Consider the following 57,671-nt stretch of genomic DNA (forward strand, 5'->3'; position numbering starts at 1 on the left):
CGCCTTCTGCGCCCGCTCTGTGTCCGCGCCCGCCCAGGTACCGCGATGAAGAGCGACACACGCCTCTGGCTCGGGGGCATCCTGGCGCTGTCCCTTCTCTACGCGCTCGGCACGCTCGTCGACGTCGGCGGCGGGGTCTCGCTGACCACGTGGCTCGGCACCTGGCCGACCGCCGTCACCGCGGGACTGGCCGCCGCCTCGCTGCTGTACGCGGCGCGCACGCGCGCGCGCGGCGCGGCGGACTCCGAGGCCAACGCCGACGGCGCCGACGGCGTCGGGGCGCTGCGCTTCCTCGGGTTCTCCGCGCTCGCCTGGTGTGCCGGGGCCGTCACCTATGCGGTGACCGGACTGATCACTCCCAGCCTGGCGTTCTCGCTGACGTTCGGCGACCTGTTCGCGCTGTTCGCGCTGCCGCTGTTCGTCATCGGTTTCACCCGCTTCGCCCCGCTGCCGCGCGGTATCCGCCCTTCGATGCGGCACTTCACCGACAGCTATGTGTGCGCCGCCGCCCTGTTCTCGGTGGTGTGGCTGCTGCTGTTCGCCCCGCTCTACCACGAGCTCGGCCAGGGCGCCGGGTTCCTGGCGTTCGCCCTCGTCTATCCGATCGCCGACATCGCGGTGCTGTGCCTGCTGGCGCCGCTGGTGTTCACCTCGCCGCACAGCACACGGCGGGCCGTGCTGATCGCGATCGGCGCGTTCGTCATCATCTGCGGCGCCGACCTCATCGGCACGATCACCCGGCTGACCGGCGAGCCGCTGGCCGGGGGGATCGAGTACCCGGTGCGGCTGCTGGGCTTCGCGCTGCTGGGCGGCCTGCCGTGGCTGATCCGGGAGCGGGCCGGGGCGACACCGCGCAGGATCACCGGCCGCGGCCTCTACCGGTTCGCACCGGAGATCGCCGCGGGGCTCGCGGTCTTCGTCGCCACGCTCGTGCTCACCGCGGGCGCGCTGCGGCTGGAGGGTGTGGCGCCGGTGCTCCCGCTGGCGGCGGGGTCGGCCGTGCTGGTGCTGCTGGTGCGGGCGAGCGGTCTGCTGGAGGAGAACGTCACGCTCACCCGTATCGTGCACACGCGCGAGCGGCACTTCCACGAGCTGGCCCGCAACAGCGGCGACGTCATCCTCATCCTGGAGTACGACGCCCGGATCTTCTACGTCAGCCCGGGGGCCGCCGAGGCGTTCGGCTACCGGCTGGACGACATCCTCACCGAGCCGGTCACCCGCCTCATCCACCCTGAGGACCTGCCCCGGGTGGGAGCGGCGATGTCGGCGTTCAAGCGCGGTGCCAACGAGGGCATCCACCTGCGGGCCCGGGTGCTGGCGGGCGACGGCACCTGGCGGCACACCGAGTCCACGGCGTCGCTGTACGAGCAGCCCGGCGAGCCCGACCGCCTGCTGGTGACCACGCGCGACATCAGCGCCCAGGTGGCGCTGGAGGATCAGGTCAACCACCTGACCTTCCACGACGGCATCACCGGTCTGCCCAACCGCGCCTACTTGGAGGAGCGGGCCCGCGAGGTGTTCACGCGGCGCGACCTGGCCTTCGGGGCGACCGACGAGGTCGCCGCGATCTTCCTCGACCTCGACGGGTTCACGGCGGTCAACGATTCGGCGGGGCACACCTTCGGCGACTACCTGCTCGCCCAGGCGGCGCGGCGGCTGCGCGCGACCACGCGGGCCGGGGTGACACTGGCGCGCTGGGGCGGCGACGAGTTCTCCGTGCTCATCGAGGAGGGGGCGCACGCCCAGCAGGTGGTCGACCTGGCCGAGCGGCTGGTGCGGGTCATCAGCGCCGAGCCGTTCCAGGTGGCCGACCAGGAGGTCGTGCTGACGGCGAGCGCCGGGGTGGCGTTCGCCGCGCAGGGGATGGACAGCGGGGAACTGCTGCGCAACGCCGACATGGCCATGGCCCGTGCCAAGGAGCAGGGCGGCGGCGGGCGCCTGGAGATCTACGCGGCGCACATGCACGCCAAGGTGGTGGGTCGGCTGGAGCTGCAGACCGAGCTGCGCCAGGCGCTGGCCGACCGGTCGTTCGCCCTGGAGTTCCAGCCGGTCGTGGACCTGGACACATCCCAGGTCACCGCGGTGGAGGCGCTGGTGCGGTGGCGGCGCGGCGAGGAGCTGGTGCAACCGGAGGAGTTCATCGGCCCGGCGGAGGAGTCGGGGCTGATCGTCCCGCTGGGGGAGTGGATCCTGCGCGAGGCCTGCGACCGGGTCGCCATGTGGCGTGCCTCGGACTGGGACATCGGGCTGTCGGTGAACCTGTCGGTGAAGCAGATCCTGTCGCCGCGCTTCGTGGAGACGGTGGCCGGTGTGCTGGAGGAGAGCGGCCTGCCGGGCCGCGTGCTGACCCTGGAGGTCGACGAGGAGGTTCTGCTGGAGAACCCGGGCGAGGCGGTGGAGCGCCTCTCCGAGCTGCGGCGCCTCGGGGTCCGGCTGGCCATCGACGACTTCGGGATGGGCTACGCGTCCCTGGCGCACCTGCGCGAGCTGCGGGTCGACGCCATCAAGATCGATCCGTCGTTCATTCGCGATCTGGGTGAGGACGGTACGGTCACGCTGCTGACCCACACCATCATCCGGCTGGGGCAGGACTTGGGCATGCAGGTCGTCGCCGAGGGCATCGAACGCCCTGATCAGCTGGAACAGCTCCGCTCCATGGGCTGCGGCCACGGCCAGGGCTTCCTCGTGGCCCGTCCCATGGTGGCCGACGGCGTCGAGGCCCTGGTGGGCGGCGGGGCCGGGGTGGCTCTTTGAACGGGGTCGCTCTTCGCCGATCTCCCGCGATGGGCGTTCGTCGGGACCGACCCGTCGGTGCAGTGGAACGCCCCGCCGACCGATGCGCCAGGCACGGGATGGCCGAGGACCGTGACCGGTGTTCCGGTGTGTCCACTACGCAGTCGTATGGTGAGCATCACATCCCACATGATGAGACAAAAACGTGTTTCGGTTGACGGAGCTGTGTGTCCTCGGCCATCGTTGACAGCGTGCAAAGCAACTTCCTCATTCTCGTACTTGGTCGGCGCGCAGCCAGCTGACCAGGTCATTCGCTGCGCGCTCCCCTCAACCGCATCTCGGCGGTGAGGGGTTTTTTGTTGCCAGGCACATTCGACCACCCACCCGCCCTCTCCAAAGGATCTTGTGATGACCGAGCAGATGACCGGAGCCCGATCGCTCATCAGGTCGCTGGAACACGTCGGCGTGGACGTGGTCTTCGGGATCCCCGGCGGGGCCATCCTCCCCGCCTATGACCCCCTCTACGACTCCACCAAGGTCCGGCACATCCTCATGCGGCACGAGCAGGGAGCCGGTCACGCCGCGGAGGGCTACGCCTACGCCACCGGCCGCCCCGGCGTCTGCATGGCGACCAGCGGACCCGGCGCGACCAACCTGGTCACCCCCCTCGCCGACGCCCACATGGACTCGGTGCCGATGGTCGCCATCACCGGCCAGGTCCCCGGCCAGGCGATCGGCACCGACGCCTTCCAGGAAGCCGACATCTGCGGCATCACCATGCCGATCACCAAGCACAACTTCCTGGTGCGCGAGGCCGCCGACATCCCCCGCACCATCGCCGAGGCCTTCCACATCGCCAACACCGGCCGCCCCGGGCCGGTCCTGGTGGACATCGCCAAGGACGCCCTGCAGTCCGCGACCGCCTTCTCCTGGCCGCAGCGCCTGGACCTGCCCGGGTACCGCCCGGTCACCAAGCCGCACGGCAAGCAGGTCCGCGAGGCCGCGCGGATGATCGCCGAGGCGCGCCGCCCGGTCCTGTACGTCGGCGGCGGCGTCGTGCGCGCCGGGGCCGCCCAGGAACTGCGGGTGCTGGCCGAGCTGACCGGCCTGCCGGTCGTCACCACGCTCATGGCCCGCGGGGTCTTCCCCGACACCCACCCGCAGCACGTGGGCATGCCCGGAATGCACGGCACGGTCGCCGCGGTCGGCGCCCTGCAGAAGTCGGACCTGATCATCGCGCTGGGTGCCCGCTTCGACGACCGCGTCACCGGCAAGCTGGACACCTTCGCCCCGGACGCCAAGATCGTGCACGCCGACATCGACCCGGCGGAGATCTCCAAGAACCGGCACGCCGACGTCCCGATCGTCGGCGACTGCCGCGAGGTCATCGCCGACCTGGTGGTCGCGGTCCGCAACAACCAGACCAACGGCAAGCACGGCGACTACACCGCCTGGTGGGACCAGCTGGGTCGGCTGCGCTCGGCCTACCCGCTGGGCTTCGAGGAGCCCGACGACGGCAGCCTGGCCCCGCAGAAGGTCATCCGGCGTCTGGGCGAGATCGTCGGCCCCGAGGCCGCCTACGTCGCCGGGGTCGGCCAGCACCAGATGTGGGCCGCGCAGTTCATCCATTACGAGCACTCGGGGTCGTTCATGAACTCCGGCGGTCTCGGCACGATGGGCTTCTCCGTCCCGGCGGCGCTGGGCGCCAAGGCCGGTGACCCGGACCGGACGGTCTGGGCGATCGACGGCGACGGCTGCTTCCAGATGACCAACCAGGAGCTCGCCACCTGCGCGATCGAGGGCATCCCGATCAAGGTGGCGGTCATCAACAACGGCAACCTGGGCATGGTCCGCCAGTGGCAGACGCTGTTCTACGACGGGCGCTACTCCAACACTGACCTGAGCACCTCGCCCAAGGAGCGGGAGAAGGTCCGGGTTCCCGACTTCGTCAAGCTCGCGGACGCGTACGGTTGTGTCGGACTCCGCTGCGAGCGCGCCGAGGACATCGACGCCACCATCGAGAAGGCGATGTCCGTCGACGACGCCCCGGTCGTCATCGACTTCATCGTCAACCACGACGCGATGGTCTGGCCGATGGTCGGCCCGGGTGTCAGCAACGACAAGATCCAGTACGCGCGCGACATCGCGCCGGACTGGGAAGCCGACGAGGAATAGGAAAGGGCAGAAGGACACCTCCCATGAGCCAGCACACGCTCTCCGTCCTCGTGGAAGACACGCCGGGTATCCTCACCCGCGCCTCGGCGCTGTTCTCCCGCCGCGGGTTCAACATCCACTCCCTCAGTGTCAGTACCACCGAATACGAGGGAATGTCCCGGATGACGATCGTGGTCAACTGCGACCGCCACCCCTTGGAGCAGGTGACCAAGCAGCTCAACAAGCTGGTCAACGTCATCAAGATCGTCGAGATGGACAACGACGCCTCCGTGCGCAGGGAACTCCTGCTGGCGAAGGTCAAGGCCGACGCCGCCAGCCGTGCGCAGGTCATCCAGACGGCCGAGATGTTCCGCGCCTCCATCGTCGATGTGAGCCCGGACGTGGTCGTCATCGAGGCCACCGGAAAGCCCGAGAAGCTCGAAGCGCTGATCCGCAATCTAGAGCCGTTCGGCATCAAGGAACTGGTCAAGTCCGGACTGGTCGCCCTCGGGCGCGGGCCGCGGTCGATCACCGACCGGTCCCTGCGTCCCGTCGAGCGCAGCGCGTGAACCGCTGAGCCGCCGCGGCGAGGGCCGCACCACCCGTTCACGTCGGCCGCCACGGGCCGACCGGGCCGACCGGGCCGACAGCGAAGCATCGAATACAAGGAGCACGCCGAAGTGGCAGCAGAGATGTACTACGACGACAGCGCCGACCTGAGCGTCATCCAGGGCCGCCGAATCGCCGTGATCGGATACGGCAGCCAGGGGCACGCGCACGCGCTGTCGCTGCGGGACTCCGGCGCGGACGTCCGCATCGGGTTGCCCGAGGGGTCCAAGAGCCGGGCCAAGGCCGAGGAGCAGGGCCTGCGCGTCGTCACGCCGGCCGAGGCCGCGCGCGAGGCCAACGTGATCATGATCCTGGTCCCCGACCACATCCACCGCGACCTGTACGCGGCCGAGATCGCCCCCAACCTGCAGGAGGGCGACGCGCTCTTCTTCGGGCACGGCTTCAGCATCCGCTACGGCCTGATCACCCCCCCGGAGGGCGTGGACGTGGCCATGGTCGCCCCGAAGGGCCCCGGCCACCTGGTCCGCCGACAGTTCGAGGCGGGGCGGGGGGTGCCGTGCCTCGTCGCCGTCGAGAAGGACGCCAGCGGCCAGGCCTGGGACCTTGCCCTGTCGTGGGCCAAGGCGATCGGCGGCACCCGCGCCGGCGCGCTGAAGACCACCTTCAAGGAGGAGACCGAGACCGACCTCTTCGGTGAGCAGGCCGTGCTGTGCGGCGGTGCCGAGGAACTGGTCAAGGCCGGATTCGCCACGCTGGTCGAGGCCGGGTACCAGCCGGAGATCGCCTACTTCGAGTGCCTGCACGAGCTGAAGCTCATCGTGGACCTCATGTACGAGGGCGGCATCTCCAAGATGAACTGGTCGGTGTCGGACAACGCCGAGTACGGCGGCTACACCCGCGGCCCGCGCGTCATCACCGAGCAGACCCGCGAGGAGATGCGCAAGATCCTCGGGGAGATCCAGGACGGCAGCTACGCCAAGGAGCTCATGGCGGAGTTCGACGCCGGGCAGCCGACCTTCACCAAGCGCCGCGAGGCCGAGCAGGGCGAGCAGATCGAGAAGGTGGGTGCCGAGCTGCGCCCGCTCATGAGCTGGCTCAAGGGGTAGCGGCCTGCGGCACGCCCCCGACGAGTGGGCCCCGGGAGCGATTCGTCGCTCCCGGGGCTTCAGGCGTGCCGAAACGGATTCACATGCCGGTTCGACACAACGGATCCGTGCCGTAGGGCCACCCGTGCATGCCGGGTTCCCCACCAGCGGACTAGACTTTTTCCCGGCCATGCGGCCCGCCTCGCCAAGGCGCGGAGTTCGCCCAAGGCCGCGACCGTGCGGCCCCGTCGCAACCCACTAAAAGGATCAAGCTGTGCCCAAGCCCTCCGTTCTCGTCGCGGAAGAACTCTCACCCGCTGGAATCGCTCTGTTGGAGGGGGATTTCGAGGTCCGCCACACCAACGGCGCCGACCGGTCCGAGCTCCTGCCCGCCCTCGCCGACGTCGACGCCCTGATCGTGCGCAGCGCGACCCGGGTGGACGCCGAGGCGCTGGCCGCCGCCCCCAAGCTCAAGGTGGTGGCGCGCGCCGGCGTCGGCCTGGACAACGTCGACGTCGACGCCGCCACGAAGGCCGGTGTGCTCGTCGTCAACGCGCCGACCTCCAACATCGTCAGCGCGGCCGAGCAGGCGGTGAACCTGCTGCTGGCCTGCTCCCGCAACACCGCCCCGGCGCACAGCGCCCTGGTCAAGGGCGAGTGGAAGCGATCCAAGTACACGGGTGTCGAGCTCTACGACAAGACCCTGGGCATCGTCGGCCTGGGCCGCATCGGGACGCTCGTCGCCCAGCGGCTCTCCGCCTTCGGAATGAAGCTGATCGCCTACGACCCCTTCGTGCAGCCGTCCCGTGCCGCTCAGATCGGCGTGGAGATGATGAGCCTGGACGAGGTGCTGGCGCAGAGCGACTTCCTCACCATCCACCTGCCCAAGAACAAGGACACCCTCGGCCTGATCGGCGACGAGGCGCTGCACAAGGTCAAGCCGAGCGTGCGGATCATCAACGCGGCGCGCGGCGGGATCCTGGACGAGGGCGCGCTGTACCGCGCCCTGAAGGAGGGCAGGGTCGCCGGAGCCGGCATCGACGTGTTCGCCAAGGAGCCCTGCACCGACAGCCCGCTGTTCGAGTTCGAGAACGTGGTGGTCGCCCCGCACCTCGGCGCCAGCACCGCCGAGGCCCAGGAGAAGGCCGGAACCCAGGTTGCGCGCTCGGTGAAGCTCGCACTGTCCGGCGACTTCGTTCCGGACGCCGTCAACGTGCAGGGCGGCGCGGTGGCCGAGGAGCTCAAGCCGGGGCTGCCGCTGACCGAGAAGCTCGGCCGCATCTTCACCTCCATCGCCGGCGGAATCCCCGAGCGCATCGACGTCGAGGTACGCGGCGAGATCGCGGCGCACGACGTCAAGGTGATCGAGCTCGCCGCCCTCAAGGGCGTCTTCGGTGACGTCGTGGAGGACCCGGTCACCTTCGTCAACGCCCCGCTCTTGGCCAAGGAACGCGGCGTCGAGGTCAACCTGGTGACCAGCGACGACCACTCCGACTGGCGGAACCTGATCCGCGTGTGCGGGATCATGTCCGACGGGCAGCGCATCAATGTGGGCGGAACCCTGACCGGCCCCCGGCAGACCGAGAAGCTCGTCGAGATCGACGAGTACACCATGGAGATCCCGCTCAGCGCGCACATGGCGTTCTTCGCCTACGACGACCGCCCCGGCATCGTCGGCACGGTCGGCGCGCTGCTCGGCGACGCCCAGGTGAACATCGCGGGCATGCAGGTCAGCCGGGACGAGGAGGGCGGGAAGGCGCTCATCACGCTGACCGTCGACTCGGCGATCCCCGACGCCACCCTCGACGCGATCTCCACCGAGATCCAGGCGGAGACCACCCGCCAGGTGGACCTGGACTAGCCCCCCGCTTTCGTTGATCTCGGGGATATCGGGGTGAAAATCGCCCCTGAGACCCCGATATCTCCGAGATCAACGCAGAATGAAGTGGGATTGCGTTCTCCCGCGTGGTGGGTCCGGGTACGTGCGGGTTGGGGCGCCCGGATCGGGGGCTGCGGTGCGACCGGAACCGCTGGCCGGGGCCGAAAGGTGTCCGGAAGGCGGCTTCCCGTCCCCTCCTCCGTTGATCTCGGGGGTATCGACCTAATTCTCGCCGGAATTAGGTCGATACCCCCGAGATCAACGGGTTGCGGAGAAGAGTGCGGGGTCGTGGTCGGCGTCGAGGTCGAGGGCGGTGACCTCGTGGGTGGCCGACGGCGAGCCGTCGGCGCGCAGGTTGCGGAACGCCGTGAGGATGCCGCTGTCGGCGACGTCGAGCAGGCAGTGCCGGGCGTCCGGGGCGGCCAGGGCCGAGGCGACGATGTCCAGCGAGTGCGGGGCGGCGGTGAGCCGCAGGGCGGCATCGGCCCGCTCGGCCGTGTCCATCCGCAGCGCCAGGGCGGCCAGGGCCAGCGGCGGGTCGAGGACTTCGCGCAGCGCGCGGTTGGGGATCTGCCGCCAGTCGGTTCCGTCCAGTTCGGTCACCGCAGCACGGGGCGACGGCCGCCAGGTGCGGAGCTCACCGTCGATGAGCGACCACCGGCCGGTGCCGTCGCAGCCGTGGGTCAGCCACGGCACCCCGCCCCCGTCGATCTCCTCGTAGCGCCACCGGTCGGGTTTGCGCAGACGAAGACGGGCGGTGAGGATCGCGCGGCCGCCGCCGTCGGCGGGCGGGTGCGGCTCGCGCCGGGGCGGCGCCGTGCCGAGGATGCGGTCCAGGAGCGGGTGGAGCGGGCGGCGGACACGGGGCCCGCGCCCCGCGCCCTCGGCGGCGAGCGGCCGCTGCGCGGGTGGGCCGTCGAGTCCGGGCGGCAGTTCGCTGCGCAGGACCACGGTGAGGTTGCGATGGCGCTGGTCGGCCGCTGCCATGGCGAGCAGTGCGGCGGCGATGCCGTCCCGGCCGTCCCCCGGAGCGGTCATGTCCCCCTACCCCTCCTCCACGACGAACGCCCACGACGCCGACACCTCGGGCGAGGGGTCCCCGCCGGCCTCCCGCTCCTCGCTGGGGACGTACCACCCGGCGTTGACGATGACGACGCGCGTCTCCGGCGGCAGGTCGGCGGAGACCGCGACGCTGTCCCCGGAGCGGTAGGAGCAGTCCGATCCGGTTCCCTTACCGCGTTCCCTGTCGCCCTCCTTGCTCCCGTCCGGGCCGGGGCCGGCCGCCGGCGGCCGGCCGTCGTCAGGGTCGGCCGTCGCCGGGGCGCACGTGTACTCGGCGACCACCCCGGTGGGCGTACCGTCCGCGCCGAGCGTGTCGTAGAGGAACAGGTCGACCCGGATCGGCGCGACCGGAGTGGCCAGTTCGATCTCGACCCGGTCTGCGGCCGGGGCCTCGACATCGTCCGCGACGCCGTCGGCGGCCGCCTCCCGGAGTTCGCCGTCGACGAACCAGGAGGAGTAGACCCGCTCACCCGGCACGCGTTCCCCGCCGGATCCGCCCTCCCACCAGGCGCGGGGGATGTCCTCCGGGGGCGGGACGGCCTCGATGCGGGCGTCCTCCTCGCCGCTACCGGGTTCTTCCGTCGACGGGGGGACCGCGGGTCCGGTGTCGCATGCGGTGAGCAGAGCGGCGGCCGTGGCCGCCGCCGCGATCGGGCGGAGCAGGCTCATGGCGTCTTCCTTCCCGATCGGCGGCGGCGGATCACTCTCTCCCGATGCGGTTCGGGATCAGCAGGTGATGTTGTTGCGGCGCTTGGAGGTCCGGCCCACATACGTCGTCCCGTCCTCCACGCTCTCGTGATAGGAGGAGCCGAGCCAGTCGTGGGTATCGCCGACGCACCGCGGGGACCCTGCGTTCGCCTCGACGGATCTGCTGGAGCGCTCGGTCTTCAGCCCGCTCTCGCCGCGCTTCTGCCAGCCGTACCAGCGCGAGCGGTGGAGCACGGTCGACACACCCACCGAGGGGACCGAGGAGCGGCAGCGGGTGTCGGCGACGACGTTGACGGTTCCCCGGACATGGGAGGACCGATGCGGGTCGTGGGTCTTGCCCACGCACCCGGCGGGGCTGATGCCGGTGGGCGCGCGGGTGTCCGCCGGACCCAGTGAGGTCGTCGGCGGGGCGTGGGGGAGGCCGTCGTCGGCGGCCGCGGCCTGGGCGGGGACGGCGACGAGTCCGGCGGTGAGGGCGGTGGCGGTCGCCGCGACCGCGGCGGCCGTCCACCTCGGTCTTCTGGGGGGACGGGGGATCGGAATCGAGGTCACGGTCACTCCTTGTGTGCGTACCTGGGGGTCGGTGAACCCGGGCCCATGCTGCCTCCTGGGGATTCCCGGTCGGTCGCGCACGGGAAACGCCCGTGTACAGGCGGTGTGGATTCGTTGGTGCGGCCGCGGCGTGAAAGCGGGGCGAAAGGCCCGCAACCGGGCGGTGGAATCGCGGCGCGCGGCGTGGGTCGGCCCTGATCGGGTCGGCCGAAACCGCGCATTCGGGTGCTGGCGTTGCTCGGGAAGTGGTCGGGGCGCACGGTGTCGGCGGGGGAGGGGCTGCGCAGGGTGACCGCCGGAGCAGCCGGGGATGCCGATTCGCTGGCCGATTAGTCGGGCATCCGATAGTCTGTCGTCCTAAGAGTTGCGGGCCCGGCGGCGACGACGCCGCAGCGGCCCCGCGCGGCAGGCCGCCGTGTACGTAGCGACCACTTCGGGCGGCGGCCGGACCGGTAAGGCGATCCCACCGGTGCGCGCGCGATCTTTTCTCCCGAGCCCATGGCAGCCCCGGCGGACCCGGGGCCCTCAGCGTCGATGGCCGGGCCGGGTGCGGTGCCCGCACCGTCGGCCCACCGCTGTCTCGGCGGACCGTGCGGTGGGCCGGGTGCCCGTCTTCTTCTTTTCCTTTTCCAGCTCACCGTGTTCGAGCAGGGGGAGCTCCCCTGCCCGCGTCCAGCGAGAGGATCGCCATGTACGACACCACCGAAGTTCCGGCCGAGGACGAGGCGACGCAGGCCGTCCAGACGGCCCTGGACCGCCGCGACAACGGCGGCCCCGCGGGCCACTGAGTCGGCCGGCCGGTGCGAACGCGCCGGTCACGCAATCGGGGGGAGTGGGCGCACACGCATCGGGCGCTCGCTACCCTTGTCTCATCAGCTGACTGCGCGCGTCTCACGATGTGGGACGTTCGTGGTGGGTGGCGGGTGTGCGCACACCCGCCACCCGCATGAGACCGACCACCGCCGAAGTAGAAGCTGGCTCTCCCTATGGCTGCTCGCACCGTCAAGCTCGCCGTCATCCCCGGTGACGGCATCGGCCCCGAGGTCGTCGCCGAGGGGCTGAAGGTCCTCTCCGCCGTCGCGCCCCGACACGACCTCGCCTTCGACACCACCACCTACGAGCTCGGCGCCAAGCGCTGGCACGCCACGGGTGAGACCCTCCCCGACGCGGTGGAGGAGGAGCTCCGCGGGCACGAGGCCATCTTCCTCGGTGCGGTCGGCGACCCATCGGTGCCCAGCGGCGTCCTCGAACGCGGACTGCTGCTGCGGCTGCGCTTCGCCTTCGCGCACTACGTCAACCTGCGCCCGGTGCGGCTCTACCCGGGTGTCACCTGCCCTCTGGCCGACACCGCCCCCGAGGACGTCGACATGCTCGTCGTCCGCGAGGGCACCGAAGGCCCGTACGCCGGGATGGGCGGGGTGCTGCGCAAGGGGACGCCCGGCGAGATCGCCACCCAGGACAGCGTCAACACCCGCTTCGGGGTGGAGAGGGTGGTCCGCTACGCCTTCGAGAAGGCCGCCGCGCGCCCCCGCAGGAAGCTCACCCTCGTGCACAAGGACAACGTCCTCACCTTCGCCGGCGAGCTGTGGCAGCGCGTCGTCCGCGAGGTCGGCGCCGAGTACCCGCAGGTCTCCGTGGACTACTGCCATGTGGACGCGGCCACCATGTTCTTCGTGACCCGACCGCAGCGCTTCGACGTCGTCGTCACCGACAACCTCTTCGGCGACATCATCACCGACCTCGGCGCGGCCGTCGCCGGCGGTATCGGCCTGGCGGCCAGCGGCAACATCAACCCCGAGAACGCCTTCCCGAGCATGTTCGAGCCGGTCCACGGCTCCGCGCCGGACATCGCGGGCCAGGCCAAGGCCGACCCCACCGCCACCGTGCTCTCGGCGGCGATCATGCTCGACCACCTCGGGCTCGGCGCGGCCGCGCGCGAGATCGAGAACGCCGTCGCCGATGACCTGCAGGCTCGGGCCAAGGACGGCTGGGAGCGGTCCACTCCCCAGATCGGCGACGACCTGGCCCGGCGAGTAGCCGAGCAGGGCTGAGCCCACCGGTCTCGGCCCTGCTGATCCCACCCATCGGCGCGGCCGGGGCCGAAATCCCGCACCGTCTTGTCCGCAAGCGGGCGCGCCTGTCGGCGCGCCCGCTTGCTGTTGCGTGGCTTGTCCGGGTCGGCCCCGGGTGAGCGACTGGCGCGGATAAGCGGGGTTATGGCCCCGGACACGTCGTTTCCGTCACACTAGATCTTGGACCGGCACCGCTGCCGGTCCGATGTACCCGAGAGGACCACACCACCGATGAACAGCAGCACCACCACAAGCGGGTTGACGTTCGAGATCCAGCCCTCGACCCAGCGGAAGACCCCGCAGGAGAGAGCGGCGCTTCTGGAAAATCCCGGGTTCGGCAACGTGTTCACCGACCACATGGTCACCATCCGCTACACCGAGGGCAAGGGCTGGTACGACGCCCGGCTGGAGCCGTACGGCCCCCTGACCATGGATCCGGCGACCGCCGCGCTGCACTACGCGCAGGAGATCTTCGAGGGGCTGAAGGCCTACCGGCACCCCGACGGCACGGTCGTCGGCTTCCGTCCCGAGGCCAACGCCGCGCGGTTCAACCGCAGCGCCGCCCGGATGGCCATGCCGGAACTGCCCGAGGAGCTCTTCCTCGGCGCCATCGAGACGTTGCTGGAGCACGACTCCGAGTGGATCCCCACCCAGGAGGACAGCAGCCTGTACCTGCGTCCGTTCATGTTCGCGACCGACGTCGGCCTGGGGGTGAACAACCCGTCCCGCAGCTACATGTTCGTGCTCATCGCCTCGCCGTCGGGCCCCTACTTCTCCGGCGGCATCAAGCCGGTGACGGTGTGGTTCTGCGAGGACTACACGCGCGCGGCTCCCGGCGGAACCGGCTTCGCCAAGTTCGCCGGCAACTATGCGGCCAGCTTCCTGGCGCAGGCGCAGGCCGTGGAGAAGGGCTGCGACCAGTGCGTCTGGCTCGATGCGGTGGAGCACCGCTGGGTCGAGGAGATGGGCGGGATGAACCTGTTCTTCGTCTTCGGCTCGGGCGACGACGCCCGGGTCATGACCCCCGCCCTCACCGGGACGCTCCTGCCGGGCATCACCCGCGACTCGCTGCTCAGGCTCGCCCCCGAGGTCGGCATCCCGGCCGAGGAGGGCCGGATCTCCACCGACGAGTGGCGCGAGGCGGCGACCAGCGGTGAGCTGACCGAGGTCTTCGCCTGCGGCACGGCCGCCGTCATCACCCCGGTCGGCGCGGTCAAGAGCAACCAGGGTGAGTTCACCATCGGCGACGGCACCCCCGGCCCGGTCACCATGCGCCTGCGTGAGGAGCTGGTCGCGCTGCAGTTCGGCACGCGTGAGGACACCCACGGGTGGATCCGCACGTTCGGCTGAGCCTCGCGGGCCGCGGTCCGAGGGCCGGTCGGGGGTTTCCCGACCGGCCCTCATTCGTCCGGATTGAGAAAATTGTGTCTCACGTGATGAGACAAATGGCCGGTGAGCTCGTGTTCCGTCGCGGGACTATGGCAGACTCGGTCCCATGCCGTCTCAGGTGATCATTATTTCGAGGCGCGCTGGCTGAAAGCGGACCCGCCAGCGCGCTGACCTCTCGTGTCCACGGGGGGTCTTTTTTGTTGGCGCGGCCGCCGCGACGACCGGGACTTCTCAACCCACCCGCGGGAGTTCGACCCATGCCTGACGACAGTTTCCACGTGTTCGACACGACGCTGCGCGACGGCGCCCAGCGCGAAGGCGTCAACCTCACCGTCGCCGACAAGCTGGCCATCGCGAAGCTGCTCGACGAGTTCGGCGTGGGATTCATCGAGGGCGGATGGCCCGGGGCGAACCCCAAGGACACCGAGTTCTTTCAGCGGGCTTCACAAGAGCTCACGCTGAAGCACGCGCAACTCACCGCGTTCGGCGCGACCCGCCGACCCGGTGTGCGGGCGGACGACGACCCCCAGGTCGCCGCATTGCGCGAATCCGGTGCGCCGGTCGTCACCCTTGTCGCCAAGAGTGACGACCGGCACGTCGAACGGGCCCTGCGCACCAGTCTGGACGAGAACCTGGCGATGATCGCCGACACCGTCGCCCACCTGTGCGAGCACGGGCGCCGGGTGTTCGTGGACTGCGAGCACTTCTTCGACGGCTACACCCACGACCCCGAGTACGCGACCGGTGTCGTGCGCACCGCCGCCGACTCCGGCGCCGACGTGGTCGTCCTCTGCGACACCAACGGCGGGATGCTGCCCGCCGACATCACCCGCATCGTCAGCGAGGTGGCCCGACGCACCGGTGCCCGGCTCGGTATCCACGCCCAGGACGACAGCGGGTGCGCCGTCGCCAACACGCTGGCCGCCGTCGACGCGGGCGCCACACACGTGCAGTGCACCGCCAACGGGTACGGCGAGCGGGTGGGCAACGCCAACCTGTTCAGCGTCGTCCCGGCGCTGGAGCTGAAGCACGGCCGCGCGGTACTGCCCGGGGGGTGCCTCGCGGAGACGACCCGGGTCGCGACCGCCATCGCCGAGATCGTCAACATCGCCCCGGCCACCCACCAGCCCTACGTCGGGGTCTCGGCGTTCGCGCACAAGGCGGGGCTGCACGCCTCGGCGATCAAGGTCGACCCCGACCTCTATCAGCACATCGACCCCGAGCTCGTCGGCAACGACATGCGGATGCTGGTCTCCGACATGGCCGGGCGCGCGTCCATCGAACTCAAGGCCAGGGAGCTGGGGGTGGACCTGGGCGGCGACCGCGCGGTGCCGGGGCGCGTGGTCGAGCGGGTCAAGGAGCTGGAGCGGTCCGGGTACAGCTTCGAGGCCGCCGACGCCTCCCTGGAGCTGCTGCTGCGGGAGGAGGTCGGTCGGCCCGCCCGCTTCTTCGAGGTGGAGTCCTGGCGGACCATCAGCGAGCGGCGGCCCGACGGCGGGAGCGTCAGCGAGGCCACGGTCAAGCTGCACGTCAAGGGCGAGCGGGTGATCGCCACGGGCGAGGGGAACGGCCCGGTCAACGCGCTGGACCGCGCGCTGCGCTCAGCGCTGGAGGGGGTGTATCCGGCGCTGGGCTCCCTCGAACTCATCGACTACAAGGTCCGCATCCTGGAAGGCGCCACCGGTACGCACGCCGTCACCCGGGTGCTCATCGAGTCGAGCGACGGCCGCGGCGAGTGGACCACCGTCGGGGTCGGCGAGAACGTCATCGACGCCTCCTGGACGGCGCTGGAGGACGCCGTCACCTATGGCCTGCTGCGGCAGGGCCACTGACCCGTTCCCCTTTTCCGCCGAGATCGACGTCAGGATCCGGCGGCCGGAGCGGTCCGGAAGAGTGGCGCCGGCCGTGCCGGGTCCCGACGGCACGGCCGGCGCGGGGCCCTGGGGCTGCCGGCCGCTCCCGGCGCCGTCCTATCGGGCCCTTCCGGAGGGGAGGGTGACGACTCGACTTCGTAGAGTAAAGCACCGGTAACAAGATCAGAAAATGCGTTGGAGTGGCCGAAAGCGGCCACGGAATTCGTTCTGAGATATTGCGCTCGCTGCAATTCGATGTTATCTGCGGATGGGTGGACGCCGATCAGCTGGGACATTGACGCGCAGCTCAGCGCGGTTTCCCGGGTTCGGCGGCGGGGGCGGGTGCCCCCGGGCCGCGGCGCCGGGCATTCCGGATGAAGGTGGCTCTGATCGAATTCAATGATCCCGGATTCAATGGTCGAGAATTCGCGCGCCCCCGGGATTCACCCGACCCTCGGAGAAATCGGCGAACGGCGCGGGATCAGGGGTGCGGCCAGCCGCTGGCCGCGCACCCGTCCAGCCCCAGGGTCTGCTGCTGCATCACGGGAGCGGGCTCCCCGGAGCCGGGGCAGGACACGTGGCCGTGGCCGAGGGCGTGGCCCACCTCGTGGTTGATCACATAGATCCGGTAGGTCTCCAGGTCGTCGTCGAAGTGGTCCACCCCGCTGACCCAGCGGTTCTGGTTGATGACCGAGCGACCGCCCTGGTGGCACGACACATAGCCCATGGTCTGCAGGGGCGCGCACAACGCGTCGGTGGTATCCGGTGCCGCGAGCGTCACGCGGAAGTCGACCGGCCCGGAGTCCACCCGCTGCATCGACAGGTCCCCGCCCCCGATCCAGCTGCGCTCGTCGCCGAGGATCTCCTCCACGGCGGCCGCGAAGTCCTCGGGCTTTCCGGGAAGCCCCTCCTCGACCTCGACCATGTAGCGCTTGAGCGGCCCCTCGCCCACGACCGCGCTCTCGCCGGGGACCACCGTCAGGTCACCGCTGCCGTCCTTGACCTCGTCCTCCACCGAGCGCAGCAGCACCGGACGCGAGCCGTCGTCCTCGGCGTCCTCCTCGGCGGCCCGGCGCTCGCCGGGGTCGGCGTCCCTACCCGGTGAAGCGGACGGCTCGGCCGGGGACGACGCCGTCGTCGCGGCGCGGTCGTCCGCGCCGCGCCCGTCGAGCACGACCAGGCCGACCCCCGCCACGACCACGGCGAGACCGAGGAGGAGTTCGAGGCGGTAGCGGTCACGGCGGTGCCGTCCCACCGGTCTCCCGCGTTTTTCATCCGTTTCGGGCCTGGACAAGAGGCGGACCTTCCTGCGGAGGAGGTGAATGTCCCCCCAGGATCCCAGAAACACCGTCCAGGACGGGCATCACGACGGTCAGGCGCGGGTCAGGAGAACGTCGAGACTCGCCCGCGCCGACCGCCGCCGCGTCACGGCCCGGCCGTGACGTGCTGCACGACCTCGAATCCCCACAGCTCGCTGCCGGTCGCGGCCGGACCGCCCTGGCCGTGGCCGTGGCCCGCCTGCCCGGACTCCGCCGCGGCCTGCGCGTGCCCGTGCTGGAAGGAGCGGCTCTGCAGCCAGTTCTGGAACGACTCCTCGTCCTTCCAGCGCGTGTAGACGATGTAGCGGTCGGTGCCCTCGGCAGGGCGCAGCAGCATGAACTCCTCGAACCCGGGCTGCCCCTCCACCAGCCCCGCCCGCTTGGCGAACCGCTCCTCCAGCGTCGCCCCGGCGCCCTCGGGGACGGTCAGTACGTTGAACTTCACGACAGAAGCCACTGGTCACCTCTCCTCGCAGCGCGGCTCCGTGACATGCGGGGTTGCCGAGAGTCTTGATTCCCCACGGAAGGCGGAGCAGAGTTGCCTCCGCACCACACTCGGTCACCCAGCGACTCCCGGAGCCGTGAATGGATCGTCTCCCATCATCCCCCCTCGCCCACGCCGACCCCACACCCCTCCCACCCCACGCCCGATCAGCGCACCCCGCCCTTCCGCCCTCCCTCCGCTACTCTCTCGACCGGCGCGAACTCCTCGCGGTGACCGGGCGCGCCGCGCTGGTCGGCGGCACGGTGTGGCTGCTCGGCCCCGACCTGGCCACCGCGCCCGCCGCCCGCGCCGCCCCGCGCGGAGACAGACCCGAGGCGACCGTCACCGAGGGCACCAACATCTCGGCCACCGCCTCCCCCGACGGCGAATGGATCGCCTTCGACCTCTACAGCGCCATCTGGCTCGCCCCCGCGGGCGGCGGAACCGCGCGCCGCCTCACCGGCCCCCTCCAGGACGCCACCCGCCCGCACTTCGCCCCCGACTCCCGGCGCCTCGCCTTCCAGGCCTACGCCGAGGGCAACTTCCACATCCACGTCCTCGACCTGGACGGCGGCGAGCCGCGGCGCCTCACCGACGGCCCGCACGACCACCGCGAACCCCGATTCTCCCCGGACGGGCGCACCATCGCCCTGGCCGCCGACCGCGGCGACGGCTACGGCATCTGGCTCTACGACCTCGAAGCCGAGAAGCTGACGGCGCTCACCGACAGCGACGTGGACGAGGCCGAGCCGAGCTGGTCGGCCGACGGCCGGAGCATCGTCTACGTCCAGGGCCGGGAGAGCATCCACGCGACCACCCTCGACGGGCGGAGCAGGGAGCTCGTCCCGGCCGCCCCCGCCACCACCGTCCACGCCCCCGCGCTGGCCGAGGACGGCGAGACGCTCGCCTACGTCCGCGCCCACGCCGACACGGTCCGCCTGGTCGTCGGCGGAGAACCGGTCAGCGGCACCGGCGAGGACGTGTTCCTCGGCGCCCTCACCTGGCTGGCCGCCGACCGCATCCTCTACACCGCCGACGGGCGCATCCGCACCCGCCACCCGGGCGGAGGGGCCGCCGACATCGACTTCCGCGCCACCGTTCCCTACCGCGACCACCGGCCCCGCCCACCGCGCCGCGACCCCGACGACACCGGCCGCCACCCCGTGCGCGGGATCGCCGGGCCGGTGCTGTCCCCCGACGGCACACAGGTGGCGTTCCGCGCCCTGGGGGCGCTGTGGGTGATGCCGGTCGGCGGTCGGCCGCGCGCCGTCGCCGACGACGGCGCCTTCAACTCCGACCCCGACTGGCACCCCGACGGGCGCTCGCTCGTCTACTCCAGCGACCGCGAGGGTGCCCCGGCGCTGTGGCGGCACCACCTCGACGACGGCACCGACGAGCGGCTGACCCGGCTGGAGGGGGCGCAGCTCACCCCCAGATGGGCGCCGGACGGGCGGCGGATCGCCTACCAGGACGAAGACGGCGCCACGTGGATCCTGGACCTGGACGACGGCTCCACCCGGCAGGTGCTGCCCGCGCTGTTCCAACCCGGGCGCCCCACGTGGTCGGCCGACGGCGCCACGCTCGCCCTCGCGGCGGTGCGGCCCCGCTCCACGCGCTTCCGGGAGGGGACCAGCCAGATCCTCACCGTCGACCTGGAGACGGGGCGCACCCGCTACACCGAACCGGCCCCCTACCGCTCGCTGTCCACCCGGGGCGACGACGGTCCGGTCTGGTCGCCCGACGGCACGCGTATGGCCTTCGTCATGGAGAGCGTGCTGTGGATCGCCGACGTCGACGGCGACGGAACGTTCACAGGGGAGGCGCGGCAGCTCACCGACGAAGTCACCGACGCACCCAGCTGGAGCGGCGACTCCCGCACACTCCTCTACCTGAACAACGGGCGGCTGCGGCGGATCGCTGCCTCGGGCGGGCGGGCCCGGACCGTGCCGCTGCGGCTGTCCTGGAAGAGATCCAGACCCGGCGGCCGCACCGTCATCCGCGCGGGGGCCCTGTGGGACGGCACCTCACAGCGGCTGCGCCGCGACGTCGACATCGTCATCGACGGCAACCGCATCACCGAGGTCCGCGCCCGTGGGGCGGGCGGGGACGGCGGGCGCGACGGCGACGCCAGGATCGTCGACGCCACCGCGCACACCGTCATGCCCGGCCTCGTCGACGCGCACGTCCACTGGCACCTGCGGGGGCGGGCGTGGGGTGCGCGGCAGGGGCCGCTGTTCCTGGCCTACGGCATCACCACCGTCCGCTCCCCCGGCGACCCCGTCTACCAGATGCTGGAGACCCGGGAGGCGCTGGACGCCGGGAAGCAGGTCGGACCGCGCTACTTCGCGACCGGCGAGGCGGTCGACGGGAGCCGCGTCTACTACGACTTCATGCGGCCGACCCTGGACGCCGACCAGCTCGACCTGGAGATGGAGCGGGCCTTCGCGCTCGACTACGACCTCATCAAGACCTACGTGCGGCTGCCGGTCGCGATGCAGCGGCACGCGGTCGAGAAGGCGCACGCCCAAGGCGTCCCGCTGACCTCCCACTACCTCTACCCCGCCGTCGAGCTGGGCATGGACGGGATGGAGCACACCGGGGCCACCAACCGCCTGGGCTACTCGCACACCGTCAGCACGCTCGGCCGCTCCTACGCCGACGCCACCACGCTGTTCGCCGCCTCCGGGATGCCCATCACCCCGACCCTGTTCACCTCCGCGGCGATGTACGCCGAGGACCGCTCACTCGTCGAGGACGAGCGAACGCGTGCCCTGTTCCCGCCGTGGGAGTACGAGGCGCTGGTACGCAAGGCGGACGCGGCCGGAGGCGACGGTGCGGCGGCCCGCCGCAGCCGAGCGGCGCTGCCGGGCCACGTGGCCATGCTGCTGAAGATCCACCGCGACGGCGGCACCGTGATCGGCGGGACCGACGCGCCCCTGGACAACGTCGCGGTGAGCCTGCACCAGAACATGCGGGCCATGGTGCGCTATGGATTCACCCCGTATGAGGCGCTGACGGTGTCGACCCGGACGGCCGCCGAATGGCTCGGCGTCGGCGACGACCTCGGCACGGTCGAGGCGGGAAAGCTCGCCGACCTCGCGATCGTCGACGGTGATCCGCTGGCCGACATCGCCGACGCGGCGGCGGTGCGGTGGACGGTGCGCAACGGCGAGGTGCACGCGGTCGACGACCTCGTCGCATCGGTTCCCGCCGCCTCCGCCACGGCCGACCGCCTCGTACCGGCGGCGGCCGCGCCCTCGACGCCGCGACGTGCCCCGCTCACCTCGGTCACGTCGCCGACCGAGTGGTGGCATGGCGAGTCCGAGCGGGGCTCCCCGCACCGCTGCTGACCGCACGGCACCGCCCCTTGCCGTTGACCTCGGGGATATCGACGTCATTTCCGCCGCTATTCGGTCGGTACACCCGAGATCAACGGCAAGGGAAGGGTGCTGTCGGGCTCGTGTCCGCGCGCACGCGGAACCTCTGGGCGCGGATAGCCTGGACGCCGGAAAAGTGCAGGACAACAGATAGGGCAACCGTGCGCATCGCGAGGTACTCGGTCGAGGACGAGGTCGGGTTCGGTCTGATCGATACCGACCAGGACTCCGGGGAGCAGTTCATCTCCCGGCTCAAGGGCCACCCCCTGCTGGGGAACGTCCAGCTCACCGGCGAGCGCGCGAAGCTGGAGGACGTGCGGCTGCTGTCCCCGGTCCTGCCCAGCAAGGTGGTCTGCATCGGCAAGAACTACGCCGACCACATCGCCGAGATGAAGGACGTCACCGGCGAGGCCACCGACGAGCCCGTGGTCTTCCTCAAGCCGTCCACCGCCGTGACCGGCCCCAACGAGCCGATCTTCTACCCGGCCGCCTCCCAGCGCGTCGACTACGAGGGCGAGCTGGCCATCGTCATCTCCCGCGTCTGCCGCGAGGTCCCGCGCGAGCGCGCAAAGGACGTCATCTTCGGCTACACCTGCGCCAACGACGTCACCGCCCGCGACCTGCAGAAGACCGACAAGCAGTGGACCCGCGCCAAGGGCTTCGACTCCTTCGCCCCGATCGGCCCGTGGATCGAGACCGGCCTGTCGTTGGAGGAGGCCTCCGACCTGCGGGTCACCACCACGGTCGACGGCGAGACCAGGCAGGACGGCCGTACCTCGCAGTTCATCCACGACATCCCGGCGCTGATCTCCTACGTGACGTCCTTCATGACCCTGCTGCCGGGCGACGTCCTGCTCACCGGCACCCCGGCCGGCGTCGGCCCCCTCGACGTGGGCTCCCAGGTCACGGTGGCCATCGAAAAGATCGGCGCCCTCACCAACCGCGTCACCACCCGCGACTGACCAGAGCGCGGCGGTCTGCTCACACCGCGATGAGATCGACTCCCTGACCGCACAGTCCGGACATGTCGTCAGGGTCTGATGTGACCATCGCAACGGGCTTCGGCTGACGCAGGGCTGCCTCCGCGACCATCGCATCGATGGCGCACCGATGACCGTGGAGGCAGGCCTCTTCGAGGAGGGCGGCGGCGGCCCGAGCCCTCTCCTTGGTCACTGCCGGCGAAGGGGCCAAGCAGTCCCTCGGCTACCAAAACGAATGGACCGACCCGGCCACCGGCGACGTCAACATGCACGCCCGCTGGTACCAGCCGGAAACCGGCAGGTTCGCATCCCGCGACACCCTGACCCTGGAACCGGACCCGTCCGTCCAGCTCAACAGGTATACCTATGGCAACGCGGACCCGGTCAACAGGATCGACCCGACGGGCCACTTCGTCCCCCTCGTCTTGGTCCCGGCCATCCCGGCTGCCAAGGCTGCGGGTGGCGCAGCTCTCGCCGCGATAGGGGCATCGCTGGTCGGCGCGGCGGCCTACGACCGCTACCGTTCCCGACCCAATAGCGGAAGGCCGTCGCGCCCCAGCGGCAGGGGCCCGAACACCAAGCGGCCGCCGAACCGCAAGCCGGCCAGCCAGAGCGTTCGCGGCAGCGTCCGACCGCACACGACCTACCGCCCGCGCCCGAGCTACCGCCCGCAGTACCGTCCCTACTACCGGCCGAGCTATCGCCCCACGTACCGACCGAGCCACCGTCCCTCGTGGCGGCCCCGCCCCTGGCGCGGCGGGTCCGCGAACCAGCGTCCCTCCCGCCCGGCACCGCCCCCCGCACCGAGGATCGATCCACGCAAGCCGATCCTGGACAAGATCCTCAGAACCCCGCAGCCCCGGCCGCCGCTCAGCAACCCCTTTGCTGATCAGGAGCGGATCGACGACGAGCGTGCGTCTTACGAGGAGAGGGTGGTGGTTCGGGAGGTAACCTTCGATCTTGGCGACTACGCCGAGTATGAGGATGCTGTGGAGGCGCTTGACCTGGAATTTTCCGGTAGCGCCCCCACTACGGATGACACACGACAGGACACGTGCATCAGCTCCATTGCGCTCTCTCCTATTCGAGAAAGCGGCCAGCGGGGGACCGCAGTCGGTCGATTCTGTGGAAAGGGAGACTTCAATCCCGGGAGATTCGATGCGAAGATCAAGCCGCCGGGATATGTCAAATTCCAGGACCACAGTTCGCACCTGATCGCTAGCAATTTTTACGGTCCAGGAACAGCAGAGAACCTGGTTGCTATGTATGAAAAGGCGAATCTCTCTGGAATGAGAACCATTGAGAACCGTACGACTAATCTCCTGAGGAAAGACGAGGAGGTCGTCTATGTTGTCACTCCGGTCTATGAAGGGGGATCTGAGCGCCCTTGGGCAGTTCATATGCAAGGGCGCAGTAGCGGAGGGGCATCATGGGACGCCTGTGTTCTGAACAAGGACCAGAAAGGGTACGTAGACGGAAGCGTGTGTCGGGGTCCTCGGCCAGCCGACGTTTACTAAGCTGAGATGAGGTGAAAGCTATGTGGGCTGAGCGACTGGTAGCGAAGCTTGGAGATTCGAGATTTACGGGGCTGGCTCCCGTTGATTGGGATTCTGTCGAACGGAAGTACGAGACCCGACTTCCATCGGACTATAAGTATGTGTGCGACCGTTACTCGGGTTTCAGTCTTAATGGCCTGTGCATCCTTTCGCCAAGACTAAATGTCAAAGGGAAAAATGATCTAGTCGAGGCCACGCGCGAGGCGGAAGAGCTATTCCTAGAGACTCACGATGAGGATGATGATGCTCTAGAATTCATTCCCGAACATAACTTCGCAGCTCTGGGGGGTCGAGCGGAAATGTTCAAGTTTTACCCTCATCGTCCAGGGTTGCTGAAGTGGGGGCAAGATGATGGAGGCGGCAATTACTATTGGTATGTTGATGGCAATCCGGAGGACTGGATAATCATTACTGAGCATCGGGATTGGATCTGGGATCAGCATCGCATGCCGATGAGCGAATACCTGGTCCGAGGACTGGAAGGACGGGTTCAATGTAGGGTGCTGGGTTCATCCTTCGCACGTGGCGTGGATCTTGAGGAGCTCCCTCCCCAGTGATCGGGCTGCTCCCTTGGGATGATATTGCAGCTCAGGCCGATCGGCTCGTCGACCGAGCCATTTGTGCTAATTCGGCTAACTGGCGCTACTCCCGTATTCTCCCGTTTCCTTACGCGGCAAGTCCCCACGTACTGCTCTTTTCAGACGACTGTTCACAGGCCGTCGTCGGTTGACCTCCATTGCACGCGATGCCAATGCGCTTGCTCCACAAAGGGTCGCCTAGACCTCATGCCTCCTGAACTGAAAAGTTGTCGTCCTCTCGACCTATAGTGGGAGGAGCTTGGGCGGCAGGGGTGGAATTGAGCAGTTCCCATTGGAAGCCTGATGGGGGCTAGAAGGAATCTGAGGGAGATCGACTGAAGAAGGCCTGGAAGAAAAGTCAATGTTGGCGGGTGTGATAAAGTATTTCATTTTCTCGCGCCTCGTTTCGGATTTTACAATTGGAGCGGTCGTGGCTGTGGGTGACGTTGACTCTCTTGATTCGAAGTGGATCGACGTGTTCAGATTCTATGATCCTGTCCAGTCTGTGGCCGCGCGTATGTATGAAGATCCTGATTATGAGGTGCGTGGGCGGCTCGTCTACCCTGGCGAGATCATCGTGGAATCTTCATTCGTTGAAGGGCGTGTACGGCTCTGTTTGTCCGTGCGTGATCTGAAGGAATGGAGTAGCTGTCTGCAGGAATTGGAAAATGAGGAGCCTGTGGCATGGCCTACTGAGGAGCGTACTGCGCGGGTTGAAGTCGTCCCCGACGACCCGCTGGTGGTTACAGTGGTCGATTCCCCCTCAAGCCAGGTTTCTGTGCGTGTCCCCGTGGATGTGGATCTTGATGAATGTCTCGTGGAGAACAGAGAACTTCTGAAAGGCGCTTTCGCTCGCCTGCGAAGGTAGCGCCCCGGGCGAGTTAGATCGAGTCACGCTACGTAACTTCCCCTTTCGGTGGTGGTGGGCTCGCATCGTTGATGGGGGCGTATCGTCCCGGCAAGCGACAGTTTGGCGCGCCCACGCTCGCGTCTCATCAGTGCAGGTCCCGTGCTCGACAGTACCCACGCCCCCGCTTTTCGCCTCGAAAACTGTCGGTGCCTGGTCCGATGCTGGGCGCAGTATCAAGGCGGGTGGCACTGCCGTGTTCGGGGATCCCCTGTGGATGACTGAGATGGATATGACGTGGGTGGAGAGACTGTGCTCCAAATTGGGCAGGCCCAAGATCGCTGACTTGCCCCCGATCGACTGGGACGAAATCGAGGGCAATTTCGGCACGAGGCTGCCGTCCGACTACAAGTACCTGTGTAATAGGTATACAGCGTTCAGTTTGAGTTGTTTGCTCTTGCTCAATCCGAGAGTAAAGATATTCGGTCATCGCAATCTTGTCGAGGCAACCCGGGAGACGGAGGAAATTTTCCGTTACGTCTTTGACGGGGATGATGAGGAGCTGAAGTATATTCCAGATCATAACTCGTCGGTAATGGGTGGGCGACTGGACATGTTCCAGTTCTATCCGAATCATCCGGGGTTGCTGTTGTGGGGTAAGGACAATCATCGGGGAGGATACTACTGGTACGTCGACGGGGAAGCTGACGAGTGGAGGGTCGTTGCTCAGGCTGACTGGGTCCTGTGGGATCAGCATCCGATGTCGATGAGTGAGTATCTTGTCAGGAACTGGGAGGGGTCACTCCGCTGTCGGGTGCTTGGGTGCTGTTTTGCTGATGGCGTGCGCGTTGAACACTACCCATTTCAGTAATTCGTCTTATGATTGGAATCTTGTATGGGAATGCAGGGCGTGGTAAGCGAGTGGCTATCTTCAAGAAATGTGAGGTTTTCGGACCTTGAGTGGCGCCGGTTGGAGGCTGAGTTTAATTTGACGTTTCCGGAAGACGTCATCTACATGGCGAACCGTGTCGACTCCTTCCGCGTTGAGGTTCGAGTGGAGGCATACGACACCCCTGGGTTTCAGCGAGGGCGGGTTGAGCGTTTGGTTGTAATGCTGCCTAATCCATCTATGGAAATATCTGGTATTCTCGATGCTGTGGCTCATGCTAATGAGGCGGTGAGTCCGCTGTTCGAGGACGGCGGTACGACGATTGTCCATTCGGACGACTCTGGTGATCAGGCTGTTCGAATTCCCTTCTCCTTTTATCCGGAGAGCCCTGGATTGATTCCATGGGGCGAGGACTCTTCAGGGTGTCCTCAGTTTTGGGTTGCCAGCGGCGAGTCGCGCGAGTGGCCGGTCATGGTGACTGATGAAATGCGATTCAAGAAGCATGACATGTCCTTGACGGGCCTGTTGGAGGCACTGATGTCGGGTCGCCTCGAATGTCCTATCAGTGCAGACATGTGGACGGACCCGATCTTGCTGGAAGACGAGAGAAGGCTAGAGGACTTCTGATCGTGCTGTCGTTGAGGAGGCCGTCGTCGTGGGTAGCGGTGGCCGGGGTGGCGGGTGTCGTGGTGGCGGTCGGTTTGGTGATTCTCGGGCCTTTGGGCGGCGGGAGGATGGATTTTTGGGCTGCTGCTGACGCCGGTGAGGAGATGATTTCGGAGGGCCCCGAGGTTCCGGCGTCGTGGCGGGTGGTTGAGGTCGAAGGGGTTGGTTTCTCGGTTCCGGAGTATTGGGCCGAGTTTCCTGAAGGACCTGGTCAGGAGGAGTCGCTGGCCGGGGTCTACTACCGGCCTGACGCCGGGTTGTTTTCGAGTGCGAATATCGAGGTGCTGAACGGCTTCGATGCGACGGCCTCGGCCAAGGAGGTGCTGGACTCTCTGCCGCACGAGTTCAAGGGAGGGCAGGTCATTCCGCTGGGATCCGAAGGGTGGGTCCGAGTGGAAGGGCTTCCCGGGATCGAGGAGGCGGCGCGGTATGAGTTCAAGCTTCGCGTGGTGCACCCTGGGGCGGACGATGTCGCCTGGATGCGGGGGCTGTACCAGAGTGTGAGGATCGACGGGGCCGCTCCGCTCGTCTTCAGGGTGTACTGGCACGAGGAGGCCGTGGAGCGGGGCGAGATCGACACCGTTCTCGGCTCCATTCGCGCTGTCTGATCGCGGCGGCGGGTATTGCCCTCACCACGTCGGCGGGTGAGACTGGGTGCGCTCTGTCGGCGGTCGTTCACCGGAGGTCGCTCGTGGGTCGTGGGCATGCGTATCCGTTCGTCTCCTATCGCCCCGAGCGGTATCCCGAGGGTGAGATGGTGCGGCGCGGGCGGGAGTTCGTCGAACTGCTGGACAAGCGGCGGAGCGTGCGGTTCTTCAGTGAGGAGCCGGTTCCCCGGGAGTGCGTCGAGTTGGCGGTCCGGGCGGCCAACACCGCACCGTCCGGGGCGCATCAGCAGCCGTGGAAGTTCGTGGCGATCGGCGACGCCGAGACCAAGAAGCGGGTGCGCGAGGCCGCTGAGGTGGAGGAGCGGGAGAACTACGAGGGCGGGCGGCTGCCGCCGGACTGGCGGGAGGCGCTGGCGCCGCTGGAGACCACCTCGGACAAGGCCTATCTGGAGACCGTTCCCTGGCTGGTGGTGTGCTTCGCGGAGAAGTACGGGCTGCGCCCCGACGGGTCCAGGCGCAAGCACTACTACGTCAACGAGAGCGTCGGCATCGCCTGCGGGATGTTCATCGCCGCCCTGCACACCATGGGCCTGTCCACTCTCACCCACACCCCCAATCCGATGGCGTTCCTCACCGAGATCTGCGAACGACCGCCCAACGAGCGCCCCTACATCCTCTTCCCGGTGGGCTACGCGGCGGACGACGCCGAGGTGCCCGACCTGAGGCGCAAGCCCCTGTCGGAGGTGCTGGTGGAACGCCCTTGACGGGGCCGCGCTCCACCGTGCTGAGCTGCTGATCCACCGGTCCCCGCCGGTGTCCCCAGTAGGCTGGGGGCCGTGACTGAGACTTCGATTCGTGTGCGCTTCGCGCCGTCCCCCACAGGTATGTTCCACGTTGGCGGCGCGCGGTCCGCGCTCTTCAACTGGGCTCTGGCCCGCCAGCAAGCCGACGGCAAGTTCGTGCTGCGCATCGAGGACACCGACGCCGCGCGCAACAAGCCCGAGTGGACCGAGGGCATCATCCGCGCCCTGGAGTGGCTGGGCATCGGCAAGGACGACCCGCACTTCGAGGGCCCCTACTTCCAGTCGGACTACGCCCAGGCGCACCGCGACACCGCCCAGCGCCTGTTCAAGGAGGGGCGCGCCTACTACTGCGACTGCACCCGCGACCAGGTCGCCGAGCGCCGGGACAACCCGTACCTGGGCTACGACGGTTTCTGCCGCGACCGCGGCCTGGAGCCCGGGCCGGGCCGGGCGATGCGCTTCCGCGTCCCTGAGGGCGGCCCCACGGTCGTCGACGACCGGATCCGCGGCCGGGTGGAGTTCGAGCACAGCTCGATCGAGGACTTCGTGATCGCCCGCGCGGACGGCTCGCCGCTGTTCGTCCTGGCCAACGTGGTCGACGACGTCGAGATGGGCATCAACGAGGTGATCCGCGGTGAGGAGCACCTGTCCAACACCCCCAAGCAGCAGCTGCTGTGGGAGGCGCTCGGCCACACCCCGCCGGTGTGGGCGCACCTGCCGGTGATCGTCAACGAGAAGCGGCAGAAGCTGTCCAAGCGCCGGGACAAGGTGGCCCTGGAGTCCTACCAGGAGGAGGGCTACCTGCCCGAGGCGATGGTCAACTACCTGATGCTGCTGGGCTGGGCGCCGGGCGACGACCGCGAGATCATGCCGTGGTCGCAGATGGAGCCGCTGTTCAGGATCTCGGATGTGAACAGCTCCAGTGCGTTCTTCGACGAGAAGAAGCTGCGGGCGTTCAACGGCGAGTACATCCGCGCGCTGGACGTGGAGGAGTTCGTCGGGCGGTGCCGCCCCTACCTGGCCCCGGAGCGGGCGCCGTGGCCGGCCGAGAACTACGACGAGGAGGTGTTCCGGGCGATCGCGCCGCTGGCGCAGTCCCGGGTGGCGGTGCTCAGCGAGATCGTGCCCAACGTCGACTTCCTGTTCCTGGACGAGCCGGTGGAGGACGCCAAGAGCTGGAGCAAGGCGATGAAGCCGGGGGTGGGCGCCGAGATGCTCACCGCCGCGCTGGAGCGCTTCGCCGATGAGGGCCTGGCGTGGGAGGCCGAGGCGCTGAAGGCGGCGCTGGAGGAGACCGGGGCCGGGCTGGGGCTCAAGCTCGGCAAGGCCCAGGCGCCGGTGCGTGTGGCGGTCACCGGCCGCACCGTGGGCCTGCCGCTGTTCGAGTCCCTGGAGCTCCTCGGCCGCGAGCGCGTCCAGGAGCGGCTGCGAGCCGCCCTGGCGAAGCTGGAGGCGGCCGACGCCGCCGCGGGGGCCGCGACGGATGGCGCGGAGTCGTAGGCGATCGCGCCGCCGGAGGGGGTGGCCGGGCGCACACCCGGGCGCCCCCTCTCTCAGTTCGCGAGCACTCCAGATGTCCGCTAATGTAGTTCCTGCGCCGAGGGGAGCAGGGCCCGGAAGGGACCGGCCCCCGACGAAAGCACTGGGGTATGGTGTAATCGGCAGCACGACTGATTCTGGTTCAGTTAGTCTAGGTTCGAGTCCTGGTACCCCAGCGAGCGGCCTCCGGAGTTCCGGAGGCGCAGCGGGCCGGGTCTCCGGTCCGGTAGGCCCCCGTCGTCTAGTGGCCTAGGACGCCGCCCTCTCAAGGCGGTAACGGCGGTTCGAATCCGCTCGGGGGTACGCAACAGGGAGAAGCTCCCACCCATGTGGGGGCTTTTTTTCTGGGGTCGGTCGCTTCGGCGATCGGCCGAATCGGGACGATTCACCCTTCGGACTCCGATAGGGTAAGTCCCACGCGCTTCACAGGCCCCCGTCGTCTAGTGGCCTAGGACGCCGCCCTCTCAAGGCGGTAACGGCGGTTCGAATCCGCTCGGGGGTACCGAAGGCCCCCACCCGTTCGCGGGTGGGGGCCTTTTTCCATTTTCCATGTCCGCCTGCCGACCGCGCTTCCCCGGCACACCCCGGCCCCGCCCTCCCGGCGGACCGCCGAGCGGAAAAGGCGGCGGGGCCGCCCGTTGCCACGGACGGCCCCGCGGACCGCAGGGGATCGGTCGGACGCGTCAGCAGCCGGTGCTGCTCTTGATCGTGGTCGACCCGTAGTACTTCACGGACACACCGTTGAGCACGACCCGCTGCACGGCGCCGTTCCGGCGCTGCTCGTAGTGCAGGTGCGGCCCGGTGCTCCCGCCGGTGCTGCCGACCTTGCCGATGACGGTCCCGGTGCCGACCCTGGCGCCCTTCTTCACGCTCTGCGAGTTGAGGTGGGCGTACAGCGTGGTCACACCGCCGCCGTGATCGATCACGATGTACTTGCCGTAACTCCTGTTCCCGAGGTCGGCCACCGTGGTCACCGTCCCGGGCGCACTGGAGCGGACGTTCTGGTTGAGCGCGTTGGAGCGCTGGAAGTCCACCGCGTTCTGCGGGTTGTGTCCGCTGTAGGTCTTGGCGGTCCACGTCTGCCCGCAGTCGAAGGGCGTGCGCAGGTTGATCGACGCCATCGCCATGTCGTCGGCCGAGGTGGCGGCGATCACGGTGGTGGAGGCGATGGCCGTGGCCGCGACCACGGCGCCGAGGCGTCGAACGATTCGGCCCGTTGCCGTTCTCATAGGTATCTCTTTCCGTTGTTGATGAGGAAAAGGAGCAGGTAACCCGGGCTGTGCCCGGGAGATCCGGTGCGGCGCCGCGGAATACGCCTCGGCCCCGTGGAGGCGCCCCGCCGCACCGCACCGGATCGGCTGCGCACTGCGCCTTGTCAGCCGCAGTGCTGCCAGCCGGTCCAGAAGTTGTCGTCGTGCGTGCCGCCGCCCCACCGCACACAGGTTCCGGCGGCCTTGAGCTTCACCGGGCCGGCGTAGTACCGGTAGGTGCTCCGCCCGTCCTCGACGGCGTCGAAGGGCTGCTGCCGAGCGAGGGCCGCATAGACGTACGACGGCGTCCCGACCTTCGTGGTCTTGAGCGTCACCACGCAGTTCTCACCGGTGCGGCCGCTGTACATCAGGTGCGTGACGTACCCCTTGCCGGACCGCTTGTTGATCTCGGTGAACCCTGAGCCGCAGACACCCGAGGCGGTGTAGGGGTTGGTGGTCGACGCCGCCGCGGCCGGGGCCGTGAGGGGTGCGAACGCGAGCCCGGCGCAGGCGACCGCTCCGGCCAGGAATGTTCGAAGTGTGGTGTGCACAGGTCCGTCCTCTCCCGCCCGCGCGGTGCCGGGCACCGGGCGGATGGGCATGTCGGGGGATGCGCCGTTCACGGCGGCGCGGCGATGGGGAAAAGGGGAGGGGAAGGGGGCGCGCAAGCCGCGCGTCAGCCGCAGTGGCTCCAGCCGCTGACCCAGTAGGTGCCCTGGCCGCCGCCCCACCGGACGCACTTGCCCTTGGCCGGGGCCTTCAGCGGTCCCGCGTAGTACTTGTAGCCCGGCTTCTTGTTGTCGTGCTGGGTCGATTCGCCTTGGACGTCCAGCCGCGCCCAGGTCTCGGTGACCTTGCCGATGTTCGTGGTCTTGATCGTGACCACGCAGTTGGAGCTGCCGTTGTACATGAGGTACACGATCGACCCGCGGTCCACGTGCCGGTTGATCTCCCTGTAGCCCGAACCGCACACACCCTGCGGCGTGTAGGGGTTGGTGGCGGCTTCGGCGGGGGTGGCGAAGGCCAGCGAGCCGGCGAGTAGGACGCCGGTGGCTCCGAGCCTGCTGAGGAGCTTGTTCATCGTGCTTCTTACGTGTCCGGGGGCCGCGCGGTGTGGGGATGCGCGGGCGGGGCGTCGCCCTGCGGAACCCCACACTCCACGGTGCCGCTGACTCGGCCGTGAACGGGCGCTGACGTGCCCGCCGATCCGCGCCGGAAGCCCACGGAAGGATCTTCCCGCCGAGCGCGCCGCACGGGGGTCGGCCCCGCGAGGCCGCGGCGCCCGCGAACCGGCTCCATCGCCGCTGAACAGGGACTTCGTCGGGATCGACGCGCGGCTAGCAGGCCCCGCTGACTCTTCGCTGACTCACCGCCTGTGCCGTCAGGTAAGGACTCGGTTAGAGTTCTTGCGCCCAGTGGCCATGTGCTCGGGGCCGATGGAGGAGTGTCGGTAGACGCGAGGAGCGTGACCACGACGATGGGCGTCGACCGCCGGTGGGAGTTCCGTCTGCTGGGTCCGCTGTGGGTCGGCCACGACGGCAGACCGCTCGCCCTGCGCTCCGGAAAGCAGCAGGTGCTGTTGGCGGCTCTTCTGCTGAGCCCCGGCGACGTCGTAGCGGCGGACGAGCTGATCGACACCCTGTGGGGGGAGCGACCGCCGGGCGGGGCACGGGGGACCTTGCAGGCACACGTGATGCGGCTGCGGCGCGCCCTGCGCGCGGGCGGCGACGACTCACTCATCGACACCGCCTCGGGCGGGTACCGGATCCGCGTCGCCGGTGACCAGGTGGACGTCGCCCGCTTCCACCGGCTGCGGTCGCGTGTGGCGGAGGCGGCCGCGCGGGGCGCCCGGGATGAGGAGTCCGGGCTGCTGGCGGAGGCACTGGGCCTGTGGCGCGGCCCCGCGCTCGCCGGCCTGGAGTCCGACCGCCTGCGGGCGGTCGCCGCCGGCCTGGACGAGCTGCGCTGGGCCGCGGTCGAGCGGCGCAACGAGGTGGAGCTGGAGCTGGGGCGGCACGACTCCCTCATCGACGAGCTCGGCCTGCTGGTCGTCGAGCAGCCGCTGCGCGAGGGCTTCTGGGCGCAACTCATGCGTGCCCTGCACCGCAGTGGGCGCCAGGCCCAGGCCTTGGACGCCTACCGCAGGGCCAGGGAGGTCCTCGCCGACGAGCTCGGCGTCGACCCCAACGTGGAGCTGCGCGAGCTGCACATGGAGGTCCTCGCCGCCTCGACCGACCCGAGAGAACCGGATGGCCCGACCGCCCCGAGCGGCCCGGTCGAGTCGGCGCAGGCGCTCGCGGACCCCGAGCGGCCCCCGGTCGGGGAGGCGACGCCGCGGTCGGGCGGGAGCTGCCACCTGCCGCCCGACGTGGCGGACTTCACCGGCCGCGAGAGCGAGGTCGAGCTGCTGCGCGCGGGTCTGGACGCGGAGCGGTCCTGCGCCGTGCAGTGGACGATCACCGGCCCCGGCGGCGCGGGAAAGACCAGCCTGGCGGTGCACGCGGCGCACCTGGTCCGCGACCGGTACCCCGACGGCCAGCTCTACCTGGACCTGCGGGGCACCGGTTCGCACCCGGTGCGGCCCGAGGACGCACTGGACCGGTTGCTGCGCGGACTCGGCACCCCCGGAGCCGCGATTCCGCCCTCCCTGGACCACCGCACCGACCTGTACCGGGAGCGGCTGGCCGACCGCCGGGTGCTGGTCATCCTGGACAACGCGGCCGACGAGGCGCAGGTCAGGCCGCTCCTTCCGGGCACTCCCGCCTCCGCGGTGCTGGTGACGAGCCGCGGCGCCCTCGCCGGCCTCGGCGCGGCGCGGGTGGTGCGTCTCGGCGTCCTGTCGCCCGCCGGAGCCGTGCGCCTGCTGCGTTCGGCGGTCGGCGAGGCCCGGGTGGCCGCCGAGCCGGAGGCGGCCGCGGAGATCGCCGACTACTGCGGTCGGCTCCCCCTGGCGCTGCGGGTGGCGGCGGCACGGATGGTGGCGCGCCCGCACTGGCGGCTGTCCCAGCTGGCGGCCCGCCTCTCCGACGAGCGGCGCCGCTTCGACGAGCTTCGGGTGGGCGACCTCGACGTGCGCACCAGCCTGGCCTCCAGCTACGAGGGGCTGGAGACGGCCGAGCAGCGCGCGTTCCGGCTGCTGTCGCTGCAGGACGCCGCGGACTTCCCGGCATGGGTCGCCGCCCCCCTGCTCGACATGGCACCGGACCGCGCGGAGGACCTGGTGGAGGCGCTGGTCGACGCCCGCCTGGTCGAGTACGTGGGCCGTGACGCCCTGGGCCAGGCCCGGTACCGGCTGCACGACCTGCTGCGGGTCTTCGGTCGGGAGGCTGCGGCGGGGGAGCGGCCCGAGGAGCGGATCGGTGCCCTGGCCGACGTGTGGCGGGAACTGGCGGAGCGCGCCAACGTGGCCATGTCGCAGCACGGGCCGCGCATGCACGACGCCCCGCCGGCCGTCGGAGCGACCGCGCGGACGGTGGGGGAGCGCGTGGTGGACGGCGACGCGGCCGCGTGGTTCGACGCGGAGTGGCACAGCCTGCGCTCGGTGCTGGAGCAGTGCGCGGACTTCGGGCTGCACACCCAGGCGGTGCGGATCTCCGCCGCGTCGGCCGCCTTCTGCGACCTGCGCGCCCGGTTCTCCGAGTGGGACCGGGCCAACGGCATCGGGGCGGCCGCGCTGCGCCGGGGCACGGCGGCCGACCCGCATGCCGAGGCGGTGCTGACCCTGCAGCGGGGGCTGCTGCGCGTCCGCCAGCACCGGTTCATCGAGGCCGCCCAGGAGTTCGAACGGGCCCGCGACGGCTTCGCGGGCGCGGGCGATACCGCCGGTTGCGGGCACGCCTGGCACGGCATCGGGTGGATGCACGAGTGGCAGGGGCGGCAGGACGCGGCGCGGCGGTGCCACCAGCAGGCGTTGGCACACTTGGCGGAGGCCGGCGACGCGCGGGGCGAGCTCGATGTGCTGTGCTCCCTGGGTGCGATCGAGCGGCGCGCGGGCGCGTTCGACGCGGCCGTCACCGTCCTCGACCGGGCGTGTGCCCTGGCCCGTGCCGGGGCCGATGAGCGGTCCCGGCTCGCCGCCGTCCTGCAGCGGGGCCGTCTGCACCAGGCCATGGGGGAGCTGTCCGCGGCGCACGCGTCGATCGCGGAGAGCCTGGAGCTGGCCCAGGGGCTCGGCGACCCCGACATGACCGCCCACCTGCGCCTCTTCCTCGCCGAGGTACTGCTGAGGTCGGGGCGGCCGGATGCGGCCCGGGAGCAGGTCGACCGGGCGCTCGCCTTCTTCACCGAGCTGGGGGATCTCGCCGGTCGGGCGTGGTCGTGGCGGCTGCTCTCCGAGGTCGCGTCGGGCGCCGGGGACGCGGCGGCGGGTCTGGAGCTGGCGGACCGGGCGGTGGCGGCGGCGTCCGGCCTGGGGCTGCCGCACGAGTACGCGCGGGCGCTCCGCCAGCAGGGCAGGGCCCGGGCGGGCGCCGGACGGTTCGCGGAGGCCGAGCGGAGCCGCCGGGCGGCCGTGGCGGTGTTCGAGGAGGCGGGGTTCCCCGCCGAGGCCGCGGAGGTCCGGGACGAAGCGGAGCGGCTCGCGGCCGACCGGTGACGCCGCACCGGCCGACCGGGGCGTGGGTCACGTCACACCGCCGCGCTGTCACGGATCGGTCGTGCGCGGGGTCCCTGTGGTCGAGTCCCGGAGAACCGGGCGAGCCGACCACGACCCAGGGAGCGTACTTCCATGTCCCCGACCGCAGCGCCCGCACGCGTCAACGCCCTGCACGAACTGCCCGACGTCCTCAAGAGCCTGCTCGACATCCACGGTGTGCTGGGTGAGACGATCGACCACACCACCCTGGAGTTGATCAAGCTCCGCGCGTCCTACCTGAACGAGTGCTCGTACTGCCTCGACATGCACGCGGTCGAGGCGGTGAAGGCGGGCGAGTCCCAGCAGCGCGTCCTCCTGGTGGCCGCTTGGCGGGAGGCGCGCGACCACTTCACCGCCGCCGAGCAGGCGGCGCTGGCGCTGACCGACGCGGTGACCGAGCTGGGTGGTGGCGTCTCCGACGCGGTGTACGCGGCCGTCGCCGAGCACTACTCCGACCGCGAGATCGCCGCGCTCGTCGCGGCGACCGGCCTGATCAACTTCTTCAACCGTGCCGCCATCGCGAGCGGGGCGCAGCCGGCCGCGCGCGGCTGACCGGTCATTCCCGCGTGCCCGGGGGCCGCTTCTCCGGGCAGCGGCCCCGGTCGAAGAGCCGCGCGGACGCGTCCTCCTGGGCGAGCAGGCGCAGTGCGGTCAGCGCCCGCTCCATCACGGCGCTGACCACCACGGCGTATTCGACCATGTCCTCGCGGGACCCCGCGGGGTCGAGGGCGCGCACGTCCTGTTCGGCGACCGTACGGGCGGCCGCCGCGTAGGTCCGCAGCATCTCGTCGGTGACGGGGCGCCCCAGCCGCCCCATGGCCGCGATGGCGCGGGTCAGTTCGCTCTTGAAGGGGGAGTGGGGGATCAGCCGCCAGCCGAGCTCGGCCAGGAGCGCGTCGGTGCGCTCCTCGGCATCCCGGACACCGGGGTCGTCGGTGCCGGGTTCCGGGACGTCGGGGTGGAACGTGTGCTGGGCGGAGCCGAGCAGGGTGTGCACGTCCGTGTCGGGGTCGTCGATCGCCTCCAGCGCGGCCCGGACCTTGGCCAGCGGAGCGTCGGCCACCTCCACCAGCGCCCGCACCAGCCGGAGCCGCCGCAGGTGGGTCTCGCCGTAGACGGCCTGCGTGGACGAGGTCGCCTCCCCCTTCGGCAGCAGCCCTTCGCGCAGGTAGTACTTGATCGTCGCCACCGGAACACCGCTGCGCCGGCTCAGTTCGGAGATCCGCATGTGCCTCCCGCCTCTTGCATGCGTCGATTGGATAGTACTACTCTCCAATATTGGAGAGTGAAACTATCCAATCTGGCGGTGGGCCCGTGCGGCCGCCCGTGCCCATGAAGAGAGGCCTGACCGTGAACGACACACACGACACCGCAGCCCCGCAGCCGACGAACGGCCGGACCACCAACCGCCCCCGCGAGAGCTTCACCGTCTTCTTGCTCGGCCTGCACGTCAACGCCTGGTACAAGCCGCACCGCTGGCTGCGCACGGTCCGGGACTTCCGCAGGATGCAGGTCGAGCTGGAGGCCGACCCGGCGCTGGGGCTGCTGCACTCCCGGACCCTGCTGAGCCCGCGCGGCACCACCGTCGTCCAGTACTGGGAGAGCACCGAGGCGCTGATGCGCTACGCGCGGGCGAGCACGCACAGCGGCATCTGGCGGGACTTCCACCGCGACCGCGACGGCTCGGTCGGCATCTGGCACGAGACCTACGAGATCGGCACCCCGCAGGCCGAGGCGAGCGGCCGGGGATACGAGGCCCTGTACGTCGACGTCCCCACCCAGGGCCTCGGCGCCGCTCTCGGCACCGAGCCCGTCACCCGGGCCACCCACGCCGCCCGCACCCGCCTGGCTCGTCCGTCCCGCGAGCACTCGCGACGCGCCCGCGGCGGTGCCGCGGCGTGAGTCGGCCCTCATCCGTGGTGCCATCCCCGCCGATCTCCCGTCCACCGGATATGGGGAGAGTATCGCGGCTACGCCGAGAACATGGGTGAGCTGCCGATCGAAGAGGTTTCCCGGCAACTACCCGAGCCGGTCCAGGAACCCGAAGTCGTCGACACCGCCCACGCCGATGGTCGCCGTCCGGCCGCGATCGTGCCGCCGGATGTCGCTGCAGCGGGTGCATCCGTGATCGAGGCGCTGGAGGACTCGGCCGATATCGCAGCGGCCGAGGCGGCTCGCGAGGAGCCTGGGGAACGGATTCCCGCAGAGCGACTGTGGGAGGAACTCGGCGTATGACGCGGAGTGCGTAGTTCAGTCCGGCCGCGGCGCGGGCCCTACGCGAACTCCCTCGGGAAACCGTTGTCCGAATTCGGAAAGCCATCGATGCCCTGACGCATGACCCACGGCCGCCGGGTGTAAGGAAGCTCGTGGGCGGGCGCGGTGAGTACCGGATTCGGGTCGGTCACGACCGGATCATCTACGAGCTGCATGACGACGTGTTGATCATCGAGGCCATCAGCCTCGGCCACCGGCGAGAGATCTACAGGCGCGATCGTTGAAGGACCCACAGTTAGCTGTCCGTTGAACCCATGGTCGCGGTCAGCGCCTGCAATTCGACGTCCCCGGCGCCCGAGGCGCCGAGCATGGCGAGGAGTTGGTCGAGGAGCCAGTCGGCCAGTTCCTCGTCCGACATCGGGCGTTCGGTCAGCCAGATGAGCAGGGCGGATTCCACCGAGGAGATCCAGCAGCGCATCGCCAGCAGCACGCGGGGCGAGGGGCGATCGATGCCGGAGCGCTGCAGCAGGAGGTGCAGCACCTGGTCGCGGACCTCGTCGATGGCCGACTCGGTGCGGTCGCTGGCGACCTTCGATCCGCCGCGCAGCAGGGCCACATACGCGGGCGCGTACCGGTCGGCGAAGTCGATGAAGGCCCGGAGCGCGGTGCGGAGCTGTTCCAGCAGCGGCAGGTCGGTCGGCGGGACCAGCAGCGGGGCAAGCTCGTCCATCGCGCTGCGCAGCGCGGCCGTGCGCAGCTCCGCCATGTTCGGGAAGTAGCGGTAGACGAGGGTGCGCGAGACGTCGGCGGCCTCGGCGATGTCCTCCGGGGTCACGCTGTCCGGGGAGCGCTCCGCGAACACGCGCAGGGCCGTCGCGATGAGGTCCGCCCGGCGCTCGTGGGGGGACATGCGGCGGGGGCGGCGTCCCGCTGCTGCGCCGCCCTCGGTTGCCTCGTGCCTCACCATCTCGCTGCCACGACCTCTGCCCTGTCCGGTGACCCGGACGCATGTTCCGCGTCCGCGCCACTGCGCCGTCCTCCTGCACCTGGCACGGTATCCGCTTGTGGCGGAATCTCGGGCCGGGCTCTCTCACATGTCGAGGCGCAGCCGCCCTCCCCCGCTACGCGACACGCAGATCGCGATCTCCTCCCGCCGCGACGAACCCCCGGTCGGCCGGTCGCGGTGGTCGGCCTCCCCCGACAGCAGCCGCACCCGGCAGGTGCCGCAGAACCCCTGGCGGCAGGAGTAGGGGGTCTCCGGCCGCACCTCGGCGATGACGTCCAGCGCGGTGCGGTCGGCGGGGACCCGCAGCACCTGCCCCGAGCGCGCCAGCTCGACCTCGAAGGCGGCGCCGTCGGTGATCGGCGGCGGCGAGAAGCGCTCCCAGAACAGAGGGAGCCCGGGCAGGTCGGGCAGGGCGCCGCGCACCCCCTCGATGAGCGGCGGCGGTCCGCACACGTACACCGCCGTCCCCGGTGCGATCCCCGCCACCAGGTCCTCGGCGGCCGGAGGGCCGAACTCGTCGTCGGGCCGGATCTCGATCCGCGGCCCGGGGCCGCCCCCGGCCGCCGGTACCGCCGCCACCTCGTCGAGGAACGGCATGCTCGCGCGGGAGCGCCCCGTGTAGACGAGGCGGAAGTCCGCGCCGAGGCGCCCGGCCGCCCGCACCATCGGCAGGATCGGGGTGATGCCGATGCCTCCGGCGACGAACAGGTACCGCTCGAAGCGGGGGAACGGAAAGGCGTTGCGTGGCCCGCGCAGGGTCAGCCGCGCGCCCTCGGCCAGCCCGTGCACCTCGCCCGAGCCGCGGCCGCCCGGGATGCGCCGCACCGCGATCCGGTACCGGGCGCGGTCGCCGGGGTCGCCGCACAGCGAGTACTGCCGGACGAGTCCTGAGGGCAGGACGACGTCGACGTGGCACCCCGGCTGCCAGGTCGGCAGCGGCGTGCCGCCGGCCGCCTCCAGCGTCAGTGCGGCGACCCCGTCGGCGGGCCGGTCGATCCGGGAGACGCGCACCGCCAGGTCGCGGTCGACCGGGGTCGGGTCGGATGCCGGACCGATCATCGCGGACAGCCGCTCCAGGGCGGGGACGAGCCGGTCGAGGGTCCGGTAGAACCGGTCCGGACGCCCCCGGCGGTCGCGCGGGTAGGGCGGGTCGGCGTACTTCTCTTCGCTGTGTTTCACGTCGGAGGTCTTCTCTTCTTCGTGTCCCGGTGCGTGGCGATGCCGCCCGTCCGAGTGCGTCGGTCCCAGCGGAGTGCACCGCATGATCGCCGGTGTCCCGCGCACACCGCGCCGAGATCGGCGGGGATGCGGCGGCATCATGGGGCGGGGTCAGGAGTGTCCGGCGGCGCGGGCAGCGGGGGAGCTCGCCAGGTAGGCCACGGCCTGGCCGGTGGACCCGTGCTGGGAGGGGTGGTATCCGGGTCGCAGGTAGCTCGGGATCGAGCGGGCGAGCTGCCACAGGCTGGGGGTGAGCCCCATCCGCCCGGTGCGCAGCATGTCCCGCACCCGGGGCTTGACGGTCCTGCGCAGCACGGGGTCGTTGGCCATGAGGAAGCGCACGCCGCGCACCCACAGGGCACCCATCGCCGCCGTCGCGACGACCATGGCGATGGCGCGCTTGCCGTACCGGCCGTCGAGGTGCATGAACAGGTCGTAGGCGACGGCGCGGTGCTCGACCTCCTCGGCGCCGTGCCAGCGCAGCAGGTCGAGCATGGTGGGGTCGGCGTCGGCCCGGTCGAGGCCCTCGGCGTCGAGCACCCACTGGCCCAGGACGGCGGTCATGTGCTCGATCCCGGCGATGAGCGCCAGGCGGGAGCGCAGCCACGCAGACGCGCGGGGCCCGGTGAGCCCCCGGTCGCCGAGCAGCCGGCGGAACATCCAGGCGACCTGGCCGACGTAGGGCTCGGGGTCGAGCCCGTGGGCGTCCATGTGGTCGAGCACCCCGGCGTGCGCCTCGGCGTGCACGGCTTCCTGGCCGATGAAGCCGAGCACCTCCTCGCGCAGCTTCTCGTCGCGGATGAGCGGCACGGCTTCCTTGAACACTTCGACGAACCAGCGCTCGCCCTCGGGCAGGAGCAGGTGCAGCACGTTGATGACGTGGGTGGCGAACGGCTCGCCGGGGATCCAGTGCAGGTCCAGCTCGGACCAGTCGAAGTGGACGTCGCGCGGTTGCAGGACGAGGTGGTCGGGCTCGTCGGCGGAGACGGGGGAGGAGGGTGTGGGGGGCGGCGCGGTGCCGGGGCCGCCGAGCGAACCGGCCGCTTCAGGCCGGTCTCCGGTGGATTCGATCGTCATGGCGGAGCCTTTCGATGCGGCTCGGAGGGTCGGATGGTCGGGGGCGCAGGGCCGGCGCCGTCGGCCTTCGGGCGGAGAGCGGTCGTGCCTCAGGCCGTGCGGCCCTGCGGTCCCGTGGTCGCCGTATCCAGGGGCGGCGCCAGCCGCGCGGTGGCGCGCAGCACCGCCGGGGCCAGGCGGGACAGGAGGAGGCCGCCGTGGGCCTCGCCGGTGATCGGCAGCAGCTCCGGGCCGCGGCCGATCGCGTGCACGATGCGCCGGGCCGCCCGCTCCGGGGTGTAGCCGCGCATCCGGTACAGCCGCTCCAGGCGTTCGCGCGCGGCCGTGGCGACACGGTCGTCGGCCCCGGCGAAGCGGGTGGCGGCGATGATCCCGGTGTGGATCACGCCAGGGCACACGGCGGTCACCCGGATGCCGTGCTCGGCGAGCTCGCCGCGCAGGCAGCGGCTGAGCATCAGTACCGCCGCCTTGGTGGTGGCGTAGGCCGGGAAGGCGCGCGAGGGCAGGTAGGCGGCGCACGATGCGGTGTTGACGATCCGGCCGCCCCCGCCGCTCTCCACCATCATCGGGGCGAACGCGCGGCACCCGTGGATGACGCCCCACAGGTTGACGTCGATGGCGCGCTCCCAGTCGGCCGGCGTGGTGCCGAGGAAGGGGCCGCCGATGCCGATCCCGGCGTTGTTGATGACGATGTCGGGCACCCCGTGCTCGGCCCGCACCCACTTGGCGAAGCGGTCCATCGCCGCGCCGTCGGCAACGTCCAGCCGGTAGGAGTCGGCAGCGGGGCCGAGCAGGGACGCGAGGTCGGCGGTACGGGCGGCCGTCTGCTCGTCGATGTCGACGGCGATGATCCGCGCACCCTGCTCTGCCAGCTCGAAGGCGGTGGCACGGCCGATGCCGCCGCCTGCCCCGGTCACCACCGCCAGCTGCCCGGCGAACCGGCGCGGGCCGGGGGAGGCGCCCGGCCCTGCGGTGGCGCGCGGGGCGGGGGCGCGCCCGGCATCGACCTCCTCGACGAGGTCGGTCACCCGGCGCGCGATGACGCCGGGCCGGGTGCGCGGCGCCCAGTGGCCGCCGTCGAGCCGGTGGAACCGGAAGTCCGGGACCCACTCGGCGGCGGCGGTCTGCGCGCCCTCGGGCATGAACGCCTCCCGGGTGGGCGCCAGCACCTGCACCGGGATCGAGGTGCTGCGTCGGCCGGGGCGCCGCAGGTGGTCGCGGATGTTGGCGCGGTACAGCTCCAGGCCGTTGAGGAAGTCGCGCATGTGGCGACGTGCCCGCACGCGCGGCCGCCCGGACTCCCCGACCCGCTCTGCCGCGCCGAGCACCAGCCCGCCGACACCGGTGAGCCAGGACAGTTCGGGGAGCGCGGGCAGGTGGAAGAAGCCGATGTAGGTGGAGTGCGCGCTCTGGCTGAGCAGCCGCCCGGGGTTCCCGGCGCGCAGGCCGGAGCGGATCCAGTGCGCGACGTGGTCCAGACAGGGGCCGGAGATGGAGGTGAAGGAGGCGAAGCGGGCGGAGAGCCGCTCGTCGGTGACGGCGTGCCAGGCCTGCAGCGACCCCCAGTCGTGGGCCAGCAGGTGCACGGGGCGGCCGGGGCTGACGGCGTCGGCCACCCGGGCCAGGTCGTCGGCCAGGTGCTCCATCCGGTACCCGGACCGCTGCCGGGGCGCGGTGGAGGCGCCCGCACCGCGTACGTCGTAGGTGACGACGTGGTAGCGGTCGGCCAGGTGCTCGGCGACGCCGTCCCACACGGACGCGTTGTCGGGGTAGCCGTGCACGCACAGCACCGTGGGCGCGGCCGGGTCGCCGCGGTGGTAGACGGCGAGCCGCAGGCCGTCGGCGGTCCACACGTGCCGGGGGTGGGGGGTTTCGCTCATGGGGTGGCATCCCTCTTCTCGATCGTGCTCGGGGGCGCGGCGGCGTCCGTCGCCGCGGCGCCGTCGGCCGGTTCGCCGTCGCCCCGGCCCGCGGCCGCCCAGCGCCGGACGTGCGGCAGGTCGTCGTCCAGCCAGTAGGCGTCGTCCTCGGTGACCACGAGGATCTCCTCGAACTTGACGCCGACGCCGCGGAAGCCGATGTGCGGTTCGACGGCCCACAGCCCGGGGGTGGCGGGGTGCTGGGAGATCTTTCCATCGGCCCACAGCGGGGATCGGTGGTGCAGGCGCTCGACGATGAGGTCGCCGAACAGCGTCTGCAGGGACCGGACGCCGAATCCGGCGACGATCGCCTTGGGCAGGCGCGAGTGCACCCGCGTCACCTGGTGGGCGATGACCCGGCCGGGGTAGACCTGGTGCCGGTTGTCGTAGCCCTGCCGGGTGATCAGGGCGTCGACCTCCCGGTAGATCTCGCGCAGCGGGCGCCCGGCGCGCACCTCGGCGACGATCAGTCCGCGGTAGGCGGCGAGGTCGTCCATCAGCCGGTCGTGCACGGGGTTGTCGCCGAGGCATCCGGCGTAGCCGATGTCGGCGACGTAACCGTCGCGTACCGGCGCGCAGTCGAGGATGAAGGGCATGCCCTCCTCCAGGCGGCGGCCGGTCGGGAAGAACTGGAGGGGGACGCGGAAGTTCCGGAAGGCGGTGCGGTCGCCGAACCAGGCGAAGGGCGTGTGGAACCAGTCCTGCACGCCGCGCTCTTCGAGCCAGGTGCGGATACGGCGGGCGGCCTGGCGTTCGGTGACCCCCGGTTCGAGGGTCGCCGCGACCGACTGCGCGGCCGCGTAGGCGAGCTGCTGGAGCTCGCGGAAGCGCGCCACGTCGGTGGCGTTGGTCACAGTCGTATGAGACATGGCGTCATGTTAAACAAGGTGTCAATAAGGATCCAGGGGTGGAGAGGGTTTATCACCCTGGGTCACCGTGGCCGGGGCGGCCGCGCTGGGGAGCCCGGGTGAGGATCATGTGCCCCCGGGGCACAACAGGATCATGCGCCGCGTCCCCGACAACGCCCGATCCCGCGCCGCGCAGGCGGCCGTCGCCCTCATGCTGGCCGCGGCGTGCGCGACCGAAGCGCCCGAACGCCCCGACGATACGCCACGACCGGCAGAAACACCGGACAGGGGTGACCCGCCCGCTGTCCTGGAGGAGCCGGTGGACGTCGCCACCGACCTGGAGGTGCCGTGGGGCATCGACTTCCTGCCCGACGGATCGGCGCTGGTCACCGAGCGTGACTCCACTCGGGTCGTCCGGGTCGGGCCCGGCGGTGAGGTGACCGAGGTCGGCACGGTCGACGCGGCGGTGCCGCGCGGCGAGGGCGGGCTGCTCGGGCTGGCGGTCCACCCCGATTTCCCGGACGAGCCCGCCGTCTACGTGTACGCCACCGCCGCCGACGACAACCGGATCCTGCGCATGCCCTATGCCGAGGACACCGGGCTCGGCGATCCCGAGGTCGTCCTCGACGGCATCCCCAAGGCGGTCGTCCACAACGGCGGGCGCATCGCGTTCGGCCCCGACGGGCTACTGTACGCGGCCACCGGCGACGCCGCCGAGCCGCGGACGGCGCAGGACACCGACTCACTGGCCGGCAAGATCCTTCGGATGACCCCCGAGGGGCGGGTTCCCGACGGCAACCCCTTCGACAACCTCGTCTACAGCTACGGCCACCGCAACGTGCAGGGCCTGGCCTGGGACGGCGAGGGGCGGATGTTCGCCACCGAGTTCGGCGCGGACGCCTACGACGAGGTCAACGTCATCGAACCCGGCGGCAACTACGGCTGGCCGGAGGTCGAGGGCATCGGCGGGGACGACCGCTTCATCGAACCGGTCGTGGTGTGGACGCCCGCCGAGGCGTCGCCGAGCGGGGCCGCGATCGCCGGGGACGCGCTGTGGGTGGCCGCCCTGCGCGGCGAGCGGCTGTGGCGGGTCCCGCTGACCGGCGACGCCGAGGACCCCGTCGGCGAACCGGAGGCGCTCTACGTGGAGCGGTACGGTCGCCTGCGCTCGGTGGCGGCGCACCCTGACGGCGAGGAGCTGTGGGTCGGAACCAGCGACCGCGACGGCCGCGGCTCGCCCGCCCCCGGCGACGACCGCATCCTGCGGGTGCCCGCACCCGGCTGACCACGCGCCCCCACCTCCATTCCTCGTTGATCTCGGAGATATCGGGGTGATACCGGCGAGTATCACCCCGATATCTCCGAGATCAACGGATGGGGGGCGTGGGGGCTACTGGGTGTGCGTCTCGTTGGTGTGCAGGGCCTCGTTGATCTTCTCCGCGGCCGAGGTCACGGCCTGGGCGTGCAGGCGGCCGGGGGAGCGGCCCAGGCGCTCGATCGGTCCGGATATCGAGACGGCCGCGATCACCCGGCCGCCGGGGCCGGTGATCGGGGCGGACACCGAGGCGACGCCCTGCTCGCGCTCGGCGACGCTCTGGGCCCAGCGGCGCCGCCGGACCTGGGACAGCGTGGCCGAGGTGAACCGCGCGCCGCGCAGGTGGCGGCGGATGCGCTCGCCGTCCTCCCAGGCCAGCAGGATCTGCGCGGCCGAGCCCGCGTTCATCGGGAGTTCGCTGCCGACCGGGACGGTGTCGCGCAGCCCGCTGGTGCGCTCCGACGCGGCCACGCACACCCGCACGTCGCCCTGGCGGCGGTAGAGCTGGGCGCTCTCACCGGTCAGGTCGCGCAGCCGCGTCAGCACCGGGGTGGCCACGGCCAGCAGCCGGTCCTCGCCGGTGGAGATGGACAGCTCGCCCAGGCGCGGGCCGAGGATGAACCGCCCCTGGCTGTCGCGGGTGACCATGCGGTGGCGCTCCAGCGCGACCGCCAGGCGGTGCGCGGTGGGCCGGGCCAGCCCGGTGATCTGCACGAGCTGGGCGAGCGAAGCCGGGCCGGACTCCAGCGCGTCGAGTACGGACATCGTCTTGTCCAGGACACCGACACCACTGGATGAGCTAGAGTTGTCCATGGCTTGATATTGCCGTCTCGCTATTTGGAATGCAAGTCGGCTCGGGCCCGCAGCGCGAACGCCGGACGCGGACGAACGGAGAGGCGCGTCGGCGCCGCGGCCGCCCCTCCGGCGGAAAGCGCGGGACCGGGCATCGGGACAAGGGAACGTTCGAGACGCTAGGAGGCGTCGCACATGGCTCGCACGATGGCCGAGAAGGTCTGGGAGGAGCACGTCGTCCGACGTGCCGAGGGTGAACCCGATCTGCTCTACATCGACCTGCACCTCGTGCACGAGGTCACCAGCCCGCAGGCCTTCGAGGGGCTCCGGCTGGCCGGCCGCCGCGTGCGCCGCCCGGACCTCACCATCGCCACGGAGGACCACAACGTCCCCACCGAGAACATCCTCGGCCCGATCGCCGACAAGGTCTCGCGCACCCAGATCGAGACGCTGCGCCGCAACGCCGCGGAGTTCGGCGTGCGCCTGTTCCCCATGGGCGACATCGACCAGGGCATCGTGCACGTCGTGGGCCCGCAGCTGGGCCTGACCCAGCCGGGCATGACCGTCGTCTGCGGCGACAGCCACACCAGCACACACGGGGCGTTCGGCGCGCTGGCGTTCGGCATCGGCACCAGTCAGGTCGAGCACGTGCTCGCGACCCAGACGCTGCCGATGACCCCGTTCAAGACCATGGCGGTCACGGTCGACGGCACACTGAAGCCGGGGGTCACCGCCAAGGACATCATCCTCGCCGTCATCGCCAAGATCGGCACCGGCGGCGGCCAGGGCTACGTCATCGAGTACCGGGGCGAGGCCATCCGCGCCCTGTCGATGGAGGCCCGGATGACCGTCTGCAACATGTCGATCGAGGCGGGCGCCCGCGCCGGGATGATCGCACCGGACGAGACCACGTTCGACTACATCAAGGGCCGCCCGCACGCCCCGCAGGGCGCGCGGTGGGACGCCGCAGTCGAGCACTGGAAGAGCCTGCGCACCGATGAGGACGCCGTGTTCGACCATGAGGTGGTGCTCGACGCCGACGAGCTCAGTCCCTTCGTGACGTGGGGGACCAACCCGGGCCAGGGCGCGCCGCTGGACGCGGCCGTCCCGGTCCCCGCGGAGATCGCGGATCCCACCGAGCGCGCCGCCGCCGAGAAGGCGCTGGCCTACATGGACCTCGCCCCCGGCACCCCGCTGCGCGAGGTCGCCGTGGACACCGTCTTCCTCGGCTCCTGCACCAACGGCCGCATCGAGGACCTGCGCGCCGCGGCAGAGGTCATCAAGGGCCGCAAGGTCGCCGACGGCGTCCGGATGCTGGTGGTGCCCGGCTCCATGCGGGTCAAGGAGCAGGCCAACGCCGAGGGCTTGGGAGAGGTCTTCACCGGGGCCGGGGCCGAGTGGCGCGAGGCCGGCTGCTCGATGTGCCTGGGCATGAACCCCGACCAGCTCAAGCCGGGTGAACGCAGCGCGTCGACGTCCAACCGGAACTTCGAGGGCCGCCAGGGCAAGGGCGGGCGCACCCACCTGGTGTCGCCGCTGGTCGCCGCGGCGACCGCGGTGCGCGGCACCCTGTCCTCCCCGGCCGACCTGTAGCCGGCGACCGCGACGAGACACGAGGGATCACACCGACATGGAGAAGTTCACCGTCCACACCGGCCGCGCCGTGCCGCTGCGTGCCAGCAACGTGGACACCGACCAGATCATCCCGGCCGTCTACCTCAAGCGGGTCAGCCGGACCGGTTTCGAGGACGGCCTGTTCGCCGCCTGGCGGGCGAACGACCCCGAGTTCGTGCTGAACAAGCCGGAGTACGCCCAGGGCACCGTGCTGATCGCCGGCCCCGACTTCGGCACCGGGTCCTCGCGCGAGCACGCGGTGTGGGCGCTGCAGGACCACGGCTTCAAGGCCGTGCTTGCGCCGCGCTTCGCCGACATCTTCCGCGGCAACTCGCTCAAGGGCGGGCTGCTCACCGTCGTGCTGGACCAGGAGGTCATCGAGCGGCTGTGGGAGCTGGTCGAGGCCGACCCCGCCACCGCGGTCACGGTCGACCTGGTGGAGCGGGAGGTGCGCGCGCCGGGCATCACCGTGCCGTTCGAGATCGACGACTACACCCGCTGGCGGCTGCTGGAGGGGCTGGACGACATCGCGCTGACCCTGCGGCGGACCGACGCGATCGACGACTACGAGAAGCGGCGCAAGCCATGGCTGCCGGTGACGGTCTAGGGCCCGCGAGCCCCGGAGGCGAGGCCGGATCCGACGCGGATCCGGCCCTGTCGCCGGAATTTTACCTTGATTTGGCGGAGCGCCTCCGCGAGGCCCACCGCCGTGCCCACGCTCTCCCCGACGGCGTCCGGATTCCGGTAATTCGCAGGCTTTTGACGGTCACGGAGGCCGTCAAAAGGGACCCTCTGCGGGCCTCCAGGCGGCTCGATCGGATGCTCCAGGAGCTTCCCCCGCAGGTCGACGACCCCCCGACACGCTGATTTTCCCGGCTCAGGTGTTTGTGCTGGGGGCCGTGCGTCCCCTAATTTCGTGCGGGCAAGGGGGAACCGGAGGAAACAATGAACAAGCGTGACCTGATCGACGCCGTCTCCAAGGAGATGGGGGGAGACAAGAAGACCGCCGGCGAGGCCGTGAACGCCGTGCTGGAGACCATCCAGAAGACCGTCGCCAAGGGTGACAAGGTCGCCATCACCGGGTTCGGTGTGTTCGAGAAGGCCGACCGAGCGGCCCGCACCGCCCGCAACCCCGCGACCGGGGCGACCATCAACGTCCCCGCGAGCAAGGTTCCGAAGTTCCGCGCCGGACAGGACTTCAAGGACCGGGTCAACAAGGGCAAGTGAGGCACGCCGCCAGGCCTGTCCACTCGCGATACTGCCCGGGTCCCCTGCGGGGGACCCGGGCAGCGTCGTGTCCGGCGAGCACCCGCGGAGGAGCTAGGGCACGTCCGGCAGGCCCAGCAGACCCAGCAGCTTCGCGGTGTGCGGGCCCACCCCCAGTGCCACGGCGCCGTGCAGGTCCTCGGGGGTGTCGACGTCCCGGCGCACGCTGGGCACGTCGGCGCGCACCAGCTCGGCGGCGCCGCCGTCGTGGTGGCGGCGCCGTGACGCGCCCTCGAAGGCGGGTGTGAAGGCGGCACCGGGCGCCGCCGTGTAGAGCGTGGTGCCGACGCCGGGTGCGTCGGCGAGGAACGCGCGCTCGTGGGCGGCCGCGTCGCCCAGCACCAGGTCGAGCTCGGCCGGGCGCAGCGCCGGAAGGTCCGCCGACAGCGCGCACAGACCCCGCCCCGGCCGCCGCCGTAGGGCCTCCGCGGCGCCGTGCACCAGCGCCGGGTTCAGCCCGGTGCCGGGTTCACCCGCGACGACGTGCGCGCCCAGGCCGCCCAGGGCGTCGGCGGCGCGGGGGTCGTCGGTCACGGCGAACACCGACGCGACCGCGGGGCAGTCGACGGCCGCCATGACGGTGTCGCATGCGATCGCGAGCGCGAGGTCGCTCCGGTGCGCACCGGCGAACCGGGCGAGCCGCGTCTTCGCGCCCGCCAGGTGCTTCACCGGGACGAGGAGGGACCAGCGGTGCCGCGCCCCGCCTCTGCTCGTGCTCAACGCTCGACCTCTCGACTCCGATGGCGGCCAGGACGTAGAAAGGGTATGACGGCCCCCTGATCGGCCGCAGCGCCGACCGGCGGCGTTCCCCGAGGGTGAGGACGTGGGTGATCACGTTGTCCGCCTAGACTGGGGCGACCGCGCGCCCGGGGTCGTTTCGGGCGCCCCCCACTGTCGGCACGTCATCGCCTTGGTCGCGCTGTGCCCAGGGTCGAATCCGGAGGAGTCCGTGGCAAAGCAACGGGAATCGCGTGTGGTGAAGGTCGTGGTGGCCAGCATCGTCCGCCCGATCATGACGGCCATCACCAAGGTCGACTGGCGCGGGCAGCACCACATCCCGCGCGAGGGCGGTGTGATCCTCGCCTCCAACCACCTCTCCCTGGCCGACCCGCTGACCATCGCGCACTACCTGTACGTGGCCGGGCGCCGGTGGCCGACGTTCACCTCCAAGGACAGCGTCTTCAAGATCCCCGTCGTCGGCTTCGTCGCACGCAGCACCGGGCAGATCGGGGTGAGGCGCGGCAGCACCGACGCCGTCAAGGCGCTGCAGGACGCGGAGAAGGCGCTGGTCGAGGACGGCTGCTCGGTGATCTTCTACCCCGAGGGCACCTGCACCCGCGACCCGGGGGAGTGGCCGATGACCGCCAAGACCGGTGTTGCGCGGCTGGCGCTGACCACCGGCGTCCCGGTCGTCCCCGTCGCCCACTGGGGCGAGCAGCACCTGCTCCGCTACGGCACCACGCGCCTGCGGCCGTTCCCGCGCAAGCGCGTCCAGTACCTCGCGGGCCCGCCCGTGGACCTGGACAAGTACCGGGGCGAGCCGATCACCGCATCCCTGCTGCGGGACGCGACCGCCGACATCATGCGGGCCATCACCGCCCTGCAGGCGGAGATCCGCGGCGAGGAGCCCCCGGCGATCCCGTACGATCCCCGTGCGGCGCGCCAGGAGCGGGTCGGCGAGGGCGACGTCGGGCGGGTCGGCGGTACGGAGCGGGCCGACGCGCCCGAGTCCACCGACACCACCGGTGCCACCGACACCACCGACACCACCGGCACGGCCGAGGAACCGGGCGCGGGCGGGCAGACCTCGGGCGCGGAGAACGTCTCCGCCGGCGGGGGCAAGGACGACGACGCGCCCCGGTCCTGACCCTCGCGAGGGCGAGGCCGAGGACCAGGACGTTCGAGGGATGGGAGAGACGATGAAGGTCGCCGTCATGGGCTCCGGCTCATGGGGTACGGCGTTCGCCAATGTGGTCGCGGACGCCGGTGTCGCCGAGGTCGAGATGTGGGGTCGGCGCGCCGATGTGGTCGACGCGATCCGGCAGCGCTCCGAGAACCCCGACTACTTCCCGGGGGTCGGGCTGAACCCGGAGCTGACGGCGACGACCGAGGCGGCCAAGGCCCTGCACGGCGCCGAGTTCGTCGTCATCGCCGTGCCGTCGCAGTCGCTGCGGGAGAACCTCGCGGCCTGGCGTGAGCACATCCCGGCCGACGCCGTCATCGTCAGCCTGATGAAGGGCGTCGAGCTCGGCACGTCGCTGCGGATGAGCCAGGTCATCGCCGAGGCACTGGAGTGGCCCGCCGAGCGCATCGCCGTCGTGACCGGCCCCAACCTGGCCCGGGAGATCGCCGGGCGCCAGCCCGCGACGGCCGTGGTCGCCTGCCCGCACGAGCCGACCGCGGTCCGGCTGCAGGGCGTGTGCAACGCCCCCTACTTCCGGCCCTACACCGCCACCGACCTGGTCGGGGCGGAGCTGGGCGGCGCGGTGAAGAACGTCATCGCGCTGGCCGTCGGCGTCGCCGACGGCATGGGGTTCGGCGACAACGCCAAGGCGTCGCTCATCACCCGCGGCCTGGCGGAGACGGTGCGGCTGGCGGTGGCGCTGGGCGCCGACGAGCACACACTGTCCGGTCTGGCCGGGCTCGGCGACCTCGTGGCCACGTGCAGCTCGCCGCTGTCGCGCAACCGCACCTTCGGCGCGAAGCTCGGCTCCGGGATGACCGTGGAGGAGGCCGTGGCGGCGACCCGGCAGACCGCCGAGGCGGTGAAGTCCTCGGAGTCGATCCTGGCGCTGGGGCGGGCCAACGGTGTGGAGATGCCGATCACCGAGGCCGTGGTCGGGATGATCGACCACGACCTGAGCCCGGCGGAGGCGCTGCAGGCGTTCATGTCGCGCAGCACCAAGCCGGAGAGATACGGGGTCTGAGTCCCGCCGCTTCCGAACCGGTGTCGGCCACCCCTCCGTCGATCTCGGGACCGTCGACCGAACTCGCGGCGGAATGGGGTCGATACCCCCGACATCAACGGAGGATCATGTCGCCGCAGGGAGAGAACACCCGTGCCGTGGGCCTGCCGACGGGGCCGGTGCCCGCGGAGCGGCCGGTGCGGATGCCCGTGTACCGCAGCACGACCTACGCCTTCGACACGTCACAGGAGTACGCGGACGTTCTCGACGGTGTCCGGGCGGGCTACTCCTATGCCCGGATCGACAACCCGACGAGCGAGGCGTTCGCCCGCGCACTGGCCGCCATGGAGGGCGGCGGGCCGGACGCCGCGGTGCGCGGTCAGGCGTTCGCCTCCGGGATGGCGGCGATCAGCACCACGCTGCTCGCGCTGACCTCGGCCGGGTCGCACGTGGTCGCCGCCCGGTCGATCTACGGCAACACCTACTCGCTGCTGGACGGGCTGCTGCGGCGCTTCGGGGTGGACACCGACTTCGTCGACATCACCGACCTGGACGCCGTCCGCGCCGCGGTGCGGACGCAGACCGCGGTGGTCTTCACCGAGACGCTGTCCAACCCGACCATGACCGTGTCCGACATCCCCGGGCTCGCCGAGGTCGCGGCGGAGGCCGGGGCGGTGCTCGTGGTGGACTCGACGTTCGCCTCCCCGGCGGTGTGCCGCCCGCTGGAGCACGGCGCCGACCTCGTGGTCCACTCGGCGACCAAGTACATCGGCGGGCACAGCGACGCCACGGGCGGCGCGGTGGTGGGCCGACCCGAACCGGTGGCGGCGGTCCGCGCGGCCCGCATCGACCTGGGGCCGTGCCTGGCGCCCGACGAGGCGTTCCTGCTGCACCGGGGGCTGGAGACGCTGCCGCTGCGGATGGCCCGGCAGTGCGCCACCGCGGCGGAGTTCGCGGCGGCCGTGGCCGGGCATCCGGCGGTCGCGCGCGTGGACTACCCCGGGCTACCTGGTCACCAGGGGCACGAGCTCGCCGGGGCGCTGTTCGACGCCGGCCGCTACGGCGCCGTCGTCACCGTCACACCGCGGGGCGGCCGGGCAGCGGGCATGGTGTTCGCGGACGGGCTGCGGGTGGCGAGCATCGCCGCGTCGCTGGGTGGTACACACACGCTGGCAGGTCACGTAGGATCCACGACGCACCGGCAGTTGAGCGACGAAGCGCTGGAGGCCGCGGGGATCGGACCGGCGGCCGTCCGGTTCTCCATCGGCGTCGAGGAGCCGGCCGATCTCATCGAGGACGCGCTGGCGGCCCTGGACCGGTGCACGTCCGACGGATAACGACGGGGACCGACACCGGAATCGCTCGGTTCGGGTCCTGCACAAACGCAAGATAGGGTCACGCCCATGACCGAGCAGCGAAAGATTCGGGTCGCCGTGGTTTTCGGCGGGCGCAGTTCCGAGCACGAGATCTCCTGTGCCACGGCGGGCAGTGTGCTCTCCGTCATCGACACCGACCGCTACGAGATCGTGCCCATCGGGATCACCCGCGGCGGCAACTGGGTGCTGACCTCGGGTGACAGCGAACGCCTGGCCATCCGCGACGGCCGGCTGCCGAGCATCGGGGAGGAAGCGGGCGCCGCCCTCGCACTGCCCTTCGACAGCGCCGCCGAGCTGATGGTCGTCGAGCCCGACCAGGTGCCCCGCCGCCTCGGCGAGGTCGACGTCGTCCTGCCGCTGCTGCACGGTCCCTACGGCGAGGACGGCACCATCCAGGGGTTGTTCGAGATGATGGGCGCCCGCTACGCGGGCGCCGGGGTGTTCGCGAGCGCCGCCTCCATGGACAAGATCTTCATGAAGGCGATGCTCGCCGGGAACGGGATCCGCACCGGCGCCTACGTGCCGGTCACCGACCGCGAGTGGCAGCGCGAGCGCAAGCGCGTCCTGGACGACATCGCCGAGCTCGGCGGCACCCTGTTCGTCAAGCCGGCCCGTGCCGGGAGCAGCGTCGGCATCAGCAAGGTGGCCGACGCCGCCGACACCGACGCGGTCATCGCCGCGATCGAGGCGGCGCGCGAGCACGACCCGAAGGTCATCGTCGAGGCCGCCATCGTGGGCCGCGAGATCGAGTGCGGGGTGCTGGAGTCGCTGGACGGCGGACTGCCCGACGTCTCGGTACCCGCCGAGATCCACGTCGCCGACGGCTTCGACTTCTACGACTTCGAGGCCAAGTACCTGTCCACCAGCAGCCTGGGCATCCCCGCCGACCTGCCCGAGCAGGTCACCGCCGACATCCGGGCGCTGGCCGCGCGCACGTTCGAGGTCATGGGCTGCGAGGGGCTGGCCCGGGTCGACTTCTTCTACGGCGACGACGGCGAGATCTACGTCAACGAGGTCAACACCCTGCCGGGCTTCACCCCGAGTTCCGCCTTCCCGCGGATGTGGGAGGCCAGCGGCGTGGACTACCCCGCCCTGGTCGACCGGCTGATCCAGACCGCGCTCAACCGCCGTCAGGGCCTGCGCTAGCGGGCAGCAGCTCGCGGGCGAGGATCGTGCCGCCGGCGGTCGCGGCGGGGAACACCGCGACCGCCACGAACGGGATCGCCAGCAGCAGGTAGGAGGGCACGGCGAAGCCCAGCACCAACGACCGCCGCCGCCCCATGGCCCGGCGGCGGTCGCCCAGCCGGCGCAGCCCGCGCCGGTCGAAGGCCGCACCGACCAGCTCGATGCCCAGCATCCACCCGCCGAAGAGCGCCGAGAGCACCGGGATCAGCGTCTGCCCGACCACCGGGACGAAACCGGCGAAGAAGAGCGGCACCGCCACCGCCGCCGACACCGCGACCAGCACCGCCGACTGACGGGCCGCCCGCGCGATCGCCCCCGCCAACGGCTCCTCCACCTCGGCCGGGGCGTGGCCGAGCTCGTACTCGACCTCCTCGGCGATCCTGTCGTACAGCGGGAACCCCAGGGCCAGCGTGAACCCGGTGAACGCCACCACCATGACGAGCACGGCCCCGGCCACCACGGCGATCCCCACCGCGACCCGCAGCGTGGCGGCCCACCCGGCCGCCCACCCCTCGGCGAACGGCGTCATCCAGGTGACGATGTCGTCGATGTTCACCAGCAGGGTGATCAGCGCGATGAGGAACAGCACCGAGGTGATCAGGGGCGGGATCGCCCCCATGAGGAACAGTCTGGGCCGCCGCACCACCATCCCGAAACCGCGGAACAGGATGCCGACACCGGAGAACACGTCACGGATGGATTGGCTCACATCGCACGACCCTAGACCGTGGGATCGGGACCTGCACACACGCCGCCGGGCCGCCTCACCTCCCTCCCCGCCGCGAGCACGCGGCGGAAGGCCGCAGGGGCACCCGGTCGGTGGAGCCGGGAACATCGGCGGACGCGTCGAAGGCGGGAGCGGCGGCGTGCGGGTAGCGGGCCGCGACGGTGTGGACGACCCACCGGTGGAGGCGGTCGTCGGTACGGCGGGCGACCGCGGCCAGCTCGTGCAGCGCCGCCTCGGCCCCACGGGCCAGGACCCACGTGCCCAGGTCGGCCGCGGCACCCGGTGAGCCGCTCGCGGCGCGCTCGACCACCACCTCGGCCGGCTCCGCCAGCAGCGCGTCGAAGGTCCGCGGGGTGCGGCCCGCGGCGGTCAGGCGCTCGTAGGCCGCCCACTCGCCCAGCGGGGTGAGGCCGAAGGCCGCCTCGCCGCACGGAGACGCGCCGGTCTCCCACCCACCGCGCACGACCGCCCCCAGCCGTTCGAGGTCCGCCAGCACCACCTGGACGGCCACGGCGGGCGAGGCCCACGCGCCGGTCCCCGCGGGCCCGCCGCTACCCGGTCCGTCGCCCGACGCCAGGGCGCCGGCGATGACCGCGATCCCCGCAGGCCGCCGCTCGGCGAAGAGCGCGGACAGCACACCGTCGACGAAGGCGCCGGGTGTTCGGCCGTACTCCCTGGCGAAGGTGTCCCCGCCCGCGGTGTGCAGGCGGTCGGGCAGGTCCTCTGAGATCGCGGCGTAGAAGTCCCGCCACAGCCCGGCGGCGCCGCGCGGCGACCACCCGGCCGCACGGCCCGTGGCCGCGGCCGCCCCCGGTTCGTCGTCATCGCCGCGGAAGGCCGGAGCGGCGCGGATCGCTTCGGCCAGCTCCGCGGCGGAGGGCAGCCGCGCCGCCCGTGACCGCAGGCCGTCGCGGCCGGGACCGGAGAAGAGGGCGGGGGAGCCCAGCGGCTCGCGGCAGGCGGCGGCGAACGCGTCGGCCGTCGCGCGCAGGCCGTCGACGTGGGTGCAGTACGGGTCGAGCCACCCCTCCCCGCGGAGAAATGACCACCATGCGCCGAGCGCCGCCGCGACGTCTGCGGCCGCCGGCGCACCCGGCCCGCCCCGGCGCCACCGCCAGTCCATGAAGAGGGCGGCGACGTCCCCGGTGTGCCAGCGGGCCAGCAGCCCGTTGCCGCCGCGCTCCGGCTCGCCGTACTTGTAGTCGAGGACCAGCCGCAGCGCGCCCGGATCGGGCGCGGCGCCGGGGGCGGCGGCGTCGACCGCCCGCCGGATGAAGCGTTCGCGGTAGTCGGCGAACGTGGCCGCGTCGGCATGGGTGAAGACGAGGCGCATCACGCCTCCCCTGCGGCCGTCGCCGGCGCGGCGCCGGTGCCCGCGCGCAGAGGCGAGCACCGCCGCACCGCGTAGGCGCCCAGCGGCGTCAGGGTGAAGGCGGCCCCGCACCGCGGTAGACCGCCCTCGCCGCCCTCGCCGCTCGACTCGTCGGAGGACTCGGGGAGTTCACGGTGCTCGACCACGCCCAGCGCGCTCAGCACACCGATGCCGCCGGGCAGCAGCCACACCGGAACGCCCTCATCGCGCACGCGCTCCCACAGGACATCGGGGAGGACAGGGCCGCCCGTGCTCTCGGCCAGCAGAGCGAGCGTCGCGTGCATGACCCGCTCGGCCGGTGCGTAGTGGACGCGGGGGTCCTGGAGCCGCCAGAACGTGGGCGCGTGCCCTAGCAGCGCGCACAGCAGGCGCAGCGGGTCGTGCCGGTGGCGCCCGTACTCGGCCCCGGGGATCACCCAGCCGTACTGCCGCTCCACGTCCCCGCGCCGCCGCTCGGTGCGCTCGGGGACGAGCTTCAGGATGTGCGCCTTCAACGCCACGGTGAGCAGCTCGGCGCCGCGGTCGAACGGGCAGCGGACGTGCTCATCGGCGTCCTCGTGCTTTCCGAGGTGGCACCCCAGGGCGACCAGCGTGTGGTGCGACGACCGGAACGGGTGGTGCAGCCTCTCGCGCGTCACCTCCTTGCCCGCGCCGATCCACGCCAGGAAATCCAGCATGAGCGCGACGAGCAGCGCCTCCGCGGCCGGGCCGCGCAGCCGGTCCTCCCGCGGTGCGTCGTCCGGCGGTGGGCCGCCGCCGGGCCGCCGGGTGGAGTGCGTCGGAGTGGTGTCGGACATGGCGATCCCCCATCACTGGACTGCGGATGCTCCGCGCGGAATCGCCCGTCGTCGCGTTCGTGCGTCTCGGTGCCGGGAAGCGGCGCGCGACTCCAAGCTAGGCAGCCTCCGCCGCCCGGTCCAGCGCCCGCCGCGCGCCTGTGGACAACCCCTGGCGCCGCCGTCCACAGGGGGCGGCCGCACCTTGCCCGCCCGACCGCCCGGCGCTTGCCTGAGAGGATGCCGGAACCGGATCTCACCAACGCGCAGGCGCTCGCCGCCTCCCAGCACGGCGTCCTCTCCCGCCACCAGGCCGTGGAATGCGGCCTGTCCGCCGGGCGGATCGACCGCCTCGTCCGCAAGCGCCGGTGGCGCTGCCTGCGCGCGGGGATCTACCTCGTGCGCGGGGACCCCGTCCCGGCGCTCGCCGCCCGGGTCATGGCGGTGCAGCTGGCCTACGGGCCGCGCGCCGTC

At 71.0% G+C, this 57,671-nt stretch carries 51 protein-coding genes, 3 tRNA genes and 2 pseudogenes (1 of these 56 running past the window's edge); 37 read left to right on the forward strand and 19 right to left on the reverse strand.

Translation table 11 applies throughout. From position 1 onward, the window contains the following. Positions 1-45 precede the first annotated feature (45 nt). From HNR23_RS02415 to serA, 5 genes and pseudogenes are all read left to right on the forward strand, one after another. Complete coding sequence (locus tag HNR23_RS02415) at positions 46-2,754, forward strand: putative bifunctional diguanylate cyclase/phosphodiesterase (protein ID WP_184073052.1); 2,709 nt, start codon at positions 46-48, stop codon at positions 2,752-2,754. A gap of 363 nt (positions 2,755-3,117) precedes the next feature. Then, positions 3,118-4,908: pseudogene (locus HNR23_RS02420) on the forward strand (acetolactate synthase large subunit); the annotation flags it as partial. A gap of 23 nt (positions 4,909-4,931) precedes the next feature. Then, positions 4,932-5,456, forward strand: coding sequence for an acetolactate synthase small subunit (gene ilvN, locus HNR23_RS02425; RefSeq protein WP_184073056.1), 525 nt, complete (start codon positions 4,932-4,934; stop codon positions 5,454-5,456). Positions 5,457-5,567: 111 nt separating this feature from the next. Further along, positions 5,568-6,563: a ketol-acid reductoisomerase gene (ilvC, locus tag HNR23_RS02430; RefSeq protein WP_184073058.1), complete on the forward strand. Its 996-nt coding sequence runs from the start codon at positions 5,568-5,570 to the stop codon at positions 6,561-6,563. A gap of 253 nt (positions 6,564-6,816) precedes the next feature. After that, positions 6,817-8,403: a phosphoglycerate dehydrogenase gene (gene serA / locus HNR23_RS02435; RefSeq protein ID WP_184073060.1), complete on the forward strand. Its 1,587-nt coding sequence runs from the start codon at positions 6,817-6,819 to the stop codon at positions 8,401-8,403. Positions 8,404-8,679: 276 nt separating this feature from the next. Here the strand turns inward: serA and HNR23_RS02440 are convergent, their stop codons facing one another. From HNR23_RS02440 to HNR23_RS02450, 3 genes are read right to left on the reverse strand one after another with little or no spacing between them, the layout of a single operon-like run. Next, on the reverse strand, positions 8,680-9,459 hold the full coding sequence (locus tag HNR23_RS02440; RefSeq protein WP_184073062.1) for a hypothetical protein: 780 nt from the start codon (positions 9,457-9,459) through the stop codon (positions 8,680-8,682). Positions 9,460-9,465: 6 nt separating this feature from the next. Beyond that, positions 9,466-10,152, reverse strand: a complete 687-nt coding sequence (locus tag HNR23_RS02445; RefSeq protein WP_184073064.1) for a hypothetical protein — start codon at positions 10,150-10,152, stop codon at positions 9,466-9,468. Between the two features lie 57 nt (positions 10,153-10,209). Next, the gene (locus HNR23_RS02450) at positions 10,210-10,743 is read right to left on the reverse strand and encodes a hypothetical protein (RefSeq protein WP_184073066.1); all 534 of its coding nucleotides are present in this window, start codon (positions 10,741-10,743) and stop codon (positions 10,210-10,212) included. A gap of 986 nt (positions 10,744-11,729) precedes the next feature. Here HNR23_RS02450 and HNR23_RS02455 point away from each other — a divergent pair. The 3 genes from HNR23_RS02455 to cimA all read left to right on the forward strand — a co-directional run bounded on the left by HNR23_RS02455 (position 11,730) and on the right by cimA (position 16,036). Next, complete coding sequence (locus tag HNR23_RS02455) at positions 11,730-12,794, forward strand: 3-isopropylmalate dehydrogenase (protein ID WP_184073068.1); 1,065 nt, start codon at positions 11,730-11,732, stop codon at positions 12,792-12,794. 252 nt (positions 12,795-13,046) lie between these two features. Further along, a complete protein-coding gene (locus tag HNR23_RS02460) occupies positions 13,047-14,165 on the forward strand; it encodes a branched-chain amino acid aminotransferase (protein WP_184073070.1) in 1,119 nt (372 codons plus the stop codon). 296 nt (positions 14,166-14,461) lie between these two features. Next, positions 14,462-16,036, forward strand: coding sequence for a citramalate synthase (gene cimA, locus HNR23_RS02465; protein ID WP_184073072.1), 1,575 nt, complete (start codon positions 14,462-14,464; stop codon positions 16,034-16,036). Positions 16,037-16,538: 502 nt separating this feature from the next. On the opposite strand, the gene HNR23_RS02470 is transcribed toward cimA, so the two are convergent. Then, on the reverse strand, positions 16,539-17,312 hold the full coding sequence (locus HNR23_RS02470) for a DUF3152 domain-containing protein (RefSeq protein ID WP_343070391.1): 774 nt from the start codon (positions 17,310-17,312) through the stop codon (positions 16,539-16,541). Positions 17,313-17,482: 170 nt separating this feature from the next. After that, positions 17,483-17,833, reverse strand: coding sequence for an antibiotic biosynthesis monooxygenase (locus tag HNR23_RS02475; protein WP_184073076.1), 351 nt, complete (start codon positions 17,831-17,833; stop codon positions 17,483-17,485). Between the two features lie 128 nt (positions 17,834-17,961). Here HNR23_RS02475 and HNR23_RS02480 point away from each other — a divergent pair, with 128 nt between their 5' ends. The 14 genes and pseudogenes from HNR23_RS02480 (at position 17,962) to HNR23_RS02540 (ending at position 30,205) form a co-directional block, all read left to right on the forward strand. After that, the gene (locus tag HNR23_RS02480) at positions 17,962-21,210 is read left to right on the forward strand and encodes an amidohydrolase family protein (RefSeq protein WP_184073078.1); all 3,249 of its coding nucleotides are present in this window, start codon (positions 17,962-17,964) and stop codon (positions 21,208-21,210) included. A 188-nt stretch (positions 21,211-21,398) separates the two neighbouring features. Beyond that, positions 21,399-22,199 (forward strand): fumarylacetoacetate hydrolase family protein, encoded by an 801-nt coding sequence (locus HNR23_RS02485; protein ID WP_184073080.1) that lies wholly within the window; start codon positions 21,399-21,401, stop codon positions 22,197-22,199. 203 nt (positions 22,200-22,402) lie between these two features. Further along, a pseudogene (locus tag HNR23_RS27595) lies at positions 22,403-22,615 on the forward strand (RHS repeat-associated core domain-containing protein); the annotation flags it as partial. A 537-nt stretch (positions 22,616-23,152) separates the two neighbouring features. After that, positions 23,153-23,734, forward strand: a complete 582-nt coding sequence (locus HNR23_RS27355; RefSeq protein ID WP_343070392.1) for a DNA/RNA non-specific endonuclease — start codon at positions 23,153-23,155, stop codon at positions 23,732-23,734. Positions 23,735-23,754: 20 nt separating this feature from the next. Then, positions 23,755-24,330, forward strand: a complete 576-nt coding sequence (locus HNR23_RS02495) for an SMI1/KNR4 family protein (protein WP_184073084.1) — start codon at positions 23,755-23,757, stop codon at positions 24,328-24,330. 451 nt (positions 24,331-24,781) lie between these two features. Continuing rightward, positions 24,782-25,219, forward strand: a complete 438-nt coding sequence (locus HNR23_RS02500) for a DUF5959 family protein (protein ID WP_184073086.1) — start codon at positions 24,782-24,784, stop codon at positions 25,217-25,219. Between the two features lie 256 nt (positions 25,220-25,475). Further along, positions 25,476-26,069: an SMI1/KNR4 family protein gene (locus HNR23_RS02505; protein ID WP_184073088.1), complete on the forward strand. Its 594-nt coding sequence runs from the start codon at positions 25,476-25,478 to the stop codon at positions 26,067-26,069. A 24-nt stretch (positions 26,070-26,093) separates the two neighbouring features. After that, positions 26,094-26,714, forward strand: coding sequence for a hypothetical protein (locus HNR23_RS02510; protein ID WP_184073090.1), 621 nt, complete (start codon positions 26,094-26,096; stop codon positions 26,712-26,714). Between the two features lie 2 nt (positions 26,715-26,716). Further along, positions 26,717-27,361, forward strand: coding sequence for a hypothetical protein (locus HNR23_RS02515; protein WP_184073092.1), 645 nt, complete (start codon positions 26,717-26,719; stop codon positions 27,359-27,361). Positions 27,362-27,444: 83 nt separating this feature from the next. Continuing rightward, entirely contained in the window at positions 27,445-28,125 is a 681-nt protein-coding gene (locus HNR23_RS02520) for a nitroreductase family protein (RefSeq protein ID WP_343070393.1), read from the forward strand. A 72-nt stretch (positions 28,126-28,197) separates the two neighbouring features. Next, positions 28,198-29,664 carry a glutamate--tRNA ligase gene (gene gltX / locus HNR23_RS02525; protein WP_184073094.1) on the forward strand — a complete coding sequence of 489 codons (1,467 nt, stop codon included), beginning with the start codon at positions 28,198-28,200 and terminating at the stop codon, positions 29,662-29,664. Positions 29,665-29,807: 143 nt separating this feature from the next. Then, positions 29,808-29,879, forward strand: a tRNA-Gln gene (locus tag HNR23_RS02530). Positions 29,880-29,933: 54 nt separating this feature from the next. After that, positions 29,934-30,006 (forward strand) — tRNA-Glu (locus HNR23_RS02535). A gap of 126 nt (positions 30,007-30,132) precedes the next feature. Then, positions 30,133-30,205 (forward strand) — tRNA-Glu (locus HNR23_RS02540). A gap of 181 nt (positions 30,206-30,386) precedes the next feature. Here the strand turns inward: HNR23_RS02540 and HNR23_RS02545 are convergent. From HNR23_RS02545 to HNR23_RS02555, 3 genes are all read right to left on the reverse strand, one after another. Beyond that, entirely contained in the window at positions 30,387-30,932 is a 546-nt protein-coding gene (locus tag HNR23_RS02545; RefSeq protein ID WP_184073096.1) for a M23 family metallopeptidase, read from the reverse strand. A gap of 146 nt (positions 30,933-31,078) precedes the next feature. Further along, positions 31,079-31,504: a serine/threonine protein kinase gene (locus tag HNR23_RS02550; protein ID WP_184073098.1), complete on the reverse strand. Its 426-nt coding sequence runs from the start codon at positions 31,502-31,504 to the stop codon at positions 31,079-31,081. Positions 31,505-31,629: 125 nt separating this feature from the next. Continuing rightward, positions 31,630-32,034 carry a serine/threonine protein kinase gene (locus HNR23_RS02555; protein WP_184073100.1) on the reverse strand — a complete coding sequence of 135 codons (405 nt, stop codon included), beginning with the start codon at positions 32,032-32,034 and terminating at the stop codon, positions 31,630-31,632. Positions 32,035-32,418: 384 nt separating this feature from the next. Here HNR23_RS02555 and HNR23_RS02560 point away from each other — a divergent pair, with 384 nt between their 5' ends. Next, entirely contained in the window at positions 32,419-35,547 is a 3,129-nt protein-coding gene (locus HNR23_RS02560; RefSeq protein WP_184073102.1) for a BTAD domain-containing putative transcriptional regulator, read from the forward strand. A 132-nt stretch (positions 35,548-35,679) separates the two neighbouring features. Continuing rightward, positions 35,680-36,138 carry a carboxymuconolactone decarboxylase family protein gene (locus HNR23_RS02565; protein ID WP_184073104.1) on the forward strand — a complete coding sequence of 153 codons (459 nt, stop codon included), beginning with the start codon at positions 35,680-35,682 and terminating at the stop codon, positions 36,136-36,138. A 4-nt stretch (positions 36,139-36,142) separates the two neighbouring features. Here the strand turns inward: HNR23_RS02565 and HNR23_RS02570 are convergent, their stop codons facing one another. Beyond that, complete coding sequence (locus tag HNR23_RS02570; RefSeq protein WP_184073106.1) at positions 36,143-36,814, reverse strand: MerR family transcriptional regulator; 672 nt, start codon at positions 36,812-36,814, stop codon at positions 36,143-36,145. Positions 36,815-36,936: 122 nt separating this feature from the next. Here HNR23_RS02570 and HNR23_RS02575 point away from each other — a divergent pair, with 122 nt between their 5' ends. The 3 genes from HNR23_RS02575 (at position 36,937) to HNR23_RS02585 (ending at position 38,084) form a co-directional block, all read left to right on the forward strand. Next, positions 36,937-37,488, forward strand: a complete 552-nt coding sequence (locus HNR23_RS02575; protein ID WP_184073108.1) for a monooxygenase family protein — start codon at positions 36,937-36,939, stop codon at positions 37,486-37,488. An 81-nt stretch (positions 37,489-37,569) separates the two neighbouring features. Beyond that, positions 37,570-37,821 (forward strand): prevent-host-death family protein, encoded by a 252-nt coding sequence (locus tag HNR23_RS02580; RefSeq protein WP_184073110.1) that lies wholly within the window; start codon positions 37,570-37,572, stop codon positions 37,819-37,821. A 71-nt stretch (positions 37,822-37,892) separates the two neighbouring features. After that, complete coding sequence (locus HNR23_RS02585; protein ID WP_343070730.1) at positions 37,893-38,084, forward strand: type II toxin-antitoxin system RelE family toxin; 192 nt, start codon at positions 37,893-37,895, stop codon at positions 38,082-38,084. 11 nt (positions 38,085-38,095) lie between these two features. Here the strand turns inward: HNR23_RS02585 and HNR23_RS02590 are convergent, their stop codons facing one another. The 5 genes from HNR23_RS02590 to HNR23_RS02610 form a co-directional block, all read right to left on the reverse strand. Beyond that, entirely contained in the window at positions 38,096-38,710 is a 615-nt protein-coding gene (locus HNR23_RS02590) for a TetR/AcrR family transcriptional regulator (RefSeq protein WP_184079760.1), read from the reverse strand. A gap of 180 nt (positions 38,711-38,890) precedes the next feature. Continuing rightward, on the reverse strand, positions 38,891-39,985 hold the full coding sequence (locus tag HNR23_RS02595) for a PDR/VanB family oxidoreductase (protein WP_343070394.1): 1,095 nt from the start codon (positions 39,983-39,985) through the stop codon (positions 38,891-38,893). A gap of 150 nt (positions 39,986-40,135) precedes the next feature. Continuing rightward, entirely contained in the window at positions 40,136-41,101 is a 966-nt protein-coding gene (locus tag HNR23_RS02600) for a metal-dependent hydrolase (protein WP_184073114.1), read from the reverse strand. Positions 41,102-41,190: 89 nt separating this feature from the next. After that, entirely contained in the window at positions 41,191-42,981 is a 1,791-nt protein-coding gene (locus tag HNR23_RS02605; protein ID WP_184073116.1) for an SDR family oxidoreductase, read from the reverse strand. Next, on the reverse strand, positions 42,978-43,889 hold the full coding sequence (locus HNR23_RS02610; RefSeq protein ID WP_184073118.1) for a M24 family metallopeptidase: 912 nt from the start codon (positions 43,887-43,889) through the stop codon (positions 42,978-42,980). The genes HNR23_RS02605 and HNR23_RS02610 overlap by 4 nt, the downstream gene beginning before the upstream one ends. 133 nt (positions 43,890-44,022) lie before the next feature. Here HNR23_RS02610 and HNR23_RS02615 point away from each other — a divergent pair, with 133 nt between their 5' ends. Beyond that, positions 44,023-45,153 (forward strand): PQQ-dependent sugar dehydrogenase, encoded by a 1,131-nt coding sequence (locus tag HNR23_RS02615; protein WP_184073120.1) that lies wholly within the window; start codon positions 44,023-44,025, stop codon positions 45,151-45,153. Between the two features lie 105 nt (positions 45,154-45,258). On the opposite strand, the gene HNR23_RS02620 is transcribed toward HNR23_RS02615, so the two are convergent. Continuing rightward, positions 45,259-45,948: an IclR family transcriptional regulator gene (locus HNR23_RS02620; RefSeq protein WP_281381938.1), complete on the reverse strand. Its 690-nt coding sequence runs from the start codon at positions 45,946-45,948 to the stop codon at positions 45,259-45,261. 222 nt (positions 45,949-46,170) lie between these two features. Between HNR23_RS02620 and leuC the strand changes: the two genes are divergently transcribed. The 4 genes from leuC (at position 46,171) to HNR23_RS02635 (ending at position 48,816) form a co-directional block, all read left to right on the forward strand. Next, positions 46,171-47,568: a 3-isopropylmalate dehydratase large subunit gene (gene leuC, locus HNR23_RS02625; protein ID WP_184073124.1), complete on the forward strand. Its 1,398-nt coding sequence runs from the start codon at positions 46,171-46,173 to the stop codon at positions 47,566-47,568. Positions 47,569-47,605: 37 nt separating this feature from the next. Further along, positions 47,606-48,196 (forward strand): 3-isopropylmalate dehydratase small subunit, encoded by a 591-nt coding sequence (gene leuD / locus HNR23_RS02630; protein WP_184073126.1) that lies wholly within the window; start codon positions 47,606-47,608, stop codon positions 48,194-48,196. Beyond that, positions 48,175-48,456, forward strand: a complete 282-nt coding sequence (locus HNR23_RS27770) for an SCO5555 family protein (RefSeq protein ID WP_449406825.1) — start codon at positions 48,175-48,177, stop codon at positions 48,454-48,456. The genes leuD and HNR23_RS27770 overlap by 22 nt, the downstream gene beginning before the upstream one ends. Before the next feature lie 78 nt (positions 48,457-48,534). After that, positions 48,535-48,816, forward strand: a complete 282-nt coding sequence (locus tag HNR23_RS02635; protein WP_184073128.1) for an HU family DNA-binding protein — start codon at positions 48,535-48,537, stop codon at positions 48,814-48,816. Positions 48,817-48,909: 93 nt separating this feature from the next. On the opposite strand, the gene cofC is transcribed toward HNR23_RS02635, so the two are convergent. Beyond that, positions 48,910-49,575: a 2-phospho-L-lactate guanylyltransferase gene (gene cofC / locus HNR23_RS02640; protein WP_184073130.1), complete on the reverse strand. Its 666-nt coding sequence runs from the start codon at positions 49,573-49,575 to the stop codon at positions 48,910-48,912. Between the two features lie 229 nt (positions 49,576-49,804). Here cofC and HNR23_RS02645 point away from each other — a divergent pair, with 229 nt between their 5' ends. The 4 genes from HNR23_RS02645 (at position 49,805) to HNR23_RS02660 (ending at position 54,283) form a co-directional block, all read left to right on the forward strand. Then, on the forward strand, positions 49,805-50,722 hold the full coding sequence (locus HNR23_RS02645) for a lysophospholipid acyltransferase family protein (protein WP_343070395.1): 918 nt from the start codon (positions 49,805-49,807) through the stop codon (positions 50,720-50,722). Between the two features lie 52 nt (positions 50,723-50,774). Further along, entirely contained in the window at positions 50,775-51,782 is a 1,008-nt protein-coding gene (locus HNR23_RS02650) for an NAD(P)H-dependent glycerol-3-phosphate dehydrogenase (RefSeq protein ID WP_184079764.1), read from the forward strand. A 107-nt stretch (positions 51,783-51,889) separates the two neighbouring features. Continuing rightward, positions 51,890-53,098, forward strand: coding sequence for a trans-sulfuration enzyme family protein (locus HNR23_RS02655; protein ID WP_184073132.1), 1,209 nt, complete (start codon positions 51,890-51,892; stop codon positions 53,096-53,098). Positions 53,099-53,164: 66 nt separating this feature from the next. Next, positions 53,165-54,283: a D-alanine--D-alanine ligase family protein gene (locus HNR23_RS02660; protein WP_184073134.1), complete on the forward strand. Its 1,119-nt coding sequence runs from the start codon at positions 53,165-53,167 to the stop codon at positions 54,281-54,283. Here HNR23_RS02660 and HNR23_RS02665 read toward each other — a convergent pair. From HNR23_RS02665 to HNR23_RS02675, 3 genes are read right to left on the reverse strand one after another with little or no spacing between them, the layout of a single operon-like run. Then, the gene (locus HNR23_RS02665) at positions 54,258-55,031 is read right to left on the reverse strand and encodes an EI24 domain-containing protein (RefSeq protein WP_343070396.1); all 774 of its coding nucleotides are present in this window, start codon (positions 55,029-55,031) and stop codon (positions 54,258-54,260) included. The two genes, HNR23_RS02660 and HNR23_RS02665, sit on opposite strands and share 26 nt — an antisense overlap. A gap of 55 nt (positions 55,032-55,086) precedes the next feature. Then, positions 55,087-56,382 carry a serine/threonine-protein kinase gene (locus tag HNR23_RS02670; RefSeq protein ID WP_184073139.1) on the reverse strand — a complete coding sequence of 432 codons (1,296 nt, stop codon included), beginning with the start codon at positions 56,380-56,382 and terminating at the stop codon, positions 55,087-55,089. Next, positions 56,382-57,218, reverse strand: a complete 837-nt coding sequence (locus tag HNR23_RS02675; RefSeq protein WP_184073141.1) for a hypothetical protein — start codon at positions 57,216-57,218, stop codon at positions 56,382-56,384. The genes HNR23_RS02670 and HNR23_RS02675 overlap by 1 nt, the downstream gene beginning before the upstream one ends. A 219-nt stretch (positions 57,219-57,437) precedes the next feature. Here HNR23_RS02675 and HNR23_RS02680 point away from each other — a divergent pair, with 219 nt between their 5' ends. Then, on the forward strand, positions 57,438-57,671 hold the 5' end (the start) of the coding sequence (locus HNR23_RS02680) for a type IV toxin-antitoxin system AbiEi family antitoxin domain-containing protein (RefSeq protein WP_184073143.1). The gene runs 699 nt beyond the window's last position; the window shows 234 of its 933 coding nt (coding positions 1-234); its start codon is at positions 57,438-57,440; its stop codon lies off the right edge, out of view.

Origin of the sequence: Nocardiopsis mwathae (assembly GCF_014201195.1) — a bacterium.
GTDB classification, from domain to species: Bacteria; Actinomycetota; Actinomycetes; order Streptosporangiales; family Streptosporangiaceae; genus Nocardiopsis_C; species Nocardiopsis_C mwathae.

Coding starts and splice junctions, on each gene's coding strand:
- leuC (WP_184073124.1), top strand. CDS start 46,171: ATGGCTCGCACGATGGCCGAGAAGGTCTGGGAGGAGCACGTCGTCCGA.
- HNR23_RS02555 (WP_184073100.1), bottom strand. CDS start 32,034: ATGAACAAGCTCCTCAGCAGGCTCGGAGCCACCGGCGTCCTACTCGCC.
- HNR23_RS02635 (WP_184073128.1), top strand. CDS start 48,535: ATGAACAAGCGTGACCTGATCGACGCCGTCTCCAAGGAGATGGGGGGA.
- HNR23_RS02675 (WP_184073141.1), bottom strand. CDS start 57,218: ATGTCCGACACCACTCCGACGCACTCCACCCGGCGGCCCGGCGGCGGC.
- HNR23_RS02455 (WP_184073068.1), top strand. CDS start 11,730: ATGGCTGCTCGCACCGTCAAGCTCGCCGTCATCCCCGGTGACGGCATC.
- HNR23_RS02655 (WP_184073132.1), top strand. CDS start 51,890: ATGTCGCCGCAGGGAGAGAACACCCGTGCCGTGGGCCTGCCGACGGGG.
- HNR23_RS02615 (WP_184073120.1), top strand. CDS start 44,023: ATGCGCCGCGTCCCCGACAACGCCCGATCCCGCGCCGCGCAGGCGGCC.
- HNR23_RS02620 (WP_281381938.1), bottom strand. CDS start 45,948: ATGTCCGTACTCGACGCGCTGGAGTCCGGCCCGGCTTCGCTCGCCCAG.
- leuD (WP_184073126.1), top strand. CDS start 47,606: ATGGAGAAGTTCACCGTCCACACCGGCCGCGCCGTGCCGCTGCGTGCC.
- HNR23_RS02590 (WP_184079760.1), bottom strand. CDS start 38,710: ATGTCCCCCCACGAGCGCCGGGCGGACCTCATCGCGACGGCCCTGCGC.
- HNR23_RS02545 (WP_184073096.1), bottom strand. CDS start 30,932: ATGAGAACGGCAACGGGCCGAATCGTTCGACGCCTCGGCGCCGTGGTC.
- HNR23_RS02495 (WP_184073084.1), top strand. CDS start 23,755: ATGTGGGCTGAGCGACTGGTAGCGAAGCTTGGAGATTCGAGATTTACG.
- HNR23_RS02415 (WP_184073052.1), top strand. CDS start 46: ATGAAGAGCGACACACGCCTCTGGCTCGGGGGCATCCTGGCGCTGTCC.
- HNR23_RS02565 (WP_184073104.1), top strand. CDS start 35,680: ATGTCCCCGACCGCAGCGCCCGCACGCGTCAACGCCCTGCACGAACTG.
- cimA (WP_184073072.1), top strand. CDS start 14,462: ATGCCTGACGACAGTTTCCACGTGTTCGACACGACGCTGCGCGACGGC.
- HNR23_RS02445 (WP_184073064.1), bottom strand. CDS start 10,152: ATGAGCCTGCTCCGCCCGATCGCGGCGGCGGCCACGGCCGCCGCTCTG.
- HNR23_RS02610 (WP_184073118.1), bottom strand. CDS start 43,889: ATGTCTCATACGACTGTGACCAACGCCACCGACGTGGCGCGCTTCCGC.
- HNR23_RS02440 (WP_184073062.1), bottom strand. CDS start 9,459: ATGACCGCTCCGGGGGACGGCCGGGACGGCATCGCCGCCGCACTGCTC.
- HNR23_RS02570 (WP_184073106.1), bottom strand. CDS start 36,814: ATGCGGATCTCCGAACTGAGCCGGCGCAGCGGTGTTCCGGTGGCGACG.
- HNR23_RS02600 (WP_184073114.1), bottom strand. CDS start 41,101: ATGACGATCGAATCCACCGGAGACCGGCCTGAAGCGGCCGGTTCGCTC.
- HNR23_RS02650 (WP_184079764.1), top strand. CDS start 50,775: ATGAAGGTCGCCGTCATGGGCTCCGGCTCATGGGGTACGGCGTTCGCC.
- HNR23_RS02660 (WP_184073134.1), top strand. CDS start 53,165: ATGACCGAGCAGCGAAAGATTCGGGTCGCCGTGGTTTTCGGCGGGCGC.
- HNR23_RS02580 (WP_184073110.1), top strand. CDS start 37,570: ATGGGTGAGCTGCCGATCGAAGAGGTTTCCCGGCAACTACCCGAGCCG.
- ilvN (WP_184073056.1), top strand. CDS start 4,932: ATGAGCCAGCACACGCTCTCCGTCCTCGTGGAAGACACGCCGGGTATC.
- HNR23_RS02460 (WP_184073070.1), top strand. CDS start 13,047: ATGAACAGCAGCACCACCACAAGCGGGTTGACGTTCGAGATCCAGCCC.
- HNR23_RS02605 (WP_184073116.1), bottom strand. CDS start 42,981: ATGAGCGAAACCCCCCACCCCCGGCACGTGTGGACCGCCGACGGCCTG.
- HNR23_RS02505 (WP_184073088.1), top strand. CDS start 25,476: ATGACTGAGATGGATATGACGTGGGTGGAGAGACTGTGCTCCAAATTG.
- HNR23_RS02510 (WP_184073090.1), top strand. CDS start 26,094: ATGGGAATGCAGGGCGTGGTAAGCGAGTGGCTATCTTCAAGAAATGTG.
- HNR23_RS27770 (WP_449406825.1), top strand. CDS start 48,175: ATGGCTGCCGGTGACGGTCTAGGGCCCGCGAGCCCCGGAGGCGAGGCC.
- HNR23_RS02480 (WP_184073078.1), top strand. CDS start 17,962: ATGGATCGTCTCCCATCATCCCCCCTCGCCCACGCCGACCCCACACCC.
- HNR23_RS02670 (WP_184073139.1), bottom strand. CDS start 56,382: ATGCGCCTCGTCTTCACCCATGCCGACGCGGCCACGTTCGCCGACTAC.